This window comes from Nioella sp. (genome assembly GCF_964229645.1).
Lineage (GTDB): Bacteria > Pseudomonadota > Alphaproteobacteria > Rhodobacterales > Rhodobacteraceae > Nioella.
Map to the genome: position 1 here is coordinate 1 of NZ_CAXREX010000324.1, position 54866 is coordinate 54866.

52 protein-coding genes and 1 pseudogene (1 of these 53 running past the window's edge) are annotated in these 54866 nt (G+C 64.4%); 21 read left to right on the top strand and 32 right to left on the bottom strand.

The features are described 5' to 3' along the window. Positions 1-739, bottom strand: a 739-nt coding sequence (locus ACEQXV_RS19920; protein ID WP_370270621.1) for a hypothetical protein, incomplete at its 3' end; no start/stop codon positions are given. A 242-nt stretch (positions 740-981) separates the two neighbouring features. Then, a pseudogene (locus tag ACEQXV_RS19925) lies at positions 982-2338 on the bottom strand (IS1380 family transposase). A gap of 157 nt (positions 2339-2495) precedes the next feature. Between ACEQXV_RS19925 and ACEQXV_RS19930 the strand changes: the two are divergent. From ACEQXV_RS19930 to ACEQXV_RS19940, 3 genes are read left to right on the top strand one after another with little or no spacing between them, the layout of a single operon-like run. Further along, positions 2496-3053: a methyltransferase domain-containing protein gene (locus ACEQXV_RS19930; RefSeq protein ID WP_370250830.1), complete on the top strand. Its 558-nt coding sequence runs from the start codon at positions 2496-2498 to the stop codon at positions 3051-3053. Beyond that, on the top strand, positions 3053-4174 hold the full coding sequence (gene gmd, locus ACEQXV_RS19935; RefSeq protein WP_370270622.1) for a GDP-mannose 4,6-dehydratase: 1122 nt from the start codon (positions 3053-3055) through the stop codon (positions 4172-4174). Before ACEQXV_RS19930 ends, gmd begins: the two co-directional genes overlap by 1 nt. A 3-nt stretch (positions 4175-4177) precedes the next feature. Further along, positions 4178-5134 (top strand): GDP-L-fucose synthase family protein, encoded by a 957-nt coding sequence (locus ACEQXV_RS19940; RefSeq protein ID WP_370250828.1) that lies wholly within the window; start codon positions 4178-4180, stop codon positions 5132-5134. Positions 5135-5149: 15 nt separating this feature from the next. Here the strand turns inward: ACEQXV_RS19940 and ACEQXV_RS19945 are convergent, their stop codons facing one another. Further along, positions 5150-6298: a glycosyltransferase family 10 domain-containing protein gene (locus ACEQXV_RS19945; protein WP_370250827.1), complete on the bottom strand. Its 1149-nt coding sequence runs from the start codon at positions 6296-6298 to the stop codon at positions 5150-5152. Positions 6299-6414: 116 nt separating this feature from the next. Between ACEQXV_RS19945 and ACEQXV_RS19950 the strand changes: the two genes are divergently transcribed. The 3 genes from ACEQXV_RS19950 to ACEQXV_RS19960 all read left to right on the top strand — a co-directional run bounded on the left by ACEQXV_RS19950 (position 6415) and on the right by ACEQXV_RS19960 (position 9331). After that, a complete protein-coding gene (locus ACEQXV_RS19950; protein WP_370250826.1) occupies positions 6415-7152 on the top strand; it encodes a glycosyltransferase family 25 protein in 738 nt (245 codons plus the stop codon). Between the two features lie 66 nt (positions 7153-7218). Beyond that, positions 7219-8391 (top strand): iron-containing alcohol dehydrogenase, encoded by a 1173-nt coding sequence (locus ACEQXV_RS19955; RefSeq protein WP_370270624.1) that lies wholly within the window; start codon positions 7219-7221, stop codon positions 8389-8391. A gap of 73 nt (positions 8392-8464) precedes the next feature. Then, positions 8465-9331, top strand: coding sequence for a lysophospholipid acyltransferase family protein (locus ACEQXV_RS19960; protein WP_370270626.1), 867 nt, complete (start codon positions 8465-8467; stop codon positions 9329-9331). 5 nt (positions 9332-9336) lie between these two features. Here the strand turns inward: ACEQXV_RS19960 and ACEQXV_RS19965 are convergent, their stop codons facing one another. The 5 genes from ACEQXV_RS19965 to ACEQXV_RS19985 all read right to left on the bottom strand — a co-directional run bounded on the left by ACEQXV_RS19965 (position 9337) and on the right by ACEQXV_RS19985 (position 13904). Further along, positions 9337-10272, bottom strand: a complete 936-nt coding sequence (locus tag ACEQXV_RS19965; RefSeq protein WP_370270627.1) for a carbohydrate kinase — start codon at positions 10270-10272, stop codon at positions 9337-9339. A gap of 15 nt (positions 10273-10287) precedes the next feature. Continuing rightward, the gene (locus ACEQXV_RS19970) at positions 10288-10914 is read right to left on the bottom strand and encodes a hypothetical protein (protein WP_370250822.1); all 627 of its coding nucleotides are present in this window, start codon (positions 10912-10914) and stop codon (positions 10288-10290) included. After that, the gene (locus ACEQXV_RS19975; protein ID WP_370270628.1) at positions 10898-11671 is read right to left on the bottom strand and encodes an ATP-binding cassette domain-containing protein; all 774 of its coding nucleotides are present in this window, start codon (positions 11669-11671) and stop codon (positions 10898-10900) included. Before ACEQXV_RS19975 ends, ACEQXV_RS19970 begins: the two co-directional genes overlap by 17 nt. Beyond that, entirely contained in the window at positions 11668-12744 is a 1077-nt protein-coding gene (locus ACEQXV_RS19980) for an ABC transporter permease (protein ID WP_370250820.1), read from the bottom strand. The genes ACEQXV_RS19975 and ACEQXV_RS19980 overlap by 4 nt, the downstream gene beginning before the upstream one ends. A gap of 125 nt (positions 12745-12869) precedes the next feature. Continuing rightward, positions 12870-13904, bottom strand: a complete 1035-nt coding sequence (locus ACEQXV_RS19985) for a substrate-binding domain-containing protein (protein WP_370250819.1) — start codon at positions 13902-13904, stop codon at positions 12870-12872. 159 nt (positions 13905-14063) lie between these two features. Between ACEQXV_RS19985 and ACEQXV_RS19990 the strand changes: the two genes are divergently transcribed. Beyond that, a complete protein-coding gene (locus ACEQXV_RS19990) occupies positions 14064-15269 on the top strand; it encodes an ROK family protein (RefSeq protein WP_370270630.1) in 1206 nt (401 codons plus the stop codon). A 3-nt stretch (positions 15270-15272) separates the two neighbouring features. Here the strand turns inward: ACEQXV_RS19990 and ACEQXV_RS19995 are convergent, their stop codons facing one another. Both ACEQXV_RS19995 and ACEQXV_RS20000 read right to left on the bottom strand, forming a co-directional pair. Further along, the gene (locus ACEQXV_RS19995; protein WP_370270631.1) at positions 15273-16232 is read right to left on the bottom strand and encodes an SIS domain-containing protein; all 960 of its coding nucleotides are present in this window, start codon (positions 16230-16232) and stop codon (positions 15273-15275) included. A 291-nt stretch (positions 16233-16523) separates the two neighbouring features. Further along, positions 16524-17000 carry an MOSC domain-containing protein gene (locus ACEQXV_RS20000; RefSeq protein WP_370250816.1) on the bottom strand — a complete coding sequence of 159 codons (477 nt, stop codon included), beginning with the start codon at positions 16998-17000 and terminating at the stop codon, positions 16524-16526. An 87-nt stretch (positions 17001-17087) separates the two neighbouring features. Between ACEQXV_RS20000 and ACEQXV_RS20005 the strand changes: the two genes are divergently transcribed. Further along, positions 17088-18767, top strand: coding sequence for a DUF6504 family protein (locus ACEQXV_RS20005; RefSeq protein WP_370270632.1), 1680 nt, complete (start codon positions 17088-17090; stop codon positions 18765-18767). Positions 18768-18777: 10 nt separating this feature from the next. Here the strand turns inward: ACEQXV_RS20005 and ACEQXV_RS20010 are convergent, their stop codons facing one another. From ACEQXV_RS20010 to ACEQXV_RS20025, 4 genes are all read right to left on the bottom strand, one after another. Beyond that, entirely contained in the window at positions 18778-19752 is a 975-nt protein-coding gene (locus ACEQXV_RS20010) for an ornithine cyclodeaminase family protein (protein ID WP_370250814.1), read from the bottom strand. 66 nt (positions 19753-19818) lie between these two features. Then, on the bottom strand, positions 19819-20670 hold the full coding sequence (locus ACEQXV_RS20015; protein ID WP_370270634.1) for a universal stress protein: 852 nt from the start codon (positions 20668-20670) through the stop codon (positions 19819-19821). A gap of 10 nt (positions 20671-20680) precedes the next feature. Next, complete coding sequence (locus ACEQXV_RS20020; protein WP_370270635.1) at positions 20681-22171, bottom strand: SulP family inorganic anion transporter; 1491 nt, start codon at positions 22169-22171, stop codon at positions 20681-20683. A 120-nt stretch (positions 22172-22291) separates the two neighbouring features. Further along, a complete protein-coding gene (locus ACEQXV_RS20025; RefSeq protein WP_370250810.1) occupies positions 22292-23467 on the bottom strand; it encodes an MFS transporter in 1176 nt (391 codons plus the stop codon). Between the two features lie 171 nt (positions 23468-23638). Here ACEQXV_RS20025 and ACEQXV_RS20030 point away from each other — a divergent pair, with 171 nt between their 5' ends. Further along, positions 23639-24655 (top strand): extracellular solute-binding protein, encoded by a 1017-nt coding sequence (locus ACEQXV_RS20030; protein WP_370250809.1) that lies wholly within the window; start codon positions 23639-23641, stop codon positions 24653-24655. A gap of 114 nt (positions 24656-24769) precedes the next feature. On the opposite strand, the gene ACEQXV_RS20035 is transcribed toward ACEQXV_RS20030, so the two are convergent. Next, entirely contained in the window at positions 24770-26452 is a 1683-nt protein-coding gene (locus ACEQXV_RS20035; RefSeq protein WP_370270636.1) for an ABC transporter permease, read from the bottom strand. A gap of 43 nt (positions 26453-26495) precedes the next feature. Beyond that, entirely contained in the window at positions 26496-27128 is a 633-nt protein-coding gene (locus ACEQXV_RS20040; RefSeq protein WP_370270637.1) for a TetR/AcrR family transcriptional regulator, read from the bottom strand. A gap of 99 nt (positions 27129-27227) precedes the next feature. Here ACEQXV_RS20040 and ACEQXV_RS20045 point away from each other — a divergent pair, with 99 nt between their 5' ends. The 3 genes from ACEQXV_RS20045 (at position 27228) to betA (ending at position 31839) form a co-directional block, all read left to right on the top strand. Further along, on the top strand, positions 27228-29273 hold the full coding sequence (locus ACEQXV_RS20045; RefSeq protein WP_370270639.1) for an FAD-dependent oxidoreductase: 2046 nt from the start codon (positions 27228-27230) through the stop codon (positions 29271-29273). 1 nt (position 29274) lies between these two features. Then, the gene (locus ACEQXV_RS20050; RefSeq protein WP_370270640.1) at positions 29275-30006 is read left to right on the top strand and encodes an NAD(P)-binding domain-containing protein; all 732 of its coding nucleotides are present in this window, start codon (positions 29275-29277) and stop codon (positions 30004-30006) included. A gap of 144 nt (positions 30007-30150) precedes the next feature. Then, positions 30151-31839 (top strand): choline dehydrogenase, encoded by a 1689-nt coding sequence (gene betA / locus ACEQXV_RS20055; protein WP_370270642.1) that lies wholly within the window; start codon positions 30151-30153, stop codon positions 31837-31839. Between the two features lie 182 nt (positions 31840-32021). Here the strand turns inward: betA and ACEQXV_RS20060 are convergent, their stop codons facing one another. The 5 genes from ACEQXV_RS20060 to dapE all read right to left on the bottom strand — a co-directional run bounded on the left by ACEQXV_RS20060 (position 32022) and on the right by dapE (position 38378). Beyond that, positions 32022-33368 carry a lytic murein transglycosylase gene (locus tag ACEQXV_RS20060; RefSeq protein WP_370270644.1) on the bottom strand — a complete coding sequence of 449 codons (1347 nt, stop codon included), beginning with the start codon at positions 33366-33368 and terminating at the stop codon, positions 32022-32024. Between the two features lie 166 nt (positions 33369-33534). Next, a complete protein-coding gene (rnr, locus tag ACEQXV_RS20065; RefSeq protein WP_370270646.1) occupies positions 33535-35790 on the bottom strand; it encodes a ribonuclease R in 2256 nt (751 codons plus the stop codon). Positions 35791-35842: 52 nt separating this feature from the next. Further along, positions 35843-36583 (bottom strand): class I SAM-dependent methyltransferase, encoded by a 741-nt coding sequence (locus ACEQXV_RS20070; RefSeq protein WP_370252776.1) that lies wholly within the window; start codon positions 36581-36583, stop codon positions 35843-35845. A 56-nt stretch (positions 36584-36639) separates the two neighbouring features. Further along, positions 36640-37236, bottom strand: coding sequence for a DUF2064 domain-containing protein (locus ACEQXV_RS20075; RefSeq protein ID WP_370270689.1), 597 nt, complete (start codon positions 37234-37236; stop codon positions 36640-36642). After that, complete coding sequence (dapE, locus tag ACEQXV_RS20080; RefSeq protein ID WP_370270647.1) at positions 37236-38378, bottom strand: succinyl-diaminopimelate desuccinylase; 1143 nt, start codon at positions 38376-38378, stop codon at positions 37236-37238. The genes ACEQXV_RS20075 and dapE overlap by 1 nt, the downstream gene beginning before the upstream one ends. A 224-nt stretch (positions 38379-38602) precedes the next feature. On the opposite strand from dapE, the gene ACEQXV_RS20085 reads away from it, so the two are divergent. Further along, the gene (locus ACEQXV_RS20085) at positions 38603-40183 is read left to right on the top strand and encodes a Hint domain-containing protein (RefSeq protein WP_370270648.1); all 1581 of its coding nucleotides are present in this window, start codon (positions 38603-38605) and stop codon (positions 40181-40183) included. An 88-nt stretch (positions 40184-40271) separates the two neighbouring features. Beyond that, positions 40272-41291, top strand: coding sequence for a Hint domain-containing protein (locus ACEQXV_RS20090; RefSeq protein WP_370252780.1), 1020 nt, complete (start codon positions 40272-40274; stop codon positions 41289-41291). Between the two features lie 6 nt (positions 41292-41297). Here ACEQXV_RS20090 and ACEQXV_RS20095 read toward each other — a convergent pair whose 3' ends face one another. Then, the gene (locus tag ACEQXV_RS20095) at positions 41298-41630 is read right to left on the bottom strand and encodes a hypothetical protein (RefSeq protein WP_370252781.1); all 333 of its coding nucleotides are present in this window, start codon (positions 41628-41630) and stop codon (positions 41298-41300) included. An 86-nt stretch (positions 41631-41716) separates the two neighbouring features. Between ACEQXV_RS20095 and ACEQXV_RS20100 the strand changes: the two genes are divergently transcribed. Both ACEQXV_RS20100 and ACEQXV_RS20105 read left to right on the top strand, forming a co-directional pair. Beyond that, positions 41717-42310 (top strand): Crp/Fnr family transcriptional regulator, encoded by a 594-nt coding sequence (locus ACEQXV_RS20100; RefSeq protein WP_370270650.1) that lies wholly within the window; start codon positions 41717-41719, stop codon positions 42308-42310. Between the two features lie 80 nt (positions 42311-42390). Next, the gene (locus tag ACEQXV_RS20105; RefSeq protein ID WP_370252784.1) at positions 42391-42591 is read left to right on the top strand and encodes a DUF2892 domain-containing protein; all 201 of its coding nucleotides are present in this window, start codon (positions 42391-42393) and stop codon (positions 42589-42591) included. Between the two features lie 74 nt (positions 42592-42665). Here the strand turns inward: ACEQXV_RS20105 and ACEQXV_RS20110 are convergent, their stop codons facing one another. From ACEQXV_RS20110 to dapD, 3 genes are all read right to left on the bottom strand, one after another. Beyond that, complete coding sequence (locus ACEQXV_RS20110; protein WP_370270651.1) at positions 42666-43430, bottom strand: YHYH protein; 765 nt, start codon at positions 43428-43430, stop codon at positions 42666-42668. An 81-nt stretch (positions 43431-43511) separates the two neighbouring features. Beyond that, on the bottom strand, positions 43512-43763 hold the full coding sequence (locus ACEQXV_RS20115) for a GlsB/YeaQ/YmgE family stress response membrane protein (RefSeq protein WP_370252788.1): 252 nt from the start codon (positions 43761-43763) through the stop codon (positions 43512-43514). 144 nt (positions 43764-43907) lie between these two features. Continuing rightward, positions 43908-44735 (bottom strand): 2,3,4,5-tetrahydropyridine-2,6-dicarboxylate N-succinyltransferase, encoded by an 828-nt coding sequence (gene dapD, locus ACEQXV_RS20120; protein ID WP_370252789.1) that lies wholly within the window; start codon positions 44733-44735, stop codon positions 43908-43910. A 158-nt stretch (positions 44736-44893) separates the two neighbouring features. Between dapD and ACEQXV_RS20125 the strand changes: the two genes are divergently transcribed. Then, a complete protein-coding gene (locus ACEQXV_RS20125; RefSeq protein ID WP_370252790.1) occupies positions 44894-45739 on the top strand; it encodes a TIGR00730 family Rossman fold protein in 846 nt (281 codons plus the stop codon). A 74-nt stretch (positions 45740-45813) separates the two neighbouring features. Here ACEQXV_RS20125 and ACEQXV_RS20130 read toward each other — a convergent pair whose 3' ends face one another. Genes ACEQXV_RS20130 through ACEQXV_RS20145 form a run of 4 tightly spaced genes read right to left on the bottom strand, consistent with a single transcriptional unit; the run spans position 45814 to position 49554 of the window. Next, entirely contained in the window at positions 45814-46692 is an 879-nt protein-coding gene (locus ACEQXV_RS20130; protein ID WP_370270652.1) for an esterase-like activity of phytase family protein, read from the bottom strand. Then, a complete protein-coding gene (gene mepA / locus ACEQXV_RS20135; RefSeq protein WP_370270654.1) occupies positions 46662-47585 on the bottom strand; it encodes a penicillin-insensitive murein endopeptidase in 924 nt (307 codons plus the stop codon). The genes ACEQXV_RS20130 and mepA overlap by 31 nt, the downstream gene beginning before the upstream one ends. Next, entirely contained in the window at positions 47585-48952 is a 1368-nt protein-coding gene (locus ACEQXV_RS20140) for an MFS transporter (RefSeq protein WP_370270655.1), read from the bottom strand. Before ACEQXV_RS20140 ends, mepA begins: the two co-directional genes overlap by 1 nt. 23 nt (positions 48953-48975) lie before the next feature. Then, positions 48976-49554, bottom strand: a complete 579-nt coding sequence (locus tag ACEQXV_RS20145; protein WP_370252894.1) for an acyl-CoA thioesterase — start codon at positions 49552-49554, stop codon at positions 48976-48978. A 148-nt stretch (positions 49555-49702) separates the two neighbouring features. On the opposite strand from ACEQXV_RS20145, the gene ACEQXV_RS20150 reads away from it, so the two are divergent. Beyond that, positions 49703-49990, top strand: a complete 288-nt coding sequence (locus ACEQXV_RS20150) for a YggT family protein (protein ID WP_370252896.1) — start codon at positions 49703-49705, stop codon at positions 49988-49990. Positions 49991-50053: 63 nt separating this feature from the next. On the opposite strand, the gene msrA is transcribed toward ACEQXV_RS20150, so the two are convergent. After that, on the bottom strand, positions 50054-50728 hold the full coding sequence (gene msrA / locus ACEQXV_RS20155; protein WP_370252898.1) for a peptide-methionine (S)-S-oxide reductase MsrA: 675 nt from the start codon (positions 50726-50728) through the stop codon (positions 50054-50056). A gap of 166 nt (positions 50729-50894) precedes the next feature. Here msrA and ACEQXV_RS20160 point away from each other — a divergent pair, with 166 nt between their 5' ends. Continuing rightward, on the top strand, positions 50895-51611 hold the full coding sequence (locus ACEQXV_RS20160; RefSeq protein ID WP_370270657.1) for an HAD family hydrolase: 717 nt from the start codon (positions 50895-50897) through the stop codon (positions 51609-51611). A 3-nt stretch (positions 51612-51614) separates the two neighbouring features. Here ACEQXV_RS20160 and ACEQXV_RS20165 read toward each other — a convergent pair whose 3' ends face one another. Next, on the bottom strand, positions 51615-51902 hold the full coding sequence (locus ACEQXV_RS20165) for an SCP2 sterol-binding domain-containing protein (RefSeq protein ID WP_370252902.1): 288 nt from the start codon (positions 51900-51902) through the stop codon (positions 51615-51617). A 78-nt stretch (positions 51903-51980) separates the two neighbouring features. Further along, entirely contained in the window at positions 51981-53207 is a 1227-nt protein-coding gene (locus ACEQXV_RS20170) for an argininosuccinate synthase (protein WP_370252904.1), read from the bottom strand. Between the two features lie 82 nt (positions 53208-53289). On the opposite strand from ACEQXV_RS20170, the gene ACEQXV_RS20175 reads away from it, so the two are divergent. Then, positions 53290-54048, top strand: coding sequence for a hypothetical protein (locus ACEQXV_RS20175; RefSeq protein WP_370252905.1), 759 nt, complete (start codon positions 53290-53292; stop codon positions 54046-54048). A 10-nt stretch (positions 54049-54058) separates the two neighbouring features. Then, positions 54059-54866: the 5' portion of a threonine ammonia-lyase IlvA gene (gene ilvA, locus ACEQXV_RS20180; protein ID WP_370252906.1), read on the top strand. The gene runs 440 nt beyond the window's last position; 808 of the gene's 1248 nt are visible here — the first part of the coding sequence; it begins with the start codon at positions 54059-54061; the stop codon falls past the right edge of the window.

A 54866-nucleotide genomic window follows, 5' to 3' on the forward strand; every position in this document is an offset into this window, starting at 1 on the left:
CCCCCCCCCCCCCTCCTAGATGGCGGAGTTCTTTGCCAAGCGCCTGTTCCAAGGCCTGTGCGGTCATGGTTTTGTCGATCAGTAGGTCCCGGTGGCCTTCAACAAGCTGTTCTGCGAGTTTTGTAAAGCCATCGGAGACAAGGATGTGCGAAGAGATGCCAACGTCCTGTTTCACCTGGTTCAGGACGTTCAAGTGTGTTGGCGTATCTACAAACCTGTGCCGAGCGGACCATGGCACATCAGCCTGCAGTGTCAAATAAGTAAAGACCCCACGTCTATGCAGGATTTTGTCTGCCGCCACGGCCATGTCAAAAAGGTCGGGGAAGTCGTTTGCTTCAATCTGCGCAACGTCACCGCGCCGCACATGAACGACTATGCCACCCGCGCCGGTCTTGTGTTTTGAAATCTCTTCGAAAAGGCGGCCATTGCGAGCCAACTGGCGCAGTTTTGGGTGGCCTTCCTTACCTCTGTCGCCAAGAGCACGTTTGATATCCGGGTTGTTGTAGCTGCCCAGATCAAAGGCGTAGGTGTCAGAGGTGTCGGAAGCGATCATCGACAAGCTTGTCGCCTGCTTGCGCGCGATAGCAGGCTTTGGAGCCATAATACTTTTGAAACCGAGTTGGTGAAAGAAATCGCGGTTTCCGAGGCCGTTGCGTCGGTTGTTCTCCGGGATGAAAACTCTGGGATCGAAACCAAACACATCTGCAAGATGAAAGAAGGTGTTCACCTGGCTGAGCATGTCTCCGAATCCGGCATTCCGGACACAGAGTGTTGACTGCTTCATCCGATATTTCCCAAGTAGCTTCGTTTTTCCGCTAGCTTGCCCGTTTTGGTCGGCGGTTTCAACTTTGACGGCGGTTTCAAGTGCCAGATCATCGATTGTGAGGGTTTCACACGTGTGTTTCGCGCGCGATTCTCGGATTTTGGTCCATTTTGGCCGCGCCGAGACGCACCTATCGAGCCGCTTTTATGCTGGTTTCGTTATGATCCCCGTAACGCAGGCCTCGGCGGTGGCTTGAGGGCGCGGACAGCTGCAAGGATTTGTCCGAAGATGTTGCGCGGCACGGCAACCTCAGCCAACTGGAATGTGTTCTTGCGGGCATGGCGCACAACCCGCGCGGCGATCTTGATGAGGCGGCTTTGGATACTTGTCAGCGACCAGTCGGCCATATCCTCGGGCAAGTCTACACGTTGTAAGAAGCTGCCAAGGTTGTGGGCCAGAGCGTGAAGCTGGAGCCGGACTTCATTGTCGCGGAACCGCTTGCGGTACAGGCGTGTCCAGTTGATCGCATGTTTGCCTTCCTAGATGTGCTGTTCTGCGGTGCCGCGTTGATTGTATAAGCGGATGATCCAGTCCGGTTCCATCGGCTGGTTGGTGACGGCAAAACCCACGCGGGGGAGAAGATCGCCGGGGTGCCATTCCTCTTGGCAACAACCCGGCGTGCTTTGCTCCATGACGCGGCCCTGTACTCAAAGTCATGGTAGACGCGGCGAACGTGGTTGGGTGTGCGACCCACGGGGTGCGTCACCAGGTGAGCTACGGCGTCCTGCAGAACCGCGTTGCCCTTCAGGCGGATGGTATAGAAGTAGCTCTCCGCCCCAGCATCTCATAAAGCTCAGGGATGGCAAAAGCCGCGTCAGCGCGAAAGAAGCGCATCAGATCACGGCTCTTGTAGCGGTCGATGATCGGAGCCAGAACGTCCTTCCAGCCATCGGCGCTGTGGACATTGCCCTTGCGCAAGGCGCAGCGTTCAAGATCGCTGAACTGGTTGAATACAAAAAGCGGGTGGTAACACTTGCAGCCAAAGTGGCCGTTCCACGCTGTGCCTTCCTGATCGCCATGCGTGGGGCTGACAGAACTGTCCATATCCAAGGTGATCCTCTTGGGCGGCTGTGCATCGTACATGGCATCGATCCATTGATCCGGCAGATCAGCCAAGGCAGCGCGGTTGTGGGCGGATGCCAGAATGTCTGTCTCGAACAGCGCCATCTGGCTGGTGGACGCAGCTTGACCATCAAACGCACGACCGCCGACGATCTGGTGCATCACAGAGTCACGTGCGAGCCGCCCTGCCGAGTTCACATCAGGGTATCCGGCCAGACGCCCAAAGGTAGATTGGCGAAAAAGTCCGATGAGCGTGTGAACCCCATTCTTCCCGCGCCGCGTATCGCGCAAAAACCGCACTGCGAGATCATGAAGCCCCTAAGCCTCATCCAGTTCACGAAACGGCAGCAGCCCGCCATCGGAGGTAATCCTGGAGCCATGGAACTCAAGCCGAACGCGACGGTTAAAATCGAGCCTAAAATTGCCCTTAGAATTTGCACCCGTAGGGTGCATCCATTGCTTCGACCTCCATCGCCAACTAACGTGCCGGAAGATAACATGAACCCGACGCGCCTCGAAGAAAAGCCGCTTTGCTGCTTGAGAAATGCGGGTTGATACGACTGGCCCCAGCCTTTAAAGCTGCCTGTGCTAGTTCAGGGGACAAGAGTGCATGGGTAGAACGGATATCAAGAAGCTGCATCTCGGTTGCGGGGTGAAGCATATTCCCGGGTGGTTTCATGTGGATGCGCTCGATTTCGAACACATTGATCATCGCGGCCCTGTCGAAGACCTGTCTTTCATCGCGGACGGGTCGGTCTCCCTGATCTACGCGGCTCACGTGCTGGAGCATTTCGGTCGCAAGACTTATCTCGACGTTCTCAAGGAATGGCGGCGGGTTCTTGAGCCAGGTGGCGTGCTGCGTCTGGCCGTGCCCGATTTCGGGGCAGCAGCGCGCCTTTACATGTCCGGCACACTTCCGCGCGGGATCGAGGACGTGCGTGGCCTGGTTTCTGGCGGGCAACGCGACAAGTACGATTTTCACGGCATGATCTTTGACGAGGCCGACCTGACGCGGGCGCTCAAGGAGGCAGGCTTCTCCACCGTGCGCCCCTGGGATTGGCGGACGACCGAGCACAGCTGGCTCGATGACTATTCCCAGGCCTACATGCCCCACATGGACAAGGAAAACGGCACACTTGTTTCGCTGAACCTTGAAGGGGTCGCCTAATGGCCAAGCGCGCTCTTATCACCGGCATTACCGGGCAGGACGGGTCTTACCTGGCGGAGTTCCTGCTTGAAAAAGGGTATGAAGTGCACGGGATCAAGCGGCGCGCCTCGCTGTTCAATACCGCCCGGATCGACCACATCGTCGAGGATCCGCACCGCCCGCATGCGCGCATGAAACTGCATTATGGCGACCTGACGGATTCCTCGAACCTCACCCGCATTCTGCGGGAGGTCGAACCGGACGAGGTCTACAATCTCGGGGCGCAGTCCCATGTTGCCGTCAGCTTCGAGGCGCCGGAATACACCGCCGATGTCGATGCCATCGGCACGCTGCGGCTGCTGGAAGCGATCCGCTTCCTCGGAATGGAGAAAGTCACCCGCTTTTACCAGGCTTCAACCTCCGAGCTTTACGGCCTGGTCCAGGAAGTGCCGCAGCGCGAGACAACCCCGTTCCATCCCCGCAGCCCCTATGCCGTGGCGAAGATGTACGCCTACTGGATCACGGTGAATTACCGCGAGGCCTACGGGATGTTCGCCTGCAACGGCATTCTCTTCAATCACGAGAGCCCCCGGCGGGGCGAAACCTTCGTGACCCGCAAGATCACGCGTGGCATGGCCAATATCGCGCAAGGTTTGGAAGAGTGCCTCTATATGGGCAATATCGACGCGCTGCGGGATTGGGGACATGCCAAGGACTCTGTTCGCATGCAGTGGATGATGCTGCAGCATGAAACACCCGAAGATTTCGTGATCGCGACGGGCAAGCAGTATTCGGTGCGCGAATTCATCCAGTGGACGGCGGCAGAACTCGGCATTGAACTGCGCTTCGAAGGCTCGGGCGTCGATGAAATCGCCGTTGTCGAATCCGTCACCTCCAACGAAGCCCATGCCGTGCGACCCGGCCAGGTCGTCCTGCGGATCGACCCCCGCTACTTCCGCCCCGCAGAGGTGGAAACGCTGTTGGGCGATCCAAGCAAGGCGCGGGAAAAGCTTGGATGGGAGCCGCAGATCAGCGCCCAGGAAATGTGCCGGGAAATGGTGGCCGAAGATCTGAAGACCGCCAAGCGCCATCGGCTTCTGAAAGACCACGGGTTGGACCTGCCGGTCTCGCAGGAGAACTGACGGATGAAAGTCTATGTCGCTGGACACCGGGGAATGGTTGGCGGCGCAATCCTTCGCCGTCTTCAGGCGCAGGGTGTTGAAACGCTGACACGCTCCCATTCGCAGCTGGACCTGACGGACCAGGCGGCGGTGCGAGACTTTCTTCAGGCGGAACGTCCCGACGCCGTGGTTCTGGCAGCCGCCAAGGTGGGCGGCATTCACGCCAACAACACTTACCCGGCCGAGTTCATCTATGAGAATCTGATGATCCAGGCCAACGTGATCCACCAGTCCTTCGCGGCCGGGGTGTGTCGGCTGCTGTTTCTGGGCTCGTCCTGCATCTATCCGCGGGCCGTTGCGCAGCCGATGGCCGAGGATGCCTTGCTGACAGGCGTTCTGGAGCCCACGAACGAACCCTACGCGATCGCCAAGATCGCGGGGATCAAGCTGTGCGAAAGCTACAATCGCCAACACGGCACCGACTACCGCTCGGTCATGCCGACAAACCTTTATGGGCCCGGCGACAACTTCCACCCGGAAAACAGCCATGTCATGCCGGCAATGATGCGTCGCTTCCATGAAGCCGCGCGGGACGGCCTGAATGAGGTGACGGTTTGGGGAACGGGATCGCCAAGGCGAGAGTTCCTTCATGTCGATGATATGGCCGAGGCCAGCCTCTTCGTCATGAACCTCGACCGCGAAGCCTACGAGGCGAACACCCAGCCCATGCTGTCCCATATCAACGTGGGAACGGGGCAAGACGTGTCAATCCGGGAACTGGCCGAGCTCTTGGCAGACGTCACCGGTTTCAAGGGTCGCCTGTCATTCGACACCTCCAAACCCGATGGCACTCCGCGAAAGCTGATGGACGTGTCCCGGCTGTCGTCCATGGGCTGGACGGCAAGCACGGATCTGAGAAGCGGTGTCGAGCAGACCTACGAATGGTTCAAGGCCAACGAGGCCGAACTGCGCCAGGTCTGAGCTCTTCCGCGTCCGTCACTCGCCTGACCTGGACTTCGCTTCCATTGCCAGCCGCTTGGCAACCCGCCGCGCCCCACGTTTGGCTTCAATGGCCTTCTGCAGTTTGGCCGTGCGCAGTTCCACCTTCTTGTCCAACAGCAGCAGCGTATTGCGCAACATCCATTCCGGAATGCTTCCCTTGCTGCCCGGCTCTGGCCAGTAAGACCGTTCCGACCAGATCATGCGCAGCTTTTTGGGGCGGGGTGGAGCATCCTTTTCCAGAACCATCTGCGCAATTCGCACCAGCAGATTGGCGAAATTGTACTCTTCGAGGACCTTGTGACGCGCGTCTTCGATGGCCGGATAAACGCTTTGCCAATGCCCGTGTTCCATCATGCGCACCATTTCGGCCGCTGCCGTCTTCGGGTTGTCCAGATCGACTTCGTGGAAGGACTCGGCAGGGAAATAGTCCGCGACATTGGTGCATCCGGAGTAGAACGGGAAGGACCAGCACAGGTAGGGGTCAGAGAGCTTTTCCGTCCAGACATCTCGGCCTTCGCCATTCTCAATGGCGAGGTGGTAGCGATAGGGCAGCAAGGCGTCCTTCTTGTCGTCGACCGACCGGTGGCCATGTCCGAACAGCTCGACGTGGTCGGGGATCAACTCGACGGTCTCTCGGATGAACTCCAATCGCTTCTGATGATAGGGTGTAAAGGTCTTGTTGGATGTGACGATGGAGATCTTGTCGAGCTTCGGCGGGCAGGCCTGCTCTTTGAACCAGTCGTATCCAAGAAGGTGGTCCTCGTCGCGTGGTTTCGTCATGTCGAACCCGACAAACCAGATCGCGCAGAAGGGGTAACGCATCAAGTCCGTCGCCAGGTCCTTGGTGGTCGTCGATACGACCTGTCCGAACTGATTGAGAAACGCCGTGCTGTAGGGATGGATGACGTCAGGCTCTCCGGCGAAGAAGACCGTGCGTTCTTTTGGCAGCCAAGTGGGGATGGAATAACTGGCACGCGTGTGAACGATCAGCACATCCGTGTCATCGGGAACGTCCGTTCCGAACGTGAACTCGAACCCGCCAAGCTGGCTGGAAAAGCCTGGAAACTGCTTTCTGAAAAATACGTCCTCAACGGTTGTGAAGACATGCACCTTGGGCAAGGTCGCGGTCTGTTCTTTCTGCATCGAGAACCTATGGTCTTGTCTGCCGAAGGGCCTTTGCGCAAGGCATTGCCCGTTTGCACTTCGCGGGCGTATGTAGCAGGCTTCTTGGGGAATAGACAGCAGGGAACGGGCGTCAGATGGCATGTGAAGCGTTCATCATTCATCTCGCTCGCGCCACGAGCCGCAAGGAGGCAGTTGAGGCGGCCGTGCGAAACGTGGGCATGCCGGCAACGGTCATGGATGCCGTTGATGGACAAGCGCTCTCAGACGCCGAAGTTGCGGCCTGGTATCCCGGCCACGCCCTCTTCGAACCTCGCTATCCCTTTCCCTTGGGTCGCGGAGAAATTGCCTGCTTTCAGAGCCACCGCAATACCTGGAAGGAAATCCTGAAACGAAATCTCGACTTCGGCATCGTGCTGGAAGACGACACGGCCATTGATCTAGTCGACATCGGTAAGGCCGTGTCTGGCTATGCCGCCTTCGGAAACCTGTCTGACTTCGTCAGCTTGCAGACACGGCCATTGCCGTCGGGGGGGAAGTGCGTCTTTTCACATGAAGATTGCAGCCTGCTCCAGTTCGCCCCAACACCTCTTCGATGTTCGGGCCAGATCATCGGGCGCGAGGCTGCACGGCAGCTTCTGTCGGTTACCGAACAATTCGACCGCCCAGTGGATAGCCTCTTGCAGATGCCTTGGGCGACGGGTGTGCGGGTTCTATGTGCCAGCCCATCCGGCGTATCCGACTGGCCAGAGGACTTTGGCGGTTCCGTCGCACAGTCCAAGGCCCGCAGGTCCTTTCCGGACCGTCTGCACAGGGAAGTGTCACGCGCGATCTACAGAAGCCGAATCTCTCGCATGGCCAACAAAGCCAGCTGATCCATGGGCGAGGGCCTGGCGAAAATTCTACTCGCCGGTCGGCCATGAATGCTGCAAGAGTTCTTCATGACCAATTCACTGCTTTCCTCCTCTGACTGGAGCTTTCCCGTCCCGATCGCCTATGGCCCCGGACGCATCGCTGAAATCGCTGTACTCTGCCGACAGAACGGCATGCAGAAACCGCTTGTCGTGACGGATCGCGGAAGCGCCAGCCTGCCTTTCGTAGCAAGCCTTCTTGATTGCCTGGAAGGCGTGGGGCTGGGCCGTGCACTGTATTCCGAGATTTCGCCAAATCCCCGGGACACTGAGATTGCCGGCGGCAAGGCCATGTTCAGGTCCGGCGGGCATGATGGGATCGTGGCAATCGGTGGCGGCAGCGGGATGGACGGCGGGAAGGCCATCGCGCTGACGGCCACCAACGATCTGGATCTCTGGGCATTCGAATTCGAACAACCGGCCCCCAACATGTCTGCTCACCCGGCATTTCCACCCCTGATTACCATTCCCACGACAGCGGGAACCGGGGCTGAAACAGAAAGCACCGCCATGATCACCGATACGCAGCGGTGGATGAAGTGGTGCGTGTGGCACGCCGAGTTGAAACCTGCGTTGGCTTTGCTGGACCCTGAAATCACGATTGGACTGCCCCCGAACCTGACAGCGTGGACCGGGGCCGATGCATTGGTGCATGCAATCGAGGCCTATGTCGTTCCGGGCTTTCACCCCTTGTGTGACGGGGCCGCGCTAGAGGCGCTCCGCCTGATCAGCCGCTGGTTGCCCGACGCAGTAGAAGACCCCGCAAACCTGGAAGCCAGAGGGGGCATGCTGGTCGGCTCTTGCCTGGCGGGCGTGGCGTTCCTCAAGGGGTTGGGGCTGGTGCACGCCCTGTCCCACATGGTCGGGGCGGAATACGATACCCATCACGGCCTGACCAACGCGATCCTGCTTCCGTCGGTGTTGCGCTTCAATGCGCCGTCCATCGAAGCACAGATCGCCCCGATGGCGCAGGCCATGGGCCTGCCCGACACGCGGTTCGATACATTTGACAAGGCGATTTGCACCATGCTCGACGACCTCGGCATTCCCGAGACGCTGGCCGAGATCGGCGTGCCGCCCGACTGTGCAGACCGCGTGGCCGCGAAGGCAATGGAGGACAGCGCCGCTGGCACCAACCCCAGGCAACTCTCGGCGTCCGAGGTCAGAGCCGTTCTGCTGGACGCCATCGAAATGGGGCGCTGATTGGCGGTGCGCAAGTTTGTTGTCTGTGCGCATGCAACGCGATAACACGCGGGACGTGACAATAGGCGGGCAAATGGCATCTGAAGATAGAGCGACGATTGGCGACCGGCTGCTGAACGGCCTTTTCGTTGGTCTTCAGTTTTGCCTTCGCAGGCTGCCCTATCGGCAGAGGATTTCCCTGTCGGGGTGGTTTGCGTCGCGTGTCCTGGGGCCGCTCTCGGGCGTCAACCGGCGGGTCCGGGATAACCTGCTGCTCATTGATCCGACGATCGAAGCAAGTGAAATCCGCGCCATTACCAAGGCTGTCCTCAATAACTTCGGACGCTCCCTGGCCGAGCTCTATTCGGGGCAAGAGTTCGTTGAGCATGTTCAGGACACGCCTATCGAAGGGCCCGGCCTTGCCCACCTGGACCAGGCACATGCCGCAGGCCGCCCTGTCGTCCTGGCCGCATCCCATTTCGGCAATTACGACGCCTGGCGTTCTGCCCTGTTCCGTCGTGGCTTCCGCGTCGGCGCGATCTACAGGCCAATGAACAACAAGGCTTTCAACGGCCACTATGTTGAGGCGATGAAGCGGATCGGAGAGCCTCTATTCGCGCGGGATACGGAAGTGCGCCAGATGCTGCGGTTCCTGCGCTCTGGCGGCATGGTGGCTTTCGGCTTCGATCAGGCTGCGCATCAAGGGGAAACCCTGACCTTCTTCGGGCAGCCTGCGCTCACCCCGACATCCGCGGCCGAACTGGCGCTGAAACTCGACGTGGACCTGATCCCGATCTACGCGATCCGCCAGCCGGATGGCGTCTCTTTCCGGGTGATTGCAGAGGCGCCGATCCCGCATTCCAACGCCATCGACATGACACAGGCCCTCAACGACCAGCTGGAAGCCGTGGTTCGGGAAAACATGGGCCAGTGGCTTTGGCTGCATCGTCGCTGGAAATAGCGACCTCAGACGTCCAACTCTTCCCGCCACGGTGGATTTGCACCGGCCCGGCTGACCGTGATCGCAGCTGACCTGGCCGCAAGATCCAGCGCCGTGCGCACCTGGTCGGGGGTGAGATCGGCGATTGCACCCTTGGTCAGCAACCCCTGGGTCGACAAGCTTGCCATCACTCCGGCGTTGAACGTGTCCCCTGCCCCAACCGTATCGACCGCCATCACCTTCTGCGCGGCAACGTCGACAGAGCGGCCATCGGCCAGGTAGGCGGTCGCGCCCGCGCTGCCCTTGGTCAGCACGACCAACCGGGGACCCGCCCCACGCAGCATATCCAGCTTGTCCTGCAGCGCCTCCGCGCCCGGATAGATCCAGTTCAGGTCCTCGTCTGAGACCTTCACGATATCTGTCAGCGTCAGCATGCGCGCCAGCCGTTCGCGATACCGGTTCACGTCCTTGATGAAGCCGGGGCGAATATTGGGGTCCATCATCACCGCGCGCGTCGCGCCTTCGCGGGCCATCAGTTCGGCATAGGTGTCTGCACAGGGTTCAACAGCCAGGCTGATCCCGCCGAAGAACAGCGACGTGACCTCTTGGGAGAGAGCGGGCAGATCCTCGGCCCCGATCATCCGCCCGGCGGAATTCTCGTCGAAGAAGGAGTAGGTGGCGTGCCCGTCGGTCAGCTTGACGAAGGCCAGCGTCGTGGGCCGGTCGGAACGGATGACACGCGACGTATCAACGTGGCTTGCGCGCAGGGACGCATCCAGTTGCTGTCCGAACATGTCGGTCGATAGACCCGTGATCATCCCGGCACGCGCACCAAGGCGCCCAAGAGCAATCGCAGTGTTGAAGACCGCGCCGCCAGAATGCGGAACGAAACCGTCACGCCCCCCTTCGGTCGTGGGGCTGGGAATCATGTCGATCAGGGCTTCACCGCAGCACAGGATCATGGGCACACTCTTTTTTCAGTTGGGAATGGTCAGGTCAGACGGAACGCTATGGGACAACACCAGGTCCGCATTTGGAAGATCATTCTGATCGCGCCGCGCCGTGGCCTGCACTTCCGGCAAGCCCTGATCCAGCCAGCGCTGCAATAGCCTGTGCGCCAGCACCTCACGCGGGGTGTCGATGGCGATGGCCAATGTCCAGAGCGGACGCAGATCGCACCAAGGGCTGTCAGACAGCAGCAGGTAGTTGCCCTCGAAAATCACGAACTCCGTTTCCGCGGGAAGGTGCACGGCCCCCGCGACGGCAATGTCGCGATCCCGGTCGAAAACCGGGTAAACCACATCCTCGCCCGCCGCGATCCGGCGCACCAGATGCACGAAGCCCGCCGCGTCGAAGGTGGGCGGCGATCCCTTGCGTTCCAGAAGGCCCCGCTGCATCAGAATGCCGTTGTCCAGATGGAACCCGTCCATCGGCACGACTGCCGCGCTATGGCCAACTTGTTGCAGGGCAGAACACAGAGCCGCCGAGACCGAGGACTTCCCCGATCCCGGCGGCCCCGCGACCGCGATCAACTTGCGTGAGCCCTGAAGTGCAAGAAGATGCGGCAGCGTGGTTTGGGCAGTGTCTTCAGGCCGCGACGGCATCAGGCTGCATTGCTCCTGTCATGAGGGCCACAGCGTCCGACATGCTGACCTCTTTTGGGTTCACGACCGTCAGGCGTTTGCCCAAGCGGTGAATGTGAATCCGGTCGGCCACTTCGAACACATGTGGCATGTTGTGGCTGATCAGAACCACTGGCGTGCCCCGCGACCGCACGTCCTGGATCAGTTCCAGCACCTTGCGGCTTTCCTTGACGCCAAGCGCCGCCGTGGGTTCGTCGAGGATGATGACCTTGGACCCGAAGGCTGCAGCCCGCGCCACCGCAACGCCTTGACGCTGACCACCCGACAGGGTCTCTACCGCCTGGTTGATGTTCTGGATCGTCATCAGGCCCAGTTCAGACAGTTTTTCCCGGGCGAAATCCTCCATCGCCTTGCGGTCGAGCATCCCCATGTACTTGCCCAGGAAGCCGGGCTTTTTCAGCTCGCGGCCCACGAACATGTTGTCGGTGATCGACAAAGCGGGCGACAGGGCAAGCGTCTGGTAGACGCATTCGATCCCGGCTTCGCGTGCTTGTAGGGGGGAACTGTAACTGACCTCCTGCCCTTCCAGAGTGATCCGGCCCTCGTCAGGCGTGACCGCGCCGGAAATCGCCTTGATGAGCGAAGATTTCCCAGCCCCGTTGTCGCCTATCACCGCGAGGATCTCCCCCGGCATCAGGTCAAAGTCGGCATTGTCCAGCGCGGTGACACGGCCATAGCGTTTGACCAGTCCGCGGGCTTGCAAGATTGGGTTGGTCATGCCGAAACCTTTCTGATCCATTGGTCAACCGCGACCGCGATGATGATGAGCCAGCCGATCGCGAAGACCTGCCACAGCACGTCCACGCCAGCGAGGCGCAGACCGGACTGGAACACACCCACGATCAGGGCACCGAACAGGGCTCCCATGATCGAGCCGCGCCCGCCGAAGAGCGATATGCCCCCGATCACGACTGCGGTGATGCTTTCAAGGTTGCCCTCGTAGAAGCTCTGCGGCGAAATCGACCCCACACGTCCGATCGAGGCCCAGGCCGCCAGCGCGCAGATGAAGCCTGCCAGCATGTAGACCTGGCGCAACGTGCGGTCGGTGCGGATGCCCGCTAGTTCGGCGGCCTCCTTGTCATCGCCGATCATGTAGACGTGACGACCCCAGGCGGTCTTGTTCAGGATGTACCAGAGCACCACGAAGATCACGATCATCAGCAGCACGCCATAGGTGACACGGGCCGAGCCGACCGCAATGCTGAGCCCGAAGACCTTCAGCAGGGGGGCGGCGGCGTCGATATCCTGTCCGCGAATGGATTGGGCACCCGACAGCCACAGGTTTAGCGCGAAGAAAATGTTCCAGGTGCCAAGCGTGGTGATGAAAGGTGGCAGCTTGACCCGCGTGACCAGAAGGCCATTGAACCAGCCAGCGGCGATACCACCGGCAAATCCCACGATCAGCGCAAGCGGGGCGGGCAGACCGAACTCGACGGCCAGCTTGCCGGAAATCACGCTCATCAGAACCATGATGGCCGCAACCGACAGGTCGATGCCCGCCGTGATAATGACCAGGCTTTGCGCGGCGGCCAGCATCCCGATGATCGAGACCTGCTGCATGATGAGGGTCAGGTTGAAGGGTGTGAAGAACCGTTCTCCCGCGATCAGGCCGAACGCCAGAACGGCCACGACCAATACAATAACGGGGACAAGGGTGGGGTTGGCATGCAGAAGGTGCTGAACCGTTCCGACCATCCCCCGGTTCGATGTATGGAATTCCGCAACGGCGGTATCGCTTTCGCTCAACCGCCGCTCGAATTCCTGTCCGGTGGCGTTGGTTTGCTCCGCCATGTCATCCTCTCCGATCACGCGCGCGCAGGGCCTCTACCATGGGGCAAAGGGCTGGGGCGCGGCAATGATTTTGGGGGTAAGGGGTGGGGCGGCCCGCAGACCGCCCCGGGGAGAGCTGCGGGATATTACCCCCAGCAGAGTTCCAGCGCTTCTTCCGAGGTGATGGAGTCGATGCCCTCGACCGGGCTGTCGGTGACCAGCATCACACCGGTGTTGTAGAAGTCGAGCCCTTCAGAGTTCTCGGGCAGGCTGCCATCGGCGGCGTAGGCTGCAATCGCCTCGATACCGAGCGACGCCATGCGCAGCGGGAACTGCATCGAGGTCGCGCCGATCACACCAGCCGCCACGTCGCGGACACCGGCACAGCCACCGTCAACCGATACGATGATCGCCTGGTCCTGAAGACCGAAGGCGGACAGCGCCTCGTAAGCACCGGCAGCGGCCGGTTCGTTGATGGTGTAGACCACGTTGACCGAGGAATCGATCTGGAGAAGGTTCTCCATCGCCGTGCGGCCACCCTCTTCGTTGCCGTTGGTCACGTCATGTCCAACGATGCGCGGATCGTCCTCGTCGCCGATGTCGGTCGGGTCGTTCACGTCGATGCCGAAGCCGGTCATGAAGCCCTGGTCGCGCAGGTAGTCCACCGACACTTCCGATGCATTGAGGTCAAGCAGCGCGATACGGGCATCTGCAGCACCGTCGCCAAGCGTGGCGGCGGCCCATGCACCGATCAGGCGGCCAGCTTCGAAGTTATCGGTGGCGAAGGTGGCGTCAGCGGTGTCCGCCGGCTCGAACGGAGTGTCGAGGGCGATCACCAGAAGCCCGGCCTCGCGGGCCTGGCCGATGACCGGCGCCAGGGCGCGGGAATCGGACGGGGTGATCAGAATGCCCGATGCGCCTGCCGCGATACAGGTCTCAACGGCGGCCACCTGGCTTTCGACGTCACCGTCAATGGCGCCCGCATAGGTTTGCAGGTTGATGCCAGCGGCCTCGGCGGCTTCGGTCGCGCCTTCACGCATCTTCACGAAGAACGGGTTGGTGTCCGTCTTGGTGATCAGGCAAGCGGTGATCGCATCCCCATGCGCATCCGCATGGGCCATACCGGTCATCGACACGGCAGCAGCGCCACCCATCAAAAGGGCCTTGAAGGTCTTGGTCATGGTTTTCCTCCCGAAAAGTAAAGTTACCCAAGGGCGCCTCATCGCCCCATGACCACTTCAATGCCCTGAGTCCCGGATCGGTGTCAATAAATAAATCACTCTTATTTAATTATTGACGGGTTGCCTTGCGCTCCACATTATTCCAGTTGGGAGGCCACCATGAGCGACATCACCGAAAAACCCGCGCCCGCGCTTGCCGGCAAGGAAACGCGCGGCACGAATCAGATGGGAATGCGAGCGCAGAACGAGCGCCTCGTTCTGACCCTGATTCGTCGTCACGGGGCGCTGGCCAAGGCCGAGATTGCGCGGCTCACCGGGCTTTCGGCGCAAACCGTGTCCGTGATCATGCGCAGCCTGGAAGAAGATGGCCTTCTGCTGAAGGGCGAGCCGCAGCGGGGCAAGGTGGGCCAGCCTTCGGTGCCCATGCGTCTGAACCCGGACGGGGCGCTTTTCCTCGGGCTGAAGGTGGGCCGGCGTTCCGCCGAGATGATCGTGACCGATTTCCTTGGAACGATCGTCGCACGCCGCAAACGTATCTATGCCTATCCCGACTACGACGAGGTGAAAGCCTTCGCCCTGGCATCGGTTGCAGAGCTTACGGGCGGGCTTCCCGATGCCTCTCGTCCGCGCATCTCGGGCCTTGGCATCGCAATTCCCTTCCTGCTGTGGGACTGGGCGAAAGTGCTGGGTGTCGAGGCGGAAAAGATGGCCGCGTGGCGGCACAGGGATTTGCAGAGGGAGCTGTCAGAGGAGTTGGAGCTTCAGGTCTACCTGCAAAACGACGCGACCTCGGCCTGCAGTGCGGAACTGGTCTTCGGGACCGGGGAACAGCCCGCCAACTTCCTGCATGTCTTCATCGCCTTCTTCGTCGGAGGCGGCGTGGTTCTGAATGGCACCCTTTTCCCCGGACCGACCGGCAGCGCAGGGGCCATCGGCCCCCTGCCAGCGGTCGATCTGTCCGGCAACCGGCGCCAGTTGATGGACATTGCCTCGCTCGTCGTTCTGGAGCGGCGGCTGGAGCAGATGGGGCTCGATAGCGGGATGCTGTGGGAAAACCCCGAGACCTGGGATGTGCCCGATGTCCTTCTGCGGGAATGGACAGCAGAGGCCGCCAACGCGATTGCCCATGCCACCCATGCCGCCATGGGAGTCATCGACTTCGAAGCGGTCAAGATCGATGGCTGGATCCCCAAGAGGCTGCGTGAAGACCTGGTGGACCAGGTCAGGGCGCGGTTCGACCAGATGGATTTCACCGGGTTGGAACGGCCCGCCGTGGAGGCCGGAACCGTGGGAGCCGATGCCCGCGCCCTCGGCGCAGCAAGCCAGCCGCTCCTTGGGCGCTTCCTGGTGGGCTACACCGCCTGACGGCTAGAGAACGCCTGCGCGCAGGCAATCGTGCAGGTGGATCAGACCGACAGGCGTGCCCTCCTCCACGACGAAAAGCGCGGTGATCCGCCCCGACATCATCGCCACGGCCTCTACCGCCAGGGTGTCTGGGGCGATGACGCGGGGGTTGCTCGTGGCAACCTCGCCCGCGTTGCGCTCCATCAGGCCCGACATGTTTCGGCGCAGGTCCCCGTCGGTGATGACACCGGCAAGCGCGCCGTTCCGCGTCACGCCGGCAATTCCGAACCCCTTCTCGGTCATGACAAGCAGCACCTCTGGCATTGGCAAGTCTGCATCGACCAGCGGCAGGGCCGCACCCGCATGCATCAGCTGGGATACCTTGGCCAGCTGAGCCCCGAGCTTGCCGCCGGGATGGAAGGTCCGGAAATTCTCGGCCACGAAGCCGCGGCGCTCCATGACTGCCACGGCCAGCGCGTCGCCAAGGGCCAGCGTCAGCGTGGTCGAGGTTGTGGGGGCCATGCCGATGATGCAGGCCTCGGGCTCATCGGGCAGGGTCAGCCGCAGATCGGCGGCTTTCATCAGCGTGCTGTCAGGGTTCTTCGACACCCCGATCATCGGGATCGCGAAGCGGGCCGCGTGGGCGACCATGTCGCCCAGTTCGGAGGTTTCCCCGGAATTCGAGATGAGAATGCACAGATCCTCGGGCGTGATCATCCCAAGATCGCCGTGACTCGCCTCGGCGGGGTGCACGAAATAGGAAGGCGTTCCCGTCGAAGCCAGCGTGGCGCTGATCTTGCGCGCGATATGGCCCGACTTGCCCATGCCGGACAGGATCACGCGGCCAGTTACGTTCAGGATCGCCTCGACCGCGGCCTCGAAATCCTCGGGCAGCGCGTCGGCCATGCGGGTGACGGCCGCGCCCTCGGTGCGCAGAACGCGGGCGGCGGTTTGGCGGATCAGGTCGGGGTTCGTGTCGGTCATGTCAGGTCGCTTAGCGCAAGTGGCGGCGAAACGGCAGGGGTTTTTTGCCCCTTGCCGGGCGTGCACCCCCCGTACACCCCCTGTACACCCCCCGTACAGACGCATGAGCGATTTCGCCGCGCGCCTTGCGCGCGTCGACCCGGGAGCGCCCCTCGTCACCCCCCGCTGACGCGGGGACCTCCTCGGGCCGCATTGCCATGGACAACTGGCCCCGACGGGGACCCATGCCCCGGGGTGGTGCCGGTTGCGCCGTTGGATGCCTCCGGCGGGGATATTTGGGGAACAATGAAGTCAGGGATCGGCAAGGACGGTGACCGGGGCACCGGTTTCGATGTCGCCGGAAGCCAGGATTTCGGCACACCATCCGCCATGGCCCCGCATCGCGTTGTAGCCGCCGGGACCAAGCGCGTGTTCCATGCGTGAACAGGGCGCGCAGGGGCCGGTGACGCGGAGACGGGCATCACCGATGGCAAGGATTCGGCCCCGTGTTGCGGAGAGGTTCAGGCCTGAAACCACCAGGTTGCGGCGCAGGGTTTCGGGGGAAACTTCGGACAGACCCGCGAGCGCCGCGATGACCGGCAGGTGCTCGGCCTGGATCAGCGTCACCGCCCGCTTGCCGGCGCGGGCGTGGTCGCCTGCAAGACCCGAGAGTGCCGCCTGTGCCCGGTCCACGGCCTGCATGGCGCTGCGTCGGGCCGGGCGCAGGCCGATCCACGTGATGCGGCCAGGACGGGGAAAGCGGGCCGTGAGGCTGGCAAGGGTTTCCATGGGACAAGCGTGGCACGAGGGCGGACTCGACTCCAGCCCCGGCGCGCGCTAGATGAAAAGAACATTACATGAACATCATGCTGCCACATGAACCCAACCGCGCCCATTCGCCCTGATCCGCGCCGACGGATCCTGTCGCTGTGGTTTCCACGGCTGGCCGCCGAGCATCTGCAACGGCTGGACCGGGGATTGTGCGACAGGCCGCTTGCCGTGGTCGAGGAACAGGGCAATGCGCGGGTGCTGTCCTCGCTCTCGCACGAGGCGGCGGTCGCGGGGCTGACGCTTGGGCTGCCGCTGGCCGAGGCACGGGCACTTTGCCCTGATCTGCACACCCGTCCCGCCGACCGGCTGCGCGAGGCCGGGTTCCTGGCGCTTCTGCGCCGATGGGCGGGAAAGTTCTCGCCCTGGGTGTCGGAGGAGGGGCGCGAGGGGCTGATGATCGACCTCACGGGCTGCGCACATCTTTTCGGCGGCGAGGCTGCGTTGCTGGCGCAGGTGGAGACCGATTGCGCCGCGCTGCGCCTGACGGTGCGGGCGGGGCTGGCCGATACGGGCGGGGCAGCCTGGGCCCGGGCGCGCTATGCCGGGCAGGGTGCCGCCCACACGCGCAGCGGCGATGCGATCGACCAGGAGGCGCGCGCGACCCGGTCCCGGGCGGGCAAGCGGCGGCACTGGACCAAGGGGGGCGCGCCCCCTGCGCGCAGCGTCATCGGCAGCGCGGCCCCCATTGCCCCGCCGGGACAGACCCGGGCCGCCATCAGCGGGCTTCCGGTCGCGGCGCTGAGGCTGGATGCGGCCACGGTAGCGGGGCTCAACCGGCTTGGCCTGCACCGAATCGGAGACCTGATCGGCCCGCCGCGCGCCACGCTTGCGCGGCGCTTCGGGCAAGGGCTGGTGCGGCGGCTGGACCAGGCCCTGGGGCTGGAGCCTGAACCGATTGCTCCCGCAAGGCCCGAGACGCATTTCGCCCTGCGTTTGAGCCTGCCCGAGCCCATCGGGCTGGAAGAGGACATCCTGGCCGGGATCGACCGCCTGTTGCCGCCCTTGTGCGACAAGCTTCGCGCCAAGGGACGCGGGGCGCGCAGGGTGCGGCTGGAGCTGTCATTGGCCGAAGGGCGCACCGAGGCCATCGAGGTGGGGCTGGCCCGGCCCGGGGCGGAACCCGATCGCATCCGGCCCCTGCTGGCGATGAAGCTGGGGGGGATCGACCCCGGCTTCGGCGTCGACATGCTGCGGCTGGTGGCCCCGGTGACGGAACCCGTGCATGCCCGGCAGCTCAAGGGCGGGATGGCCGCCACCGAGGAAGCCGCCGCGCGCCAGGGGCGCGATACGGGGCTGGAGGACTTGATGGGCCGGATCGGGGCCCGCGTGGGGCTGGAGGCAATCACGCGCCAGCACCCGGCCGAAAGCCATATCCCGGAAAAGACCGCGATCACGCTGGCCGCCGCCTGGTCCGAACCTGCGAAGGACTGGCCGCGCCGTCCCCGACCCCGGCCCCTGACGCTGTTCCGCCCCGAGCCGGTTCAGGCCGAGGACCGGCCCGACCTGCCCGCAGAGTTCCGCTGGCGGGGACGCCGCTTCGAGACCCTTGGCGCCATGGGCCCGGAACGGATCGCGCCGGAATGGTGGCTGGACGATCCCAACTGGCGTAGCGGCGTGCGCGATTACTGGCGGGTGGAAACGGCCAGCGGAGAGCGGTTGTGGCTGTTCTACGCCCACGGGGGGGCGATATCGGGCGGCTGGTTCTGCCAGGGCGATTTTGGCTAGGCGGTGGCGGTCAGCCGGGCCAGCCGACCTCCTGTCCTGCGCCTGACTCGGCGGCCCTGAGATACGCCAGTCGCGCAATCGCGAAATCCCCGATCGCGATGCCCCGGAAGACGAAGGCGCGGCGGGCGTCGGGGTCGAACTGGCCGGGGCCTGTGGTCAGAAGGGTCTTGAGATCGCCCCCGACCAGCGACGGTTCCACCAGCTTTTTCGGGCTCGCCTCCTCCTGCACCAGGTCATCCACGAAGAGCGGCCCGAAGGCGGACATGCTGGCTTGATGCCAGGGCAGGGCGAGGTCGGTGATGGCCGCGAAAGCCCCCGGCTTGACCCAGGAGGCATCGAGAAAGGGATCGAGCGCATAGTTCAGCGTGACCGAGGTCACGATCAGGTCGGCGCCCTCGATGGCGGCGCGCGGGTCGTCGTGGGCGGTGGCCTGCAATCCCATGCCCCGCGCCATGTCGCAGAGCCGGTCGATATTGGCCTGCCCCCGTCCATAGGCGCGAATCTCGGCCAGAGGGAAGAGATCCGCGAAGATCGCCAGGTGGCTGCGCGCCTGCACGCCGCAGCCGATGAAGGCTATGCTCCGCGAGGCGGGGTTGGCCAGCCGGCGCGCGGCAACGGCGGACAGGCCTGCGGTGCGAACCCCGGTGATCCAGCCCGCCTCGGCAAGCGCGCGCATCTGCCCGGTCTCGCTGTCCTGGATCAGGATCGCGCCATCAATTCCGGGGCGGCCCCGGTCGGGGTTGCGGGGGCTGACCATGACCGATTTCACGATGGTCAGGTCCGGCGCATCGGAGGTCGACAGCGTGGTCATCATGTAGCGCCCGTCATTAGGCACCACGGCGGATTTCGGCGCGGTCAGGATCTGGCCCGCCGCATCCTGCAGGATCGCGGCCTCGATCGCGTCCACAACGTCGCGGCCAGAAATCTCAAGGCTCTCCAGCACGCTGTCCGACAGCAGCAGAAACCTGTCCGTATGGCCCGTCATCCCAATGTCCCCCGGTTGCACCCAACCGGGGAACGATAGGGGCAATCGGCAGGCGGCGAAAGCCCGTTAACGAAACAGCAGCACGGGCACCTTGCAGGCGCGGATCATCTCGGTCGTGGTCGAGCCGATGAAGAGGTTGCGGATGCGGCTGTGACCGTAAGCGCCCATGATCAGCAGATCGAAATCATGCGCCTCGGCGCGTTCGGCGATCAGAGTTTCGGGCTGGCCCGGCACGATTTCCGAGGTCACGTCGTAGCCGGCCCCCTTCAACAGCGCCGCCGCGCCCTCGATCGCGCGCTTGGCCTCGGTGGTCTCGGAGCCGACGGTCAGAAGGTGAATGGCAAGCCCCGCGAAGAGCTCGGACCTGGCAATGTGATCCACCGCCTTGAGCGCCGATTGACCGCCATCGAACGCAACCAGGAGCTTGCGCACGGGCTGGAAGGCCCGCGAGGCGACAAGGACCGGGCGTTTCGAAGAGCGCACCGCGCGCTCAAGGTTGCTGCCCAGGTGCATCGAGGCGAAATCGGCGGCCTCGCCGCGCTTGCCGACGATGACCAGGTCTGCCTCGGCCTCGGCTTCGCGCAGGGTTTCCACCAGGTCGCCGATGCGCAGGCGGCCCGTCACCTCGACGCCCTCCGCCCCGATCCGTTCGACCGCATCCTCGATGATTGCCTGCCCGCGCTTGCGGGCCAGCTTGGCGCGCTGCGCATCCAGATCGGCCAGTTCATTGAGCAGCGCCGTGCGCGCCCCGAGCCCGATATTGCCGCTCAGGTTGCGGGGGTCCGCGCTTTCATCGCGGCGGCCCAGAACGTGGATCACTTCGACCGGCCAGCCCTTGCCGCGCGCCACCCAGGCCGCGTGGTCGCAGACGCTTTCGGAATAGATGGAGCCATCTACCAATGCGATGATCTTGCCCATATCGCTCTCCTCAGTGGCTCATCAGGCGATCCATCGCGCCCGGCTTGTCGTGTTCCGCCAACCGGTCGACGATGGTGCTGCTGGCCTCGTTCATGCCCTTGAGCTCGACCTCGGCCCCCTCGCGACGGAATTTCAACACGGCCATGTCCAGCGCCGCAACCGAGGAAATGTCCCAGATATGCGCGCGGGTCACGTCGATGACGACACGGTCCAGAACCTCGCCATAGTCGAAGGCGGCGGAGAACTGATCTGCGGAAGCGAAGAAAAGCTGCCCGTGGATGTGGTAGCTGCGGGTGCGTCCGTCCGGCGACAGCTCGGACGTGACCGCGAAAAGCTGCGCGATCTTGCCCGCGAAGAAGATGCCGGACAGCAGCACGCCGGTCAGCACGCCGATAGCGAGGTTGTGCGTGTAAACGGTGACGATGACGGTCGCCAGCATCACGATCGAGGAGCTGCGCGGGTGGTCGCGCAGGTTCTTGATCGAGGACCAGCTGAACGTACCGACCGAGACCATGATCATGATCGCCACGAGTGCGGCCATCGGGATGATCGACACGATATCGCCAAGCACCACGACAAGGATCAGCAGGAAAATACCGGCCACGAAGCAGGACAGCCGCCCGCGCCCGCCGGATTTCACGTTGATCATCGACTGGCCGATCATGGCGCATCCCGCCATGCCGCCGATAAAGCCCGTGCAGAAATTGGCCACGCCCTGGCCGATACATTCCTGGTTCTTGTCGCTGGTGGTGTCGGTCAGGTCATCCACGATCTGAGCGGTCATGAGCGATTCCAGCAGGCCCACGGCAGCCACGGCAGCCGAATAGGGCAGGATGATCATCAGGGTGTCCAGGTTCAGCGGAATGTCGGGCAGCAGGAAGACCGGCAACGTATCGGGCAGTTCGCCCATGTCACCAACGGTGCGCAGGTCCATTCCGAAGAAGAGCGCTATCGCGGTCAGCACGATGATGCACACCAACGGCGAGGGGATCGCGGTGGTGACATAGGGAAACAGGTAGATGATGGCGAGCCCTCCCGCGACCATCACGTAGGTCAGCCAAGGCACCCCGATCAGTTCGGGCAGCTGCGCCATGAAGATGAGGATCGCCAGCGCATTGACGAAGCCCGTCATGACCGAGCGCGACACGAAACGCATCACGCTGCCCAGTTTCAAAAGGCCCGCGCCGACCTGCAACACGCCAGCCAGGATGGTGGCGGCCAGCAGGTATTGCAGCCCGTGATCGCGCACCAGCGTCACCATCAGAACGGCCGTCGCGGCGGTGGCGGCGGAAATCATGCCGGGCCGTCCGCCCGCAATGGCGGTGATGACGGCAATCGAGAACGAGGCATAAAGCCCGATCTTGGGATCGACGCCCGCGATGATCGAAAAGGCAATCGCCTCGGGGATCAGGGCCAGCGCCACGACGAGGCCGGAAAGCAGGTCGGCGCGGATGTTGCCGAGCCATTCGGCCCGCATCCGGGGAAGGAAGTCCGGGGACATGGGGGGAAGTCTCCGTCAGGATCTGTTCGCGTTGCCCGCGCCCATACCTGCCCCGGCTCCGAAACACCACCGGAATCCCGCTGCATTGCGGCGAAACCCTGACCTGCATGGGGGGAATGGCTACCCTGTGCGGTCCCGGCTGAACAGGTAGACCATCGTTCCTGCCAGGATCATCAGCCCGAACAGACCGAAGAGCTGGCTATAGGCCTGGGCAGGGGCCGCATCCTGCGACAGGCGCACGAAGACCGGGCCGCTGGCAAACTGCATCACCCCGACCCCACCGATCCCGAAAAGATTGAGCAGCGTCACACCGCGGCCAACAAGGTGCGGCGGCAGGAAGCTGCGCCCATGGGCGATGATCACGGGGAAGGTCGCCCCGAAGAAGCCAATCGCCGCCACCAGGGCGATGGAACGGACCTCGGACCCATCGGGCCAGAGCCAGAGCCCCAGGCACGCCAGGCCCGACACCAGGTTGCCCAGGAAGATCACCCATTTTCGAGTGCCGAACAGGCGGTCGAGCGGGCCGTAGAAGAAGTTGCCCGCGATCATCGCCAGCCCCATGATCAGCGACGCGCTGCCGATCCGGCCGATATCGGCGTCGTAGACATCGCCAAGATAGGGCGCGATCCAGAGCCCGCGCGTGCCGGCCGCCGGCGCATAGTTCACGAACATGATCACGAAGATCGGCCATAGGGCCGGAATCTTCAGAAGGTCGAGCACGGATCCTTTCTGGTTGCCCTCGTGCGGGGCCGGGTTGCGCACCGTCAGCGCCAGCAGGATCGCGACCAGAAGGGTCGCCCCGGCCAGGCCCCACATGGTGCCTCGCCAGCCGATGGACGCGACCGCCCAGGCCAGCGGCAGGGCCGCGCCGATATTTCCAAGCGTGCCCGTGCCAAGGATGACCCCCGCGAAGGTCGCGAAAACGGCGGCAGGGTAGTCGCGGGCCAGGATATAGTAGCTGGCCATCAGGACCGGCGAACAGCCGATCCCGATCAGCATCATCGCAACCGTCACCCATCCTGGCCCCTGTGCCAACGCCATGACCGCCGCGCCCCCGGCACCGCCCAGGGCCAGCAGAACCGACGATGTCAGCCGCGGTCCGATCCGGTCGAGCGCCCATCCCACGGGAATCTGCATTGCCGCGAAGACGACGAACCAAAGGCCCGAGGCCATGGCCAGATCCTCGGCCCCTGCCCCGATATCGGTCGCAAGAACGGGCGAAAGAACCGCCAGGAACGCACGGTAAAACTGGCTGAGCACATAGGCCAGCACCAGGAAAATCATGCCGGGGGTCATGCTTTCCTCCCTCTCGAAAGCCGGGCAACCCTGCACCGAAGGTTAACAGGTGCACAAGCGGGAATCTTTTTCCGAGTAATTTTGTTGGGAATGCTTGACAGCCCGGCGCGGCGTGGTATTCCAGCACTAATCCGAGTGAATTACTCGGTTAAAGGAACAAGGACATTCAGGATGACCCGCACGATCTCTGCCCTGCTCGCCACCAGCGTTCTGGCCGGCTCGGCCGCCATGGCCACCGCGCAGGAACTCAACATCTACTCCTCGCGTCACTACGACACTGACGAAGCGCTCTATTCCGGCTTCGAACAGGCCACGGGCATCACGATCAACCGGATCGAAGGCGACGCGGACGAACTGATGGCACGGATGCAGGCGGAGGGCCGCAATTCTCCGGCTGACGTGTTCATCACCGTTGACGTGTCCCGCCTGAACCGCGCGGTCGATGCCGGGCTTCTGCAGCCGGTCGACAGCGAACTGCTCGAAGCCCGCATTCCCGCGAACCTTCAGGATGACGAGAACCTGTGGTTCGGCTTCTCGCAGCGCTCGCGGATCATCTTCTACAACACCGACTTGGTCGACACGCCCCCCGCGACCTATGCCGACCTGGCCGATCCGGCTTATGAAGGGCTGGTCTGCATCCGCTCTTCGACCAACACCTACAACCAGACGTTGCTGGCCTCGATCATCGCCCACGAGGGCGAGGAAGCCGCGCGGGACTGGGCCGCTGGCGTGGTGCGCAACTTCGCCCGCTCGCCGCAAGGCGGCGACACCGACCAGATCCGCGGCGTGGCCTCTGGCGAATGCGGCGTGGCCGTGTCGAACACCTACTACTTCGTGCGCGCCCTGCGCGAGCAGGTGGATGGCGTGAGCGAGCATCTGGATGTGATCGGCTATGTCTTCCCCGACCAGGATGGCAACGGCGCCCACATGAACGTGTCCGGAGCAGGCGTGGCCGTGAATGCCCCCAACCGCGATGCCGCCGTCGCCTTCCTCGAATACCTCGCCTCGGACGACGCCCAGGTCTACTTCTCGTCGGGCAACAACGAATACCCGGCCGTGGAAGGCGTGCCCATGGTCGCAGAACTGGCAGGGCTTGGTGAGTTCCAGGCCGACGCGGTGAGCCTGTCGGACGTGGCAGACAACCTTGCTACCGCGCAGCGCATCTTCAACGAGGTCGGCTGGCCTTGATCGCCTGATCGGCAGAGATTCGAAAGGGCGTCCTTCGGGGCGCCCTTTTAACGTCGCAGGCATGAAGAATTTTCCCGGCGCCCAAAAAAATCTTCCCGAAGATTTTTCCGGGCGTCAGTCCGCGATCTGGGGGTCAGGGATGAACTCGTGTTCGGTCCGGTCTTCGCGACCCAGGCCCCAGCACAGGACGATCACCGGCAAAAGGCCCACGGCCCCGATCACAAGGCTTGGCACGGCGGCCTCTGCCAATCGCTCATCCGCCGCCAGCCGATGCGCCTGCACCGCGAGCGTATCGTAGTTGAAGGGCCGCATGATCAGTGTCGCGGGCAATTCCTTCATCACATCGACGAAGACGATCAGAAGCGCCGTCAGCAGACTGGGCCGCAGGATCGGCAGGTGAACGCCCCGCAACATGGTGGAAGGTGTCCGCCCAAGCGTGCGCGCCACGGCATCGATATTGGGGTTGATGGTGGACAGGCCCGCGTCATAGGCCGACAGGGCAGCCGCCATGAACCGAACCGTGTAAGCCATGACCAGAAGCCAGATCGAGCCGGTGATCAGCAGCCCCGTCGAGATGTCGAACCGGTCCCGCATGAAGGCATCGAGCGCATTGTCGAAGGCCGCGAAGGGCACCAGCAGCCCAACGGCGATCACCCCGCCCGGCACCGCGTAGCCAAGCCCCGCGATCCCGATGGCGGCCTTGTTGGCGCGGGTCGGATGAAGCCGGGTATTGAAGCCAAGGAAGATCGCTGCGGTCACGGTGACAAGCGCCGCGACCGACGCAAGGGTGAGCGAGTTCTGCAAGAACCCGAGGTAGCGGTCGGTCAGGAAGATCTCGAAGCGGCCATGCCCCATCCATAGGAGCAATCCGGCCGGCAGCAGGAAGCCAAGCAACACCGGCAAGGCACAGAAGGTCAGGGCGAGTGTCGCGCGCCAGCCGGACAGCACCGGCGGGTCCAGCACTTCGAACTTGCGCCCCGCGCCGTGATGGCGCTGGCCCGCGCGTTGCCGCCGCTCCAGCGCGGCCAGCACCAGCGCCGCTGCCAGCAGGCACAGGGCAAGCTGCGCCGCAGCGCCCCGGTCGGCAAAGGAAAACCAGCTTTGGTAGATGCCGGTGGCGAAGGTCTGGACGTTGAAATAGCTGACGGTGCCGAAATCGGCGATCGTTTCCATGATGGCCAGCAGAACGCCCCCGGCAATGGCCGGGCGCGCAATCGGCAGGCTCACCCGGAAAAAGGCCACCCAGGGGCCGCGCCCCAGGGTGCGCGCGGCCAGGTAGGCGGTCGCGCTTTGTTGCAGGAAGGCCGCGCGCGCCAGCAGGTAGACGTAAGGGTAAAGCACCAGCGTCAGCATCATGGCCGCGCCGGGCAAGGACCGGATTTCGGGGAACCAGTAGTCACGCGGGCCCCATCCGGTCAGGTCCCTCAGCGTTGTCTGGACCCAACCGGGATGATCGAGGAAATCCGTGTAGGCATAGGCCAGCACGTAGGCCGGAAAGGCCAGCGGCAGGGCCAGGGCGATTTCCAGGACACGCCGACCGGGAAAGCGGGTCATCGTCACGAGCCAGGCGGTGCCCGTCCCGATCACGGCTGTTCCGGTTGCCACGATCGCCACCATCATCAGCGTGGTGCGCGTGTATCGGGGCAGGACGGTTCCCGCGAGGCCGCTTACCGTCTCGAACCCGCCTGTCAGCGCCGCCAGTGCCACTGCCCCTATGGGCAGCAAGCACAGCCCGGCAGCGAGCCAGGCCAGCACGGCCATCCAGTTGCCGGGGATATGCAGTCGGCGCGGGGTCATGGCTGTCCTCTAGGCCAACAGGCAGGGGCCGCACAAGCGCGCCCTAGCGTTTCTGCCCATGCCGGGCGAAGAATTCGGCAATCTCGGCCTCGGTGGGGACGTCGCCGGTGAACACCTCCACATAGGGCGGCATCCGGTCCAGTCGGTCGGCGACCGCCTCACCCAGGCGCATGGAGTAGTATCCCACCTGCGTGAAGATCATCGTGTTGGCGCGGGTCGCGGCCATGGCGGGGCTTTGGCCATGCCGTTCCAGCATCGCGCGCATCGCAGCAAGCCGCGTCGCGTCGGCTGCCTTGACGCGGGGCATCAGGGTGTCGTCGTTCTGCGCCCAGTTGCGGATCGCGAGGTCGAGACGCGAGTCGAACAGGTTCTCGTCGATCCAGCAATCGAAGAGGTTGAAGACCGCGGCACAGACCGACCCGGCAGGCGCGGCGCAGCGCGCCACCAGGTTTCCGGTATTCTTGGCCTCCCACCTTGCCACGATCGCCTCCAACAACGCTTCGCGGTCCGGGAAATGCCAGTAGAAGCTGGTTCGCGACAGACCAAGTGCCTTGGCCAGCGGCATCACCTTTACCGCCTCGACGCCCCCGTCCAGAAGCAGCTGATAGGCCGCGTCGACCCAAAGGTCGGCGGAGCCGCGCCAGCCGCTGGACTTGTCTGGTTTCTGGATCGTCATGGCTCAGCGGTAGCACGCGGCGACCGACCCGGGCAATCAACTTGACAGGTATGTCGATTCCACCGAACGATCATCCCCATCACTCCCACGAGGCCGGACATGAGCAACGATCCCCTGCTGCAACCCTTCCAGTTGAAGCACCTGACACTTCGCAATCGGATCATGACCACGGCGCATGAACCGGCCTATCCCGAAGACGGGATGCCCAAGGACCGCTACCGCGCCTATCACGTGGAACGGGCCAAGGGCGGCGTGGCCATGGCGCTGACGGCGGGCTCGGCGGTGGTGTCGCGCGATTCCCCGCCCGCGTTCAACAACGTGCTGGCCTACAAGGACGAGGTCGTGCCATGGATCAGGCGCCTGACCGACGGGCTGCACGAACATGGCTGCGCGGCGATGATCCAGCTGACGCATCTGGGCAGGCGGACAGGGTGGAGCAAGGGCGACTGGCTGCCCTCCATCGGGCCGACCGATGACCGCGAACCGGCGCATCGGTTCTTCCCCAAGATGATGGAAGACTGGGATATTGCCCGCGTGATCCGCGATTACGGCGATGCGGCGGAACGCATGCAGGCGGGCGGCATGGACGGGATCGAGCTGATCGCGCATGGCCACTTGCAGGATCAGTTCTGGTCGCCCCTGACCAACCGGCTGGACGGCCCTTACGGGGCTGAAAGCCTGCGCTCCCGGCTTCAGATCACGCTGGATATTCTGGCGGAGGTCCGCGCGCGGGTGGGGGATGAGTTCATCGTCGGCATCCGCCTTGGTGCGGATGAGGCGGAGCCGGGCGGGATCACGCCGGAAGAGGGCGTCGAAATCGCGAAAATCCTGCGCGACACGGGGCAGGTCGATTTCTTCAACGTCAACCGGGGCCGCATCCATACCGACCCGGCCATGACCGACATGATCCCCATTCAGGGCATGCGATCGGCGCCGCATCTGGACCTGGCCGGATCGATCCGCGCGGAAACCGGCATGCCCACCTTCCATGCCGCGCGCATCCCCGATGTGGCCACCGCGCGCCACGCGGTTTCGGCGGGGCTTCTCGACATGGTGGGCATGACGCGCGCGCATATGGCCGACCCCCATATCGTGAAGAAGATCATCGAAGGGCGCGAGGACGACATCCGCCCCTGTGTCGGCGCCACCTACTGTCTCGACCGCATCTATGGCGGGGGAGAGGCGCTTTGCATTCACAACCCCGCCACGGGGCGAGAGCTGACCATGCCCCAGGTGATCTCGCCCGCTGACGATTGCAAACGCGTGGTGATCGCCGGGGCTGGTCCCGCAGGGCTCGAGGCGGCGCGTGTCGCCGCCGAGAGAGGCCACCGCGTCACGGTGTTCGAGGCCGCCGACCGCCCCGGCGGGCAGGTGCTGCTGACCGCACAGAACCCGCACAAGCGGGAAATGATCGGCATCGTCGACTGGCGCATGGCCCAATGTGCCGCCCGTGATGTGGAGTTCCGGTTCAATACCTGGGCCGAGGCCGACGACATCCGCGCCGAGGCCCCCGATATCGTCATTGTCGCCACAGGCGGCCTGCCCTCCACCGCGCTGCATGAACAGCCGGGCGAAAGCGACCTTGTTGTCAGCGCGTGGGATCTGATCTCTGGCGATGTGCGGCCCGCTGATAACGTTCTGATCTATGACGAAGCGGGCGACCATCCCGGCCTGATGGCCGCCGAAGTGGCGGCGAACGCCGGATCGACCGTGGAAATCATGACCCCCGACCGCAGCTTCGCGCCCGAGATCATGGGTATGAACCTCGTCCCATACATGCGCGCGCTTCAGGACAAGAAGACCACCTTCACCGTCACCCGCCGCCTTCTGGGCGTGCGCCGGGAGGGGAATGCCTTGGTGGCAACCATTGGCACCGATTACAGCAGCCACACCCGTGAACAACGCTACGACCAGGTGGTGGTGAACTACGGCACGCGGCCGCTTGCCGATCTCTACTTCGACCTGCGCGAAGACTCCGTGAACCGGGGCGAACTGGATCACGACGCCTTTCTCAACGGGCGTCCGCAGGCGATCCGCACCAATCCCGACGGCGCCTTCCAGCTTTTCCGCATCGGCGATGCGGTCTCCTCGCGCAACACTCACGCGGCGATCTACGATGCGCTCAGGCTGATGAAGGATCTCTGACATGCGGCTCGGCTTCATCGGGACAGGCACCATCGCCAGCGCGGTGGTCGAGGGCATCGCCAAGGACGGCCATCAGATCACCGTTTCGGAACGCAGCCGGGCGCGGTCTGCCGACCTGGCCGCGCGGTTCGGCGTGGCGGTTGCGGACAATCAGGGCGTAGTCGATGCCGGCGATGTGCTTTTCCTTGGCCTCCTGCCGGGACAGGCCGCCGAGGTTCTGCCCGGCCTCGTCTTTCGTCCGGGCCAGCGCGTTATCTCCTTCATGGCCGGGGTGCCGCTGCCCAGGCTCGCCGCCCTCGTGGCCCCCGCCGATCCCGTGGCCGTCATGCTGCCCTTCCCCGGCATCGCGCAGGGTGGGTCACCGATCATCGCGCTTGGCGCAACGGATCTTGTGCAAGACATCTTCAGCCCTGCGAACATGGTCTACACCGTCGCGGACGAGGCCGAGCTCTCCGCCTATCTCTGCGCTCAGGCCGTTCTGTCGCCCGCCGTGAAGCTGGTCGCAGACGCCGCGGGCTGGCTTGCTCCGCGCGTGCAGGAGGCGGCGCAGGCCGAGGATTTCCTGCGTGTCCTCGTCGGGTCCAGCCTGATGGCGAATGACCTGTCTCCGCTGTTGCAGGCGCTCAACACGCCCGGCGGCTACAACGCCCGCCTGCGCCAGCACATGGACGCCGAAGGGATGCCCGAGGCCCTGGCTCGGGGGCTGGAGACCCTGGCAAAGCCGACGCCCTGACGTCGCGCCCCTCTGGCGGACAGTCGCAAAACCGGGATAACCGGTCGCAAAATCTCGGGGGGGCAATCGGCCCACGGGGCATTCTGAAGCTGACGGGGTCAACGGTCGACAGATCCCGCAAACACACTCATGGGGACAAGACAGATGGCAACGGCGCGTCAGGCCGATTTCGTGATCATCGGCTCTGGATCGGCAGGCTCGGCCATGGCCTCTCGCCTATCCGAGGATGGCAAGCACAGCGTGCTGGTTCTGGAGTTCGGCGGGTCCGACAAGGGGCCCTTCATCCAGATGCCCGCCGCGCTCAGCTACCCCATGAACATGGCCATGTATGACTGGGGCTTCAAAACCCGGCCGGAACCCAACCTCAACAACCGTGAACTCGTCTGCCCGCGCGGCAAGGTGATTGGCGGGTCCTCCTCGATCAACGGCATGGTCTACGTGCGCGGGCATGCGCGCGACTACGACCACTGGGACGAAAGCGGCGCGACCGGCTGGTCCTATGCCGACGTGCTGCCCTACTTCCTGCGGATGGAGAACTGGCACGACGGTGGCCATGGCGGCGATCCGGCCTGGCGCGGCACCAGCGGCCCGCTCCATGTCACGCGCGGCCCCCGCACCAACCCGCTCTTCCAGGCCTTCGTCGAAGCCGGTCGACAGGCAGGCTACGAGCTGACCGATGACTATAATGGCGAGAAGCAGGAAGGCTTCGGCCCGATGGAGCAGACCGTCTGGCAGGGTCAACGCTGGTCGGCGGCGAATGCCTATCTCAAGCCTGCGCTCAAGCGCCCGAACTGTAACCTCATGCGGTGCTATGTGCGCCGGGTGATCATCGAAGACGGCCGCGCCACCGGGGTCGAGATCGACCGCAATGGCACGATCGAGGTGGTGAAGGCTAACTCCGAAGTGATCGTCGCCGCCTCCGCCATCAACTCGCCCAAGATCCTGATGCTTTCGGGGATCGGCCCCGCCGCGCATCTGGCAGAGCATGGGATCGAGGTGATCGCCGACCGCCCGGGCGTGGGCCAGAACCTGCAAGACCACCTGGAGCTTTACATCCAGCAGGCCTGCACCCAGCCCATCACGCTCTACAAGTACTGGAACCTGATCAGCAAGGGCATCATCGGCACCCAGTGGCTGGCGACACATACCGGGCTTGGCGCATCGAACCAGTTCGAAAGCGCGGCCTTCCTGCGCTCGCGGCCCGGGGTGGATTACCCCGACATCCAGTATCACTTCCTGCCCATGGCGGTGCGCTACGACGGCACCGCGCCCGCCGAGGGCCACGGCTTCCAGGCCCATGTCGGCCCCATGCGGTCGAAATCGCGCGGCGCGGTCACGCTGGCCTCCGCCGATCCGAACGACGCCCCGCATATCTTCTTCAACTACATGTCCGACCCCGATGACTGGACCGATTTCCGCCACTGCATCCGGCTGACGCGAGAGATCTTCGCCCAACCCGCCTTCGATCCCTATCGCGGCAAGGAAATCCAGCCCGGCGCCGACGTGCAAAGCGATGACGAGCTCGATGACTTCATCCGCGAACATGCCGAAAGCGCCTACCATCCCTGCGGCACCTGCAAGATGGGCGCGAAAGACGATCCCATGTCCGTGGTCGATCCCGAATGCCGCGTGATCGGAGTCGAGGCCCTGCGCGTCGCCGACAGCTCGATCTTCCCGCGCATCACCAACGGCAATCTCAACGGCCCCTCGATCATGACCGGTGAAAAGGCCTCCGATCACATCCTCGGCAAGGGCATGCTGCCCCGGTCCAACAAGGCGCCCTGGATCCACCCCGACTGGCAAAGCAGCGTCAAGGCCACCAAAAGGGGCTGATCCCTTCTTCTTGGTCCAAATACTCCCGCCGGAGGCACCCGCCCTCTCGGCCATCCCCTCGTCATGACGACGCACGTCCCGCGCCATCCTCCGTGGCACCGCGGCCCGAGGAGGTCCCCGCGGATGCGGGGGGTGACGAGGGCCGCCCCCCGGGCGATCCGGCAAAGCCGGGGCGCAATCGCTCAGCCGCGCCGAAGCCTGCGCAACAGGGCTTCCGACGCATAGCCATCGGGCACCAGGCCCTGGGCCGCCTGGTATTCGCGCACGGCCTGGATCGTCAGCGGGCCCACGATGCCGTCGATCCGCTCGGTCGAGAACCCGGCCGCCGTAAGGCGTTCCTGCAACTCGAAGCGTTCCTCGTTCGTCAGCGCCCGGTCCTGGCGCGGCCAGCCGCCGCGAAAAGCCGGGCCGCCCGCGATCCGGTCGGCCAGGTGGCCCACCCCGATCACGTAGGCATCGGCAGGGTTATAGCTCTCGATCACGTGGAAGTTCTCGTAGATCACCAGCGCCACGGCCGTATGCCCCGCCGGCAGCAGGATCGAGGACGGGCCATGTTCGGGCAGCGGGCCACCGCCACGGGCCAGGCGCACGCCCATGGCATTCCAATGGGCGGCATCGTGCTGGATCAGCTCCCCGCTCTGGGTGAAGTCGAACCCTTCCGGCAGGTCGACCTCCAGCGCCCAGGGCTGGCCGTGTGTCCAGCCGTTTTCCACAAGGTAGCGCGCGGTCGAGGCCAGCGCATCGGCCGGGTCATCTCCCCAGATGTCGCGCCGGCCGTTGCCATCATGGTCCACCGCATGGGCCAGGAAGCTCGTGGGCATGAACTGGGTGTGCCCCATGGCCCCGGCCCAGCTTCCGCGCATGTCGCCCGGCACGATATCCCCCGCCTCCAGGATGCGCAGGGCCGCCATCAATTCGGTCTCGAAGAACTCGGCGCGACGGCCTTCATAGGCCAGGGTTGCCATCGCCTCTATGATCGGGACAGAGCCACGGAAGGTGCCATAGGCGCTTTCCAGACCCCAGATCGCGGCCACGATCTCGGCCTCCACACCATGCTCCCGCTCGATCTGTTCCAGCAGCGCACGGTGCTCGCGGAGGGCAGCCTGGCCATTCTCGATCCGCGCGGGCGATGCCGCGCTGTCGAGATAATCCCACAACGTGCGCGAGAACTCGGACTGGTTTCGGTCCCGCTCGATCACGCGCGCGTTCAGGCGCACCCCCTCGAAGGCACGTTCCAGCGTGCGCTGGCTGATGCCCTCGGTCCGGGCGCGGGTTGAAAACGCGGCGATCCAGGCCCGAAATCCCGCCTCCGTCACCGGGTCCGACTCTGCCGCGACGGGCAGGATGACCGATGCCGCCATGCGCATGGTGGGCCGCACCGACGCGGGCACCGCCAGGTCGCTTGGTCCCTCCGGCACCAGGGACACGGCCAGCGAGGGACGTGGAACGGGGCGCATGGATGTGCCGGTATTGGCCAGGGCCGCATGGGCCGAGGCCAGGATAACGAAAACCGAAAGAAGTACCCGCATGCTCTTGCCTGACATTCTGTTCTGAGGCCGAATATACGCCCTTCCCCATCGCCAAAGAAGGACCCCGCCCCGCAGGTCGGCGGAGCCTTGCCGGCAGAATGGCGCCGGATCGGTTAAAGCTTGCTGAAGACTGGCCAACGGGCATCGGGCCCGCGCGGCCTTCCGCCTAGCGGCGCTTGCGCAGCACCTTCTTTTTCACCTTGGCGGCCTTGGCGCGCGCCGTGCCTGCCTTGCGCCGTGGCCCGGCGCCGCGCCCGTGGCGCGCCCCGCGCGGCACCGATTTCCCGTCGATCTCGACCAGTTCCAGCGTCATGCCCCCGGTCACCGGAACCGCCTCGGCCAGTTTCACAGTCACCCGCTGCCCGATGCCGATGGTCAGCCCGGTATCGGCGCCGATCAGGGTTTGAGTGTCGGCGTCATAGTGGAAATACTCGCGACCCAGGGCCCGCATGGGCAACAACCCGTCCGCCCCGGTATCGTCGAGCTTCACGAAGGCCCCAAAACGGGCAATCCCGCTAATCCGGCCCGTGAAGCTTTCGCCCACACGCTCCGACAGGTAGGCGGCCAGGTAGCGATCGGTCGTATCACGTTCGGCCATCATCGAGCGGCGCTCGGTTTCCGAAATATGCTTGGCGATGTCGTCGAGCCGTTCGAGCTCCTCGGCCGACAGCCCGTCGCGCCCCCAGCCATGGGCGGTGATCAGCGCCCGGTGCACGATGAGGTCGGAATACCGTCGGATGGGCGAGGTGAAATGGGCATAGGCCTTCAGGGCCAGCCCGAAATGGCTGAAGTTTTCCGGGCTGTAATAGGCCTGCGTCATCGACCGCAGGGTCGACATGTTGATCAGCTCGTCGAACTCCGTGCCCTCGGCGGCGGCCAGCAGGCTGTTGAGATGCCGGGTCTGCAAAACCTGCCCCTTGGCCAGGTTGAAGCCGCTGGCCTGCGCCGTTTCCCGCAGGGCGGCGATCTTATCGGGGTTCGGCTCCTCGTGCACGCGGAAGAGCTGCGGCGTGCGCAGGCGGATCAGTTCCTCGGCTGCGGCCACGTTGGCCAGCACCATGAATTCCTCGATCAGCTTGTGGGCATCCAGCCGGTCCTTGAAGGCGACCGAGGTCACCTTCCCCTCGTCCGAGAGGATGATCTGGCGTTCCGGCAGGTCCAGGTCGAGCGGCTGGCGCACGGCGCGCGCGCGTTTCAGGGCGCCATAGGCGGCAAAGAGCGGCTTCAGCACCGGGTCAACCAGCGGGGCCACCTTTTCATTTGGCTGGCCGTCGATGCCGTCCTGCACTTCCTGGTAGTTCAGCGACGCGACCGAGCGCATCAGCCCGCGCACGAAACGATGGCCGATCTTCTGCCCCTCGGCATTGATCACCATGCGCACCGCCATGCAGGCGCGCGGAACGCCCTCGTGCAGCGAACAGAGGTCGCCCGACAGACGGTCGGGCAGCATTGGCACCACGCGGTCGGGGAAATAGGTGGAGTTCCCGCGCTTGCGCGCCTCGCGGTCCAGCGCCGATCCGGGTCGCACGTAATGGGCCACATCCGCGATGGCCACCCAGATCACGAAACCGCCGGGGTTCTTGGGGTCATCATCGGCATGGGCCAGACAGGCGTCGTCGCGGTCGCGCGCATCGACGGGGTCGATGGTGACAAGCGGCATGTCGCGCAGGTCTTCGCGCCCCGACAGGCCGGCAGGCTTCGCCGCGTCGGCCTCTTCGATGGCCCCATCGGGGAAATCGTCGGGAATACCATGCTGGTGAATCGCGATAAGGGACACTGCCTTGGGCTGGCCGGGGTCGCCAAGCCGCTGCACCACGCGCGCGCGTTGCAGCCCCATCCGGCTCCTGGGCCCGGCCTGTTCTGCCTCGACGAGTTCACCGTCCCTGGCATCTTCGGTGGCCCCGGCGGGCACCATCCATTCCTTGTCCGATCCCTTGTCGATGGGCACGATCCGCCCACCCTCGGCCCCCTTGCGGAAGATCCCCAGGATCTTGTGCGGGTTGGTCCCGATCCGACGGATCAGGCGGGCGACATACTGGTAATCTTCGCCATCGACCTCCTGCATGCGGGCAAGGATACGGTCGCCCTCGCCAAGCGCCGGGTCGGTGGACTTGGCGCTGAACAGGATGCGCGGCTCGGGCCCTTCGCCCAGCCATTCCAGCGGGCGGCAGAACACATCTCCCAGATCGTCCGGGGGCAGAACCTGCAGGACGGCAACCGGCGGGAGGCGGTCCGGGTCGCGATAGGTCTTCTTGCGCTTCTCCAGATGGCCCTCGGCCTCCAGCTCCTTCAGCACGCGCTTGAGGTCGATCCGCGCCGCGCCCTTGATCCCGAAGGCCTTGGCGATGTCGCGTTTCGAGGCATGGCCGGGATTGTCGGAAATCCAGGCAAGGATCTGGTCTTTGGTGGGGATCTGGCTCATGCCCTCGGCCTAGCACGGGCCGAGGGGCGCGTCATGCGGAAAACAAAGGGGCTCAGGCCGCCGACAAGTGCTTGGCAATCCGTTCCTGAAGGTCGCGCCGCGCCCGTTCGACGAAGGCCTCGGAGTCGTGCGCGATGGGGCCGAGCGCCTTCTTCGCTGGCTTGCGCAGCTTGCCGAAGGCCAGCCCATAGAGAATGCCCGGCAGGAAGAAGCTGGCGAACTTTGTGCCCTCGTCGCGCAGCAGGGTTTCGATGTTCAGCAACGCATCGAACACGAGGTTGGAATCGTGGAACAGGATCACGCAATCCTTGGCCATGTATTTGCGCAGGTTCAGGAAATCGCGGAAGGCGGCGGTGTTGGTATGCTCGCCGTCGATCATGCCCAGAACATGATCCTTCGGCACGTCGAAATCCTTCAGGTCGCTCGCGTCGCAGTCATAGGTGCGCATCTTGGTCAGGCAGTCGATGGGCAAAACAGCGGCCAGCCCGTCGATCATCCGTTCGGTGGAGTTGCCGTCATAGACCGCATCCCGCCCGCGTTCGTCGCGCAGCACCTCGGGGCGCAGATCGACCGAGGAAATCCGGGTGCAGGCCGGGTCCGCCAGATGGGGCACGAGGCTGCCGCCCAGGTGCGATCCGATCTCGATATAGCTGTAGTCCCCAACGGCCCCGCGCAGGAAATTCTGCACCGCCAGAAGCGTTGCCTTATCCTTGACCGTTGTCTGACTCTTGATCTGAAAGACCGAGATATCGCCCGCCTCGATCTTCGCCAGCATCTCGCCCGTATTGCCCATACCTGCCCTCACGAATGAAAACGGGGTCTTTGCCCCGGCACTGCTCGGGCGGAATCCTAGCGGCTTTGATCCGCTCCGGCAACTTTCGCGCGCAGCAGGTCCTCTTCGGTGTCGATGTCGTCCAGCGTGTCGATCAAGCCGATGCGCCTGCCTCCGAGGGTTGCGACGCTGTCCGCCAGCGCATTTGCCGTGGACCAGCGCACGTTTTTCAGGAACCCCGGCGGCGCGCGCCGCGCGCTCATCCCGATCAGCCAGTATCCCCCGTCCGGAGCAGGGCCGAATACCGCGTCCTTCGTCGCGAGCGCCGCGAAGCCCCGGGCCAGGTGGGTGGGGGTGATCCCGGGAATGTCCCCGCCGATGACCAGGACCGGACCGGGCAAGGCCAGAAGACGCGCCATGCGCGCCCCCAGGTCGCCTCGACCCTGCGGCAGCCTTGGCAGACCCGCAGGCCAGGCGCGGCTGGCCAGCCCCTCCGGGTCGGGCGACACGGCCAGCACCAGTTGCCAGCGCGGATCGCGCACGCGCCGCAGCAGACGCGCGGTCTGGTGCCGGAACCACCAGGCTGCTGGCACCGACCCGATCCCGCGCGCCAGCCGGGTCTTGACCCGCCCCGGGCGCGGTTCCTTCACCATCACGACGACGGTTCGCCGGATCATTGGGCGAAGTAATCGCGCAGGATGCGGCCGTAGATGCGCTTCAATGCGTGGATGTCCTCGATCCAGACCCGCTCATCGACCTGGTGCATGCGGTGGCCGACCAGGCCGAACTCCACCACCGGGCAGTGCGATTTCACGAAGCGCGCGTCGGACGTGCCGCCGGTTGTCGACAATTCGGGCACCAGCCCGGTTTCCGCCGTCACCGCCCGGCTCACCAATCCAGACAACTCCCCCGGCGGAGTCAGGAAGGCCTCGCCCGAGATTTTGACCTTCATCTCGATACGCGTGCCGGTCTCGCCCGCCACCTTGTCGGCCTCGGCCTGCAACCACTCTGTCAGGCTGGCGCCGGTGTGAAGATCGTTGAAGCGCAGGTTCGCCGTCATGCGGGTTTCTGCCGGAATGACATTGGTGGCCGGGTTGCCCGTGTCGATCGTGGTGACCGAACAGGTGGAAGGGTCGAAATGATCGGTGCCCTCGTCCAGCACATGGCTCGACAGGCGATGGGCCAGCAGGGCGACGGCAGGCATCGGGTTGAGCGCCTTGTGCAGATAGGCCGAATGCCCCTGCTTCCCCTTCACCGTGAACCAGGCCGACATGGACCCTCGCCGGCCGATCTTGATCATGTCGCCGATTTGCTCCGGGCAGGTGGGTTCGCCCACGATGCAGACGCTCATCCGCTCGCCCGCGCTGTCCATCCAGTCCAGAAGCGCTGTGGTGCCATCGACCGCGTCGCCCTCTTCATCGCCGGTGATGGTCAGGATGATCGCGCCGTCGGGCGGGGCGTCTCTCACCAGATCAATCGCCGCCGCCGCAAAGGCCGCGACGCCCGATTTCATGTCGGTCGCGCCGCGCCCGTAAAGCCAGCCCTCCGCTTCCTCGGCCCCGAACGGGGGATGGGTCCAGGCGGCTTCGTCGCCGATGGGCACCACGTCCGTATGCCCGTTGAAGCCGAAGGTCCGGGGGTGGCCCTGCGCGCCCCAGCGCGCGAAAAGGTTCGACACCCCGCCACGATCGACGCGCGTGCAGGCGAAGCCCGCCTCGCTCAGCACCTTGTCCAACAGCACCAGCGCACCGCCTTCCTCGGGCGTGACCGAGGCACAGCGCACCAGTTCGGCGGTCAGGATCTGCGGGTCGGTCATCTTCGGTCTCCTCGCTGGCAGGACAGTTCCGCGATAGCCCTGTGGCAGATCGGACTCAAGTCCCGGCTCTGCTGCGCCACCCCTTAACATGTGGCAAAAACACGACTATCTTTCGACACAAACAAGAAAAGACGGCAGATCGAGAACAGGCAGATGACTGCGCGGGCAGGGTTCCCACGCGCGCCAAGGTTTCGGCTCTGCCAGTTGAGCAGGACGTAAACAGTATGCCCGTCACGGCGAGTGAATTGACGATCGACAACCGCGCCAGTGCGACCGAAATGGCGGAAACCATTTTCGGTGACGGGGTGCAGGTCATCAGTGCCTCTTATTCCGGTGACCGGAATTCCTCGGGCATATGGACAGACGGCGATGCCATCTCGCCCGATGCAACCCCCTCCGACACCGGCGTCATCCTGTCCACGGGCCGGGTGACAGATTTCACCAACTCCTCGGGCGATCCCAACGTTCGCAGCAACACCTCGACCAATACGCGCGGGGTGAACAACGATTCCGATTTCAACACGCTGGCAGGGCGCGCCACCTATGACGCGGCCATCCTGGAAGCCAGTTTCATCCCCGATGGCGATACGCTGACGATGCAGTTCATCTTCGCGTCCGAAGAGTATCCTGAATATGTCGGGTCGGTCTTCAACGACGCAGTGGGCATCTGGATCAACGGGGTCGAGGTCGCCTCTCCGGTCTTCGAATTCGCCCGCATCAACAACGTCAATAACTCGTCGAACGAAACGCTCTACGTCGACAATACCGGCGATGTCGCGAATACCGAGATGGACGGTTACACCGTCACGCTTTCGGTCAAGATGGATGTCAATCCAAACACGGTGAACACGATCAAGCTGGGCATCGCCGACGTGGCCGACAGCAGCTATGACTCCGCTCTGCTGATCGCCGCAAACTCCGTCCAGGGGCAGATTTTCGCAGAGGACGACACCGGCACATTGGCGGGCTATGGCGATATCTCGGTGGATGTGCTGGCCAATGACCAGGCCCCCAATTCCATGGTCGTGACCCATATCAACGGCCAGGCCGTGACCACCGGCAGCACGATCACGCTCAGCAACGGGTTCGACATCACGCTTCAGGCGGATGGGACGCTACTGGTCGAGCCGCCCGCAGGCTACAGCCTGCCCGCGACGCCCGAAGACTTCACCTTCTCCTACACTGCGGCGGCCGGGGGCGGGGCCGGCATTTCCGACACGGCCTTCGTCACCATCACCACGATCCCCTGCTTTGCCAGGGGCACCCGCATCCGCACCGATCGGGGTGAGATCCCGGTTGAGGACCTGCGCGTTGGTGACATGGTCGAGACCCGCGACAACGGCCTGCAACCCATTCGCTGGATTGGCCACCGGCACGTGGAAGCAATCGGCAGGTTCGCCCCGATCGTGATCGAACGCGGGACCATGGGCTTTCATGAAACGCTGGTTCTGTCGCCTCAGCATCGGGTTCTGGTGCGTCACCACATGGCCGAACTTCTGTTCGGCGAGGACGAGGTGCTGGTCGCGGCCAAGGACCTGGTCAACGACTGCTCGATCCGGGTGCGCGAAGGCGGAACGGTCGACTACTACCACCTGCTTTTCGACCAGCATCAGATCATCTGGTCCGAGGGGCTTCTGACGGAAAGCTTCCACCCAGGCCCGCAGACCCTTGCCGGATTCGACGATGCGGTGCGGGACGAGCTGTTTGCGCTCTTCCCCGAACTCGATCCGGGCACCGGCGCAGGCTATGGCGCCTCGGCCCGTCCCAGCCTGCGCAGCTACGAGGCGGCGGCCCTGCTGGCCTAGGTCACATTCTTTCCCCATTTCCGCAAAACTTCGGCCCCAGCTCCACGGATAAGCTCCAATCAATCATAACGTGGGGCATTGTTTCGATATGGGTTGGCTGGCGATCTGGGATGGGCGGAAGCTCACACATGTGGCGCGCGACGCGCGCAGGGCAGAGCTGTGCGAGGGCACGATCCGTTTCGAGATGCACCTTCGCGGGGACATCCAGACGCCTGTCATCCTGTGGCAGGGCCGCACCGGCACCGCGCGCGACCTGCGCGTCCTGGCCAGGCCCGACGGAACCGTCAGCTTCGAACATGGCACGTCGATTGTCGAAACGCAGCCCGGTTTCTTGTTGTCTGGCGAACCGCTGCATCTGCACTATAGCTGGTCCCGGCTCGGGCACGGTGGGCAACTGGTTCTCAAGAACCTTCAGACCGGCGCGGAAAGCACCACGTTTCTAAGCGCCCACGCCCCCCGCGAACTGGCCGAGATCGTGCCGGAAACGCCCGGCCCGATGCTGTCGGTCAGCTATGCGGGCGTTGCGAACCATGCCCTGCCCGACATCCCCCTGCCCGGTCTCGACGGGGCTGTAAAGGTGGCAACCCCAGATGGTCCCGTGCCCGTGGCACGCCTGGGCGTCGGGGCAAAAGTTCTGACACGCAGCGGGCGCGAACAGACCGTGCGCTGGATCGGGAAAAGTGAACGCATGGCCCGCGGCAGCGACGCCCCCGTGCTACTGCGCGCACCCTATTTCGGGCTGTTCGAAGATATCCTGGTCTCCCGCAATCAGCCGCTGCTGCTATCTGGATGCGAGGTGGAATACCTCTTCGGACACGAAGAGGTCTTGGCGCAGGTCGAAGATATCCGCCGTGCGGGCGCCGCACGCATCAGCCTTGCTCAGCCCGTGGTGACGCTGCACCACGTGCTGCTCGATGACCACGATTGCCTGATGTCCGGGCGCAGCGCGCTGGCCTCGAACTTGCTGGCAGATGTCCTGGCGGCCGAAGGCAAGTCCACCGCGCGGCTCGACCAGGCCGACCGGCAAAGTGCCTGGCCGATGATCGACCGGCCCTCGGCGCAGGCGTGGCTGGAGATGCTGTCGCAAAACCGTCCGGCAGCCGCCTGACCGCGCCTAGTCCTCGTCTCCGAAGAAAGGCGTCATCTGCGCCACAATGACAGAGTTTTCATCCGCCGCGCGCTGCATCAGCTCGACTTCCTCGTCGGAAATCTCGTGGCCCATCTCGCGGCGTTCCTCCAGCGTGCCATAGCCCTGCACGTCAAGCGGTGCCATGTCGGCCTGCTTGAGGATCGCCACGGTTTCGCGCACCGCCTCGGCTTCATCCACGCCCGAGGCATAGACCATCAGCGCCGCGCCGGTCGCCCCCTTGGGCAGGCCATCGCCCGACTTGCGGCCAAGCTCGACCACAAGCGTATAGACCTGCTGCTGTTTCTTTTCTTTCGCCATGCCCTGCGCCTAGACCTCTGCGCCCTGCCGGTCAAGCGGGGCCTTGGGCATTGACGCGGGCGGCGCTTCGTTTCACCACTTGGGACATGAGTGACCTGCGCCGCCGCATCGCCTTTCCAAAGGGCACGACCCTGTTCCAGCCTGGCCAGGCCTGCCCGGGTCTCGTGTTGCTCGACAAGGGCACGATCAGGGTCACGCTGACCGCCGCCAACGGGCGCGAGGTCGTTCTCTACCGGGTCAGTCCCGGCGACATGTGCCTGCAAACCTTTGCCTGCCTCGTCGAAGGCCGCAGCTATTCGGCCGAGGGCGTGGCCGAAACCGACCTGGAAGGCGAGCTTGTGCCGCCCGACCAGTTCCGCACCCGGCTGGAAGGCGATCCCGACTTTCGCACGCTCGTCTTTTCCGCCGTGGCCAACCGCTTCGGCGAATACGAGAGGCTGATCGAGGACGTGGCGCTGACCGGCTTCGATGCCCGGCTGGCACGGGTCCTGCTGCGGCTGGCCGACCCGGCGGGCGAGGTGCACGCCGCCCATAGCGCGCTGGCAGTCGAAACCGCCTCGGGCCGGGCCTTCGTCAGCCGCCGCATGGCCGAATTCGTCCGGCGGGGCCTGGTCGAACAGCTGCGCGGCGGAGTGCGGATCACCGACCGCGCCGGATTGGAACGGATTGCCGCAGACTGATGGTGACTCTGTCACCGCTGCCGGGCCGGGGCCTGCGCTATGATCCCCTCATAACGCAAGCACCCGAAAGGAGCCGTCTCATGCTTCGCAACGAAGGTAACATCGACCGCGCCCTGCGCATCATCGCGGGCATCGTTCTCATCGCTCTCGTCTTCGTCGGTCCGCAGACCAACTGGGGCTGGATCGGAATCGTGCCGCTGGCCACCGGCCTCGTGGGCTTCTGCCCGCTCTACCGGATCCTCGGCATCAATACCTGCCCGGTGTCCCAACGTCAGGGGTGATCTGAGTACCCCGGTCCCCACCCCTGGGCAGGGGGTGGGGGTCGACATGGGCCGGCGTGACAGGGACGGTACGATCAGCGTCGGCCCATGAAATCGCTGCTGACCGTCCCGTGAAAGCAGCGCGGGAAGAACGGGTAGGTATCCGTCGCAAAATAGGTGAGCGTTCCGTTGACCACGGCGGCGTTGCACTGGTCGAGATTGCCTGCCCCTTCCACGAACACCCAGTCTTCCTCGTAGGTGCCGTCATAGGCGCCAAACGGAGCCGAGGCGCGCGTGCCCTCTCGCAACTGCCAGCCCGACTGGGCGGCGTCACCGATATAGTGGATCTCGAACCCGTCTGCGGCCCAGCCGATCAGGCTACCGGACTGCGAGCCCACCAACGCCTCGGACACGCCGTGGTAATGGTAGAGCCCCCGGTGATCCACATGCGCATTCTGCGCGTCCATCCCCAGCAGCTCCGCCGCGCCCATGCCTTCCAGCCGCCACCCCGAGGACGGATCGCGGGAAAAGCCCCGCGGGCTGTTGGCATCGTAGAAATCCGCCGTTCCGGGCCGGAACAGAATGCCCGTCACCGAAACGCCCGAGCTTTGGGTGTTTTGCGTGATCCGCCCGGTCACCTCGGGGTCTGCGTCGACACAGACGCGGGTCGCTTGCTGGCGGAAGCTGTTGGGATTGCCCCGGTTGGGGAACTGCCCGATGTCATGGTTCGGGCTGGAATTGGACGTGACGCAAAGCTGCGCGCCCTCCAGCCTGACATCAACCTCGTTTTCATGCGCAAAGGCCCCGTCGGCCATCGCGGCAAGCCCGATGAGGGCGCTCAGGGAAAACAGTCTCAGCATGCGTTGGTCCTCCTGCACTTATCCTGTGCAGGCTCAAACGCGCGGCCTTGAGAATTCCGTCGAAACTGGCCCGATACCGGCCTATCTGCCGCGCAACTGGCGCGCGCCCCAGATGATCAGGCAGGCCCCGGCGAAGCCGACCAGACCTTGCGAAATCCACGTGGCCGAGGCCGAGATGCCGACCAGCCGCAGCAGGAAATTCGCCACGATCGCCCCGACGATCCCCAGAATGACATTGGCGACCAGGCCGGTTTCCGCCCGCATGAACGTGCTGGCACCCCATCCGGCCAACCCGCCCACGACGATCGCCGCGATCCATCCCAAACCTTGCATGCACATGCTCCACGCCGTTTCGACGGGGGGAGACTAGCACGGTTGCCCCGCAAGACAGCGGAAAAATGACGCGGGGGTCAGCGTTTTCGAAAACGCGCCTTCTCGGACTTTTCGCAAAGCCCGAAGAGGCGCCCGGCTCGCGGTTCAGTCGCGCAGAAGCTCGTTGATGCCGGTCTTGGACCGGGTCTGTTCATCAACCCGCTTCACGATCACGGCGCAGTAAAGGTTGATCCCGTTCTTCGACGGCATAGAGCCTGCCACGACCACCGAGTAAGGCGGCACTTCGCCATACATGACCTCGCCGGTTTCGCGATCGACGATCTTGGTGGACTTGCCGATGAAGACACCCATGCCAAGCACCGAACCCTCGCGCACGATGCAGCCTTCCACGACTTCCGACCGCGCCCCGATAAAGCAGTTGTCCTCGATGATCGTCGGGCCAGCCTGCATCGGCTCCAGCACGCCGCCGATGCCGACACCGCCCGACAGGTGCACGTTCTTGCCGATCTGCGCGCAGCTGCCCACCGTGGCCCAGGTATCGACCATGGTGCCGCTGTCCACATAAGCGCCGAGATTCACGAAGGACGGCATCAGAACCACGCCCGGCGCGATATAGGCCGATTTGCGCACCACGCAGTTGGGCACCGCGCGGAAGCCCGCCGCGCTCCATTCGTTTTCGCCCCAGGTCGCCCATTTGCTGTCGACCTTGTCCCACCAGCTGCCGCCCTGCGGGCTGCCGGACTGCATTTCCATGTCCTTCAGGCGGAAGCCAAGCAGCACGGCCTTCTTGGCCCACTGGTTGACGTGCCAGTCGCCGTTCTCCTGCCGCTCGGCCACGCGCAGGCTGCCGCTGTCGAGCGCATTCAGCGTGTCCTCGATCGCTTCACGGGTTTCGCCGGTGGTGGCGGGGGTGATCTGGTCGCGTGCGTCCCACGCGGCTTCGATGGCAGCTTCGAGCTGGGCGTTCGACATGGGGGGCCTCCGGTTTCCTTGGTCCCGCGCGCTATAGCCGACCGCCCCCCTCGGCTCAATCCGCAAATACGACGCTTCACGCTTGCGCGAAGACGGCTTTCAACCGGGCGGGGGGCGCGCTAGCCTTGCCCACAGGCAGGACAAGAAGGATACGAGTGATGACCGACGACCCCCGCGACGGGCTTTTCCGTGACGCCCATACCGATATCGAGACCGCCCGCCAGGTCCCCGACACCCCCCAGACCCGCGCCCCCGCCTACCGGCTGGCCTTCACCGACGACGATTTCATGTGCCGGGACGAACTGCGGCCGGTGCGCCTTCAGCTCGAACTGCTGAAGCCCCAGATGATGCTCGATGAGTACGGGGTGAAATCGACCATCGTGATGTTCGGCGGCGCGCGGATTCCGGAACCCTCCAAGGCAGGCAGCGCCCGGACAGACACGCTGAGGGAGCTGTCGAAATACTACGACGAGGCACGCTCATTCGCCCGCATCATGACCGAGCGCAGCCTCGGCAACGGCCAGCACGACAACATCATCGTCACCGGCGGCGGTCCCGGCGTGATGGAGGCGGGCAGCCGCGGCGCAGCCGATGCAGGCGGCGTGTCGATCGGGCTCAACATCGTGCTGCCGCATGAACAGGCGCCCAACGAATACGTCACGCCCGACCTGTGCTTCAACTTCCACTACTTCGCCATCCGCAAGATGCATTTCCTGATGCGTGCCAAGGCAATCACCATCTTCCCCGGCGGGTTCGGCACGCTGGACGAGATGTTCGAAAGCCTGACCCTGATCCAGACCGGACGCATGGAACGGGTGCCCTTCCTGCTCTTCGGGCGCGCCTTCTGGGAACGGATCATCAACTGGCAGGCGCTGGCCGATGCAGGCACGATCAGCCCGGAGGATCTCGATCTCTTCCGCTTCGTGGAAACCGCCGAGGAAGCGGTCGATGTGCTCGACAGCTGGGGCGACACCGCCCGACGCGGGGGTATTCCCGGCCGCTGAACCAGCGGCGGGGAAACGATCTTCGAAGATCGTTGCAAGAATTTTCGAAAATTCTTCCCCGCCCGTTGGGCGGGTCACTCCAGGATCACCTCGACCAGTTCGGTGGGCAGGATCGGGCTGAAATTGTCGTCCGAGACCATGCTGGCCACCAGCCGCCCCTGGCCATCGCGCCAGATGCTCAGCCCTTCGAGGTTGGAAAAGGCCCCATGGCTCGACTGCCAGGCGATCCGCCCGCCCGAAAACCCTTCAGGGCCCAAGTCAAAGACCCGGATCCGGGCGGCGAAGCCGAAGAGCAGGCTGAAATCCCGCTCCAGCAGGTAGAACCGCCCCCGGTCGTCGAAATCGGCCCCGACGGGCCGGAAAGACCCGAGGCGCGGAATGCTCAGCGCCTGCTGCCACTGCCCGTTGGCATGGCGAAAGACGGGAATCTCTGGCCCTTCCGACACTTCCGGAAGGGTGTAGAGCCTTCCCTCCGCGTCCACGGCCAGCGCTTCGAGCGAGCCATTGGCCTCCATCACGGCGAAGCCTGGGGCGGCGGGCAAGATCACCGCCCCGTCCTCGGTCAGCATCACCACCCGATGGTCGCCCTCGAAAGACAGGAACAGACGCCCGCGCCCGTCCATGGCCAGCCCCTCGCTGTCGCGCTGTCCCCTCTGGCCGCGCTCGCCGCTGCGCGCCATCAGCAAGGCGGCCGGTGCCAGCGCCACGCCCGTCACCTCGCCGCTGCCGCCCCGCGCGACCGTGCCCCGGAACAATGCCCCCCGGTCCGAGAGCAGCACGATCCCGCGCCCGCCGTCGGTTACCTCGATCGCGGATAGCCCGCCCAGCATCGGGTCCGGCCCGTCAAGCGCGAAGGCGCCCAGAAGGCGCGCGGGGCCCTCGGCCCAGGCAGAAAGGGTAATCGCGCCCGCCAGCGCCGCCGTCAGGGCGAGCTGAGCAAGACGCGGGTGCATTGGGCAGGCAGGTCGCTCAGCATGATCTCTCCCCGGACCGGCTCGGGCCGGTTCGGATCCGGGTCGGGCAGCGGCGGGTTCAGGATGTTGCGTTGCCATTCCCGCGCCTCGTCGCAACCGTCGCCCGGCGGCGGCGGGGCCTGGTCGACGCAATCGGGCGATCCCTGAGGGCAGGAAAGGCGCACGTGGAAATGGTAGTGATGACCATACCAGGGCCGGATCTGCCGCAGGTAGGAGCGGTCCCCTGTTTCATTGTCGCACATCCAGACCTTTGCGCCGGGGAAAACGAAAACCCGCGCCACCCGCGGATCGCTCGCCGCCGCGCGCATCAGCTGCCAATGCGCCTCGGTCCAGTTCTCGCCCACATAGGCCCCGCGCGCCCGCCGGGTCGAGATCGAGGACAGGCTCTCGCGCTCGGCCTCGGTCAGGCTCAGGTCGGTCGCAGGCAGCATCCAGATATCGGCGTCCAGCCCGGACTGGTGGCTGGCATGGCCGGTCAGCATCGGCCCGCCCCTCGGTTGCGCCATGTCCCCGATATAGAGCCCGTCCCAACCCGGCAGGGTCGCGGCGAAGCGCGACAGCTCCTGAAGGTAGTCCAAAAGCTCCGGGTGCCCGTAATTGCGGTTGCGCGACAGGCGCATCGCCTGCCAGGTCGGCCCTGTCTCGGGCAGTTCTTCTGCCCCCTGGATACAGCCTCGGGAAATGCGTCCGTAGACACGAGTGCGCCCGTCGGATGGCGCGTCGACATGGCCAAAGAGCCGCCTCGCGGGCGTCGCGCTCATCGTGCTGGCCGTGACCTGCATCTCGGGGCTCAACGCCTCCGAGCCGTCTCCGCTCCCGCAAGACCCAAGGGCAATCACCGATACGAACAAAAGCGCGGCGCGCAGGATCATCAACTCTCTTCCCCGTTGGGCTTCACCCAAATCAACAGAACCAATCCCAAGGAGAATAGCCCAATCAGGGGCGTGACCCCAAGCCTCTGGTTGTTCGTGATGTCCGTGGTAATCGCGATCAGCCAGGGCGCGAGGAACGTCGTGGCCTTACCCGACAGGGCATAAAGCCCAAATGCCTCGGTCATGCGCTGCGGATTGGCCTGCTTGGTCAGCATGTTGCGGCTGGCCGACTGCACCGCGCCACCGGCCGCCCCGATCAAAAGACCCGCGACATAGAACAGCTGGTCAGGCAGCGCCGAACCCTCGGCCACCGGCATTCCAAAGATCGCCTCGGGCGACAGCCCCACGATCAGGCAGGCAGTCAAGATCAGTACCACGCAGCAAACAACGATCACCGGCATCGGCCCGAACTTGCGGTCCGCCAGCCCGCCAACCCAGGCAAAGATCGCGCCCGAGATCGCGGCCAGGATGCCGAAGATGCCCACCTCCATGATCGACCAGTCCAGCACGCCCAGCGCGTAGATGCCGCCGAAAGTGTACATCCCGTTCAGCGCGTCACGGTAGAACATCGAACTGCCGAGATAGGCCAGCAGGCTGGGGTGGCGCGGCAGGCCCTTGATCGTGCGCACCAGGTCACGCAGGCCCTCGCCAACCCGGTAATGGGCGTTCTCGGGCGGGGGGCCATCCTTCACCCACAGGAAGAACGGGATCATGAAGACCGCGTACCAAAGGGACGTCAGCGGCCCCACCACGCGCGTATCGGCCCCGGTTTCCGGGTCCAGCCCCAGCAGCGGCCGCATCCCCGCCATGGTCAGACCGTTGTCGCCCGCCTGGAAGAGCGCCAGCATGATCGCCAGCGCCACCACGCCGCCCACGTATCCGAACCCCCAGCCGGACCCTGAGATTCGCCCCAGCTCTTCCTTGGGGCCCAGCGAGGGCAGGTAGGCATTGGTAAAGATCGTGGCGAATTCCATCCCGATCAGGCCCATGCCGAAAAACAGCAACGCCCAGAAGACCGAGAAATCCTCCGGCGCGCTGTACCAGGTGCCCCAGGCGCCAATGACGTAGAGCGCCGAGAAGAGCCAGATCCAGGGCATCCGCCGGCCCGAACTGTCGGCCACGCTGCCCAGGATCGGCGCCAGAACGGCGATGGTAATCCCCGTCAGCGTCAGCCCGTAACCCCACAGCGCCTGCGCCTGTGCCTCGGCCGCCTGCTCGGCCATGCCGCCCGCCATCAGGGACTGCGCGGCGGTCTGGCTGAAATAGGGGCCGAAGATGAAGGTCAGCATCAGCGTGTTGTAGGGCTGACTGGCCCAGTCGAAGAAATACCAGCCCCAGATGCGCTTCGTCGGAGAAATTCCGGCCATGTCCTGCCCTTCCCTGTTCCCTGTCAGGCAGAATTCAGCCAATCCTCCTGTTTGGCAACGGAAATAAATTCCGCCTCCTGCGGAGGCCAGGGCCGCCTGTCCTCGGCTTCGATCCAGGCCTGCACCCAGTCCGGCAAGGGTGGCGAGACCGGATCAACCCCCAGTGCCCGTGTCACGCGCTCGGTCGGAACGATCCCCTCCGGCCCCGTCATGGCCGAACGATAGACAATCTGGTTGCAGCAGGCCTGCCCCTTCCACATCGATTGCTCGATATAGACGAACCGCGCGTCCCAGCCCACGCAGCGGCTACGCATCTCGACCAGCTCGAAGGTGCGGATGCGGGCGCGGTATCGCACCGAGGCCCCGGCCATGGTCATGCCCCAGCGCTCGCGCCGAAGCATCTCGATCAACCCGGTGCGCCGGGCCAGCGGAATGCGCCCGAGATCGTAGAAGGTCAGCGTGCGCCCGTTATTGAGCTCCATCCACAGGTCGATATCCCAGGGCCAGCAGCGATGGCGGCTGACATGGGTTCCGGTCAGGGGAAGGCGCGGCGCATGGCGGGTCACGGCCAACTGGTAAAGCATGCGGGCAACAGGATACATCGGGCAACCTTTGCAACGGGTGGACGGCCCCATTGATCCCCCGCGCAGGGGGGCGTCAACCCGGTCCGTCGCGTCACGCCCTTGTCATCGCGGCCCTGCCCCCTTACCTCTTGGCGAACTCAAGAAACCAAGGGGCGCGCGCAAGGCCATGCTGTCACTCTTCCAGATTCTCCTGATGCTGATCAGCGTCGCCAAGTTCATCATCATCGCCCATATCATCATGAGCTGGCTGATCAATTTCGGCGTGCTGAACATCCACCAGCCGCTGGTGAACCAGCTCTGGCGCGGCCTCGATCAGCTCCTGGCCCCGGTCTACAACCCGATCCGCCGGATGCTGCCCAACATGGGCGGGCTCGACCTCGCGCCGCTCATCGTGATCCTGGGTCTCTTCGCGGCGGAAATCCTGATCCGCAACAACGCGATGTATTTCATCTGACCCTTCTTCTTTGTGGAAATACCCCGGCGGGTCGGATTGCGCAGCAATTCGAAACCCGTGCGCTCAGTGACCCCCGGCAAAGGCAGCCTCATCGCCCCATAGTTCGGACAGCCGCGCATCGCGCCCGCAGGAGTCGCGGTACAGCGTGTAGGCCACCGATTTGCGGCGCGGTCCGAACCGGGTCAGGATCAGCGCGTCGCTGGCGTAGAAATCCTGGTGATAGTCCTCTGCTGGCCAGAAGGGGGCCGCATCCAGGACGGGGGTGACCACCGCCTGTCCAAGCGCGGCCTCGGCCTCGGCAATCGCGGCCTCGGCAATCGCGCGTTCCCCGGGGCCATCGACGAAGATCGCGGTGCGATAGCTCGGCCCCCGGTCGCAGAACTGCCCGCCTGCATCGGTCACATCGACCGAACGCAGGAAGAGCCGCAGGATCTCGTCATAGCCGATCACCTCGGCATCATAGGTCAGCCGCACCACCTCGTAGTGCCCGGTGCCTCCCGCCGTCACCTGCCGGTAGCTCGGGGCCTCGACCGTGCCGCCGGCAAAGCCCGAGACCGCCTCGACAACCCCCGGCACGCTTTCGAAATCGGCCTCCACGCACCAAAAACACCCCCCCGCCAGCACGGTCTGCCGCAGCTCCTGCGCCTCGGCGCGACCGTGATGGGCGATCACGCCCAGCGCGATGCTCAGGGCCAGTGCGGCGGTCTTGATGTTCTGGGCGATGCGGATGCGGGGCATGGGTTTCCTCCTGATGCTCCACCCATCGCGCCGGGGCCGATGAAATACAACGCAACTGCCCGTGAGCTCACAGAGCGGTGAATTCCGCTGTCAGCTTGCGAAACCGCCCTTGCGTATGTACGGGGGGTGTACGGGGGTGTACGCCCGGTGTACGGGGGGTGCTGCCATGAAAATCGCGATGTGGTCAGGTCCGAGAAACCTCTCGACGGCCATGATGTATGCCTTCGCGAACCGGCCCGATTGCGCCGTGGTGGACGAACCTTTCTATGCCGCCTACCTCGCCCTGACCGGGCTCGATCACCCGATGCGGGCCGAGATTCTCGCCGCCCAGCCGCAGGATCCTGCCGAGGTTGCACAGGCTCTGTCCGGCCCGGTCCCGGATGGAAAAGCCCATTGGTATCAGAAACATATGACCCAGCACATGATCGCGGGCGTGCCCCGAGACTGGATGCGCGACGTGGTCAACGTGTTCCTCATTCGCCACCCCGCCCGCGTCGTCGCCAGCTACGCTGCCAAGCGCGAGAACCCGACGCTCGACGATATCGGTTTCCGCCAGCAGGCCGAGCTTTACCGCGAGGTCCTGGCGTTCGGCGGAACGCCCATCGTGATCGACAGTCACGACATCCGCGAGAACCCGCGCGACATGCTGGAAAAACTGTGCGATTCCATTGATTTGCCATTTTCCGAGGCCATGCTCTCCTGGCCCGCAGGCGGCCATGACAGCGACGGCGTCTGGGCCCCGCACTGGTATGGCGCTGTCTGGAACAGCACCGGTTTCGCGGGCGCCGAAGGCCCCTTGCCATCGCTCGATGCCGAGGCCGCAGCCCTGGTCGCTCAGGCCCTGCCCTTCTACGAGGACCTGTCCTCGGCCAAGCTCCGCTGAGCGTCAGCCCTTCAGCAACTGACTCAGCTTCATCGCCACCGCCGGATTGCCGCTGACCTTGAGCTTGCCCATCATCAGCCCCGTCATCGGGTTGAGCTTGCCTGTCAGCAGTTTCACCAGGTTGTCCTGGCTTAGTGACAGGGTGCAATCGGCATCCCGATCCTCGGTCGTGGCACTGCCATCGGCCAGCACGATCACGCCATCCTCGCCGCAATCGAACTTGAGCGAGCCGTCGAAAGCCTTGCCCCCCAGGCCGGCGCGAATGCGCTCTGCAATCTCTTCCAACGCCATCTCGGCCCCCGAATGAACAACCCGCCCAAGGTGATGGGCGGGCTTAGGAAATCTGGCAATGCTGACGTGGCTGGAAGCTCAGCCCTTCAGCCGGCGGTTGCGCATGGCGATCAGCCGAAGGCGCAGCGCGTTGAGCTTGATGAAGCCGGCCGCGTCCTTCTGGTCGTAGGCACCGGCATCGTCTTCGAAGGTCACATGCTCTTCGGAATAGAGCGAGTGGTCCGACCAGCGCCCCACGCAGCGGGCAAGCCCCTTGTAGAGCTTCAGCCGAACGGTGCCGGTCACGTGTTCCTGGCTCTTGTCGATGGCCGCTTGCAGCATCTCGCGTTCGGGGCTGAACCAGAAACCGTTGTAGATCAGCTCTGCATATTGCGGCATCAGCTGGTCCTTCAGGTGCATCGCGCCCCGGTCCATGGTGATCGACTCGATCCCGCGATGGGCCTCCAGCAGCAGGGTGCCGCCGGGCGTTTCGTAGATGCCGCGCGATTTCATACCGACGAAACGGCCTTCCACAAGGTCGAGCCGCCCACAGCCATGTTTGCCGCCCAGTTCATTGAGCTGGGTCAGCATCTCGGCCGGGCTGACTGCCTTGCCGTTGATCGACACCGCATCGCCCTTCTCGAAGCCGATTTCCACGTATTCGGGTTCGTTCGGGGCATCCTCGGGATGCACGGTGCGCTGGTAGACGTAATCGGGCGCGTCGACCGCCGGATCTTCCAGCACCTTGCCCTCGGAAGAGGTGTGCAGAAGGTTCGCGTCGACGCTGAAGGGCGCTTCGCCGCGCTTGTCCTTGGCGATCGGAATCTGGTTCTTCTCGGCGAAGTCGATCAGCTTGGTGCGGCTGGTCAGATCCCATTCGCGCCAGGGGGCGATCACCTTGATATCGGGGTTGAGCGCGTAGGCCGACAGCTCGAAACGCACCTGGTCGTTGCCCTTGCCGGTGGCACCATGGGCCACGGCATCGGCCCCGGTGGCTTCCGCGATCTCGATCAGGCGCTTGGAAATCAGCGGCCGTGCGATCGAGGTGCCAAGCAGGTAGAGCCCTTCGTATTGCGCATTGGCGCGGAACATCGGGTTGACGAAGTCACGCACGAATTCTTCGCGCAGGTCCTCGATATAGATATTCTCGGGCTTGATCCCAAGCATCTCGGCCTTCTGGCGCGCCGGTTCGAGTTCCTCGCCCTGGCCCAGATCGGCGGTGAAGGTCACCACTTCGCAACCATACTCGGTTTGCAGCCACTTGAGGATGATCGAGGTGTCGAGACCGCCGGAATAGGCGAGAACGACTTTCTTCGGCGCGGACATTGGACTCTCCCGGGAATTCGATTGACCGACGGGGCGATACCGGGTTTTCAAGGGGGAAGCAAGTCAGGCGGAGTGTGGTTGAATGGACTATGGCTATCGAATGTTGCGGCATGTTGTGGCGCAGGTTTTCGGCAATTTCGGGCAAGCCGCCCGGCTGACGCTTCTGCTGACCTTCCTGCCGATGGGCCTGCTGCTCGTGCTTTTCCTGTCCACCGGCGCAACTCTGGACCCGTCCATGGGCCAGGGCGACATGCCCAACCCCGGCATGATCTTCCTGCTGGTGCTGGCCGGTATCGTGGTCAGCGCCATCACCTATTGCTGGGCCGCCGTGGGCTGGCACCGTTTCGTGCTGCTGGAAGAATATGGAAACGGGCTTGTGCCGCGCTGGCACGGAGGCTTCGTGCTGTCCTATATCGGGCGGGCGATTCTGCTGGGGATCGTGGTGTTCCTGATCGCCTTCGTGTCCAGCCTGGTTCTTGGCGGGCTGCTTTTTGCGCTGCCCGGCGTGGTCAGCCTTCTGGTCGTGACGGGCTGGGTTCTGGGCATGTCCTGGGTCATCACCCGGCTTGGCCTGATCCTGCCGGCCGCCGCGCTGGGCGAACCGATGTCGATCGGCGAAAGCTGGCGCGCCACGGCCCCGGTGGCGACCGACCTGCTGGTGCCCCTCTTCATCATCGCCCTGGCGATGAGCGTGCTTGGCGGGCTCGTGAACCTGGTGTTCCAGGGCAGCGTGCTCGGCTTCATTCCGCAGGGCCTGCTGTACTGGATCCAGATCCTTCTGAACCTGTCGCTGATGACAACGCTCTACGGCACGCAGGTGCAGGGCCGCACGCTGAACTGATCGGGACATCATGACCGACTTTGCCACAAGGGCCCGCGCGGCCGCCGATGCCATGCGGGACCTCTTCCCGCCCACACCGCTCTTGCGCAATGCTTTCCTGTCGGACCGCTACGGGGCCGAGATCTGGCTCAAGCGCGAAGACCTGAGCCCCGTGCGCAGCTACAAGATTCGCGGGGCCTTCAACGCCATGACCAAGCGGCTGGCCGAAGACCCCGACCGGCGGCTCTTCGTCTGCGCCAGCGCGGGCAACCACGCGCAAGGGGTGGCGTTCGTGTGCCGTCACTTCGGCGTCAGGGGCGAGATCTTCATGCCCGTCACAACCCCGCGTCAGAAGATCGACAAGACATTGGCCTTCGGCGGTGACGCGGTCGAGATCAAGCTGGTGGGCGATTATTTCGACGACACGCTGGCCGCCGCCCAGGCCTTCTGCACGGACACGGGCGGCGTTTTCCTGTCCCCCTTCGACGACCCCGACGTGATCGAGGGACAGGCCTCGGTCGCGGTCGAGATGCTCGATCAACTGGGTGCCGCACCCGACCGCCTGATCCTGCCCGTCGGCGGAGGCGGGCTTTCTGCCGGGGTGCTGTCCTACCTCAAGGCCGGGCGCGCCGGGACGCGGGTGAAGCTTGTCGAGCCCGAGGGCGGCAAGAGCCTTGCTGCAGCGCTCAAGGCCGGGCACCCGGTGACCTTGCCAGTGGTCGATAACTTCGTCGATGGCGCGGCGGTCGCGCGGATCGGGGACGCGCCGTTCGAGGTGCTTGGCACGACCGATCCGGGCGACGTGCTGGCGGCACCGGAAAACCGCATCTGCGTGACCA

What these genes read in the sequence shown, in the direction of transcription:
- ACEQXV_RS19930 (WP_370250830.1), top strand. Translation starts at nt 2,496, where the DNA reads ATGGGTAGAACGGATATCAAGAAGCTGCATCTCGGTTGCGGGGTGAAG.
- gmd (WP_370270622.1), top strand. Translation starts at nt 3,053, where the DNA reads ATGGCCAAGCGCGCTCTTATCACCGGCATTACCGGGCAGGACGGGTCT.
- ACEQXV_RS19940 (WP_370250828.1), top strand. Translation starts at nt 4,178, where the DNA reads ATGAAAGTCTATGTCGCTGGACACCGGGGAATGGTTGGCGGCGCAATC.
- ACEQXV_RS19945 (WP_370250827.1), bottom strand. Translation starts at nt 6,298, where the DNA reads ATGCAGAAAGAACAGACCGCGACCTTGCCCAAGGTGCATGTCTTCACA.
- ACEQXV_RS19950 (WP_370250826.1), top strand. Translation starts at nt 6,415, where the DNA reads ATGGCATGTGAAGCGTTCATCATTCATCTCGCTCGCGCCACGAGCCGC.
- ACEQXV_RS19955 (WP_370270624.1), top strand. Translation starts at nt 7,219, where the DNA reads ATGACCAATTCACTGCTTTCCTCCTCTGACTGGAGCTTTCCCGTCCCG.
- ACEQXV_RS19960 (WP_370270626.1), top strand. Translation starts at nt 8,465, where the DNA reads ATGGCATCTGAAGATAGAGCGACGATTGGCGACCGGCTGCTGAACGGC.
- ACEQXV_RS19965 (WP_370270627.1), bottom strand. Translation starts at nt 10,272, where the DNA reads ATGATCCTGTGCTGCGGTGAAGCCCTGATCGACATGATTCCCAGCCCC.
- ACEQXV_RS19970 (WP_370250822.1), bottom strand. Translation starts at nt 10,914, where the DNA reads ATGCCGTCGCGGCCTGAAGACACTGCCCAAACCACGCTGCCGCATCTT.
- ACEQXV_RS19975 (WP_370270628.1), bottom strand. Translation starts at nt 11,671, where the DNA reads ATGACCAACCCAATCTTGCAAGCCCGCGGACTGGTCAAACGCTATGGC.
- ACEQXV_RS19980 (WP_370250820.1), bottom strand. Translation starts at nt 12,744, where the DNA reads ATGGCGGAGCAAACCAACGCCACCGGACAGGAATTCGAGCGGCGGTTG.
- ACEQXV_RS19985 (WP_370250819.1), bottom strand. Translation starts at nt 13,904, where the DNA reads ATGACCAAGACCTTCAAGGCCCTTTTGATGGGTGGCGCTGCTGCCGTG.
- ACEQXV_RS19990 (WP_370270630.1), top strand. Translation starts at nt 14,064, where the DNA reads ATGAGCGACATCACCGAAAAACCCGCGCCCGCGCTTGCCGGCAAGGAA.
- ACEQXV_RS19995 (WP_370270631.1), bottom strand. Translation starts at nt 16,232, where the DNA reads ATGACCGACACGAACCCCGACCTGATCCGCCAAACCGCCGCCCGCGTT.
- ACEQXV_RS20000 (WP_370250816.1), bottom strand. Translation starts at nt 17,000, where the DNA reads ATGGAAACCCTTGCCAGCCTCACGGCCCGCTTTCCCCGTCCTGGCCGC.
- ACEQXV_RS20005 (WP_370270632.1), top strand. Translation starts at nt 17,088, where the DNA reads ATGAACCCAACCGCGCCCATTCGCCCTGATCCGCGCCGACGGATCCTG.
- ACEQXV_RS20010 (WP_370250814.1), bottom strand. Translation starts at nt 19,752, where the DNA reads ATGACGGGCCATACGGACAGGTTTCTGCTGCTGTCGGACAGCGTGCTG.
- ACEQXV_RS20015 (WP_370270634.1), bottom strand. Translation starts at nt 20,670, where the DNA reads ATGGGCAAGATCATCGCATTGGTAGATGGCTCCATCTATTCCGAAAGC.
- ACEQXV_RS20020 (WP_370270635.1), bottom strand. Translation starts at nt 22,171, where the DNA reads ATGTCCCCGGACTTCCTTCCCCGGATGCGGGCCGAATGGCTCGGCAAC.
- ACEQXV_RS20025 (WP_370250810.1), bottom strand. Translation starts at nt 23,467, where the DNA reads ATGACCCCCGGCATGATTTTCCTGGTGCTGGCCTATGTGCTCAGCCAG.
- ACEQXV_RS20030 (WP_370250809.1), top strand. Translation starts at nt 23,639, where the DNA reads ATGACCCGCACGATCTCTGCCCTGCTCGCCACCAGCGTTCTGGCCGGC.
- ACEQXV_RS20035 (WP_370270636.1), bottom strand. Translation starts at nt 26,452, where the DNA reads ATGACCCCGCGCCGACTGCATATCCCCGGCAACTGGATGGCCGTGCTG.
- ACEQXV_RS20040 (WP_370270637.1), bottom strand. Translation starts at nt 27,128, where the DNA reads ATGACGATCCAGAAACCAGACAAGTCCAGCGGCTGGCGCGGCTCCGCC.
- ACEQXV_RS20045 (WP_370270639.1), top strand. Translation starts at nt 27,228, where the DNA reads ATGAGCAACGATCCCCTGCTGCAACCCTTCCAGTTGAAGCACCTGACA.
- ACEQXV_RS20050 (WP_370270640.1), top strand. Translation starts at nt 29,275, where the DNA reads ATGCGGCTCGGCTTCATCGGGACAGGCACCATCGCCAGCGCGGTGGTC.
- betA (WP_370270642.1), top strand. Translation starts at nt 30,151, where the DNA reads ATGGCAACGGCGCGTCAGGCCGATTTCGTGATCATCGGCTCTGGATCG.
- ACEQXV_RS20060 (WP_370270644.1), bottom strand. Translation starts at nt 33,368, where the DNA reads ATGCGGGTACTTCTTTCGGTTTTCGTTATCCTGGCCTCGGCCCATGCG.
- rnr (WP_370270646.1), bottom strand. Translation starts at nt 35,790, where the DNA reads ATGAGCCAGATCCCCACCAAAGACCAGATCCTTGCCTGGATTTCCGAC.
- ACEQXV_RS20070 (WP_370252776.1), bottom strand. Translation starts at nt 36,583, where the DNA reads ATGGGCAATACGGGCGAGATGCTGGCGAAGATCGAGGCGGGCGATATC.
- dapE (WP_370270647.1), bottom strand. Translation starts at nt 38,378, where the DNA reads ATGACCGACCCGCAGATCCTGACCGCCGAACTGGTGCGCTGTGCCTCG.
- ACEQXV_RS20085 (WP_370270648.1), top strand. Translation starts at nt 38,603, where the DNA reads ATGCCCGTCACGGCGAGTGAATTGACGATCGACAACCGCGCCAGTGCG.
- ACEQXV_RS20090 (WP_370252780.1), top strand. Translation starts at nt 40,272, where the DNA reads ATGGGTTGGCTGGCGATCTGGGATGGGCGGAAGCTCACACATGTGGCG.
- ACEQXV_RS20095 (WP_370252781.1), bottom strand. Translation starts at nt 41,630, where the DNA reads ATGGCGAAAGAAAAGAAACAGCAGCAGGTCTATACGCTTGTGGTCGAG.
- ACEQXV_RS20100 (WP_370270650.1), top strand. Translation starts at nt 41,717, where the DNA reads ATGAGTGACCTGCGCCGCCGCATCGCCTTTCCAAAGGGCACGACCCTG.
- ACEQXV_RS20105 (WP_370252784.1), top strand. Translation starts at nt 42,391, where the DNA reads ATGCTTCGCAACGAAGGTAACATCGACCGCGCCCTGCGCATCATCGCG.
- ACEQXV_RS20110 (WP_370270651.1), bottom strand. Translation starts at nt 43,430, where the DNA reads ATGCTGAGACTGTTTTCCCTGAGCGCCCTCATCGGGCTTGCCGCGATG.
- ACEQXV_RS20115 (WP_370252788.1), bottom strand. Translation starts at nt 43,763, where the DNA reads ATGCAAGGTTTGGGATGGATCGCGGCGATCGTCGTGGGCGGGTTGGCC.
- dapD (WP_370252789.1), bottom strand. Translation starts at nt 44,735, where the DNA reads ATGTCGAACGCCCAGCTCGAAGCTGCCATCGAAGCCGCGTGGGACGCA.
- ACEQXV_RS20125 (WP_370252790.1), top strand. Translation starts at nt 44,894, where the DNA reads ATGACCGACGACCCCCGCGACGGGCTTTTCCGTGACGCCCATACCGAT.
- ACEQXV_RS20130 (WP_370270652.1), bottom strand. Translation starts at nt 46,692, where the DNA reads ATGCACCCGCGTCTTGCTCAGCTCGCCCTGACGGCGGCGCTGGCGGGC.
- mepA (WP_370270654.1), bottom strand. Translation starts at nt 47,585, where the DNA reads ATGATCCTGCGCGCCGCGCTTTTGTTCGTATCGGTGATTGCCCTTGGG.
- ACEQXV_RS20140 (WP_370270655.1), bottom strand. Translation starts at nt 48,952, where the DNA reads ATGGCCGGAATTTCTCCGACGAAGCGCATCTGGGGCTGGTATTTCTTC.
- ACEQXV_RS20145 (WP_370252894.1), bottom strand. Translation starts at nt 49,554, where the DNA reads ATGTATCCTGTTGCCCGCATGCTTTACCAGTTGGCCGTGACCCGCCAT.
- ACEQXV_RS20150 (WP_370252896.1), top strand. Translation starts at nt 49,703, where the DNA reads ATGCTGTCACTCTTCCAGATTCTCCTGATGCTGATCAGCGTCGCCAAG.
- msrA (WP_370252898.1), bottom strand. Translation starts at nt 50,728, where the DNA reads ATGCCCCGCATCCGCATCGCCCAGAACATCAAGACCGCCGCACTGGCC.
- ACEQXV_RS20160 (WP_370270657.1), top strand. Translation starts at nt 50,895, where the DNA reads ATGAAAATCGCGATGTGGTCAGGTCCGAGAAACCTCTCGACGGCCATG.
- ACEQXV_RS20165 (WP_370252902.1), bottom strand. Translation starts at nt 51,902, where the DNA reads ATGGCGTTGGAAGAGATTGCAGAGCGCATTCGCGCCGGCCTGGGGGGC.
- ACEQXV_RS20170 (WP_370252904.1), bottom strand. Translation starts at nt 53,207, where the DNA reads ATGTCCGCGCCGAAGAAAGTCGTTCTCGCCTATTCCGGCGGTCTCGAC.
- ACEQXV_RS20175 (WP_370252905.1), top strand. Translation starts at nt 53,290, where the DNA reads ATGGACTATGGCTATCGAATGTTGCGGCATGTTGTGGCGCAGGTTTTC.